The 57671-nt window shown below is 40.1% G+C and carries 56 protein-coding genes, 1 other RNA gene, 2 pseudogenes and 2 other annotated features (1 of these 61 running past the window's edge); of the genes and pseudogenes, 11 read left to right on the forward strand and 48 right to left on the reverse strand.

Translation table 11 applies throughout. The annotated features are described in order from the left end of the window. The coding region (locus tag ACIQAA_RS03070; RefSeq protein ID WP_402614801.1) for a hypothetical protein at positions 1–229 on the forward strand (229 nt) is incomplete at its 5' end. A gap of 19 nt (positions 230–248) precedes the next feature. Here the strand turns inward: ACIQAA_RS03070 and ssrS are convergent. The 4 genes from ssrS to ACIQAA_RS03090 all read right to left on the reverse strand — a co-directional run bounded on the left by ssrS (position 249) and on the right by ACIQAA_RS03090 (position 4132). Beyond that, positions 249–443, reverse strand: a non-coding RNA gene (ssrS, locus tag ACIQAA_RS03075) — 6S RNA. Between the two features lie 61 nt (positions 444–504). Continuing rightward, positions 505–2283, reverse strand: coding sequence for an aspartate--tRNA ligase (aspS, locus tag ACIQAA_RS03080; RefSeq protein ID WP_402614804.1), 1779 nt, complete (start codon positions 2281–2283; stop codon positions 505–507). Between the two features lie 15 nt (positions 2284–2298). Next, on the reverse strand, positions 2299–3570 hold the full coding sequence (gene hisS / locus ACIQAA_RS03085) for a histidine--tRNA ligase (protein ID WP_402614807.1): 1272 nt from the start codon (positions 3568–3570) through the stop codon (positions 2299–2301). Positions 3571–3651: 81 nt separating this feature from the next. Further along, positions 3652–3894, reverse strand: a binding site (T-box leader). A 58-nt stretch (positions 3895–3952) separates the two neighbouring features. Beyond that, positions 3953–4132, reverse strand: a complete 180-nt coding sequence (locus ACIQAA_RS03090) for a hypothetical protein (RefSeq protein WP_402615620.1) — start codon at positions 4130–4132, stop codon at positions 3953–3955. 159 nt (positions 4133–4291) lie between these two features. Here ACIQAA_RS03090 and ACIQAA_RS03095 point away from each other — a divergent pair, with 159 nt between their 5' ends. Continuing rightward, a complete protein-coding gene (locus ACIQAA_RS03095; protein WP_402614810.1) occupies positions 4292–6034 on the forward strand; it encodes an N-acetylmuramoyl-L-alanine amidase family protein in 1743 nt (580 codons plus the stop codon). A 160-nt stretch (positions 6035–6194) separates the two neighbouring features. On the opposite strand, the gene dtd is transcribed toward ACIQAA_RS03095, so the two are convergent. The 6 genes from dtd to ACIQAA_RS03125 form a co-directional block, all read right to left on the reverse strand. Continuing rightward, positions 6195–6638 carry a D-aminoacyl-tRNA deacylase gene (gene dtd / locus ACIQAA_RS03100; protein ID WP_402614812.1) on the reverse strand — a complete coding sequence of 148 codons (444 nt, stop codon included), beginning with the start codon at positions 6636–6638 and terminating at the stop codon, positions 6195–6197. 14 nt (positions 6639–6652) lie between these two features. Then, positions 6653–8848 (reverse strand): RelA/SpoT family protein, encoded by a 2196-nt coding sequence (locus ACIQAA_RS03105; RefSeq protein ID WP_402614815.1) that lies wholly within the window; start codon positions 8846–8848, stop codon positions 6653–6655. A 346-nt stretch (positions 8849–9194) separates the two neighbouring features. Then, the gene (locus tag ACIQAA_RS03110) at positions 9195–9707 is read right to left on the reverse strand and encodes an adenine phosphoribosyltransferase (RefSeq protein WP_402614818.1); all 513 of its coding nucleotides are present in this window, start codon (positions 9705–9707) and stop codon (positions 9195–9197) included. A 14-nt stretch (positions 9708–9721) separates the two neighbouring features. Beyond that, positions 9722–12061 (reverse strand): single-stranded-DNA-specific exonuclease RecJ, encoded by a 2340-nt coding sequence (recJ, locus tag ACIQAA_RS03115; protein WP_402614821.1) that lies wholly within the window; start codon positions 12059–12061, stop codon positions 9722–9724. Positions 12062–12164: 103 nt separating this feature from the next. Then, positions 12165–14429: a protein translocase subunit SecDF gene (gene secDF / locus ACIQAA_RS03120; RefSeq protein WP_402614824.1), complete on the reverse strand. Its 2265-nt coding sequence runs from the start codon at positions 14427–14429 to the stop codon at positions 12165–12167. A gap of 123 nt (positions 14430–14552) precedes the next feature. Beyond that, positions 14553–14849: a post-transcriptional regulator gene (locus ACIQAA_RS03125; protein ID WP_402614827.1), complete on the reverse strand. Its 297-nt coding sequence runs from the start codon at positions 14847–14849 to the stop codon at positions 14553–14555. Between the two features lie 127 nt (positions 14850–14976). Between ACIQAA_RS03125 and spoVB the strand changes: the two genes are divergently transcribed. Continuing rightward, the gene (gene spoVB / locus ACIQAA_RS03130) at positions 14977–16527 is read left to right on the forward strand and encodes a stage V sporulation protein B (protein ID WP_402614830.1); all 1551 of its coding nucleotides are present in this window, start codon (positions 14977–14979) and stop codon (positions 16525–16527) included. A gap of 41 nt (positions 16528–16568) precedes the next feature. Here the strand turns inward: spoVB and ACIQAA_RS03135 are convergent, their stop codons facing one another. Then, on the reverse strand, positions 16569–17231 hold the full coding sequence (locus tag ACIQAA_RS03135) for a DUF421 domain-containing protein (RefSeq protein WP_402614833.1): 663 nt from the start codon (positions 17229–17231) through the stop codon (positions 16569–16571). Positions 17232–17463: 232 nt separating this feature from the next. Between ACIQAA_RS03135 and ACIQAA_RS03140 the strand changes: the two genes are divergently transcribed. Further along, positions 17464–17823, forward strand: coding sequence for a TIGR04086 family membrane protein (locus tag ACIQAA_RS03140; protein ID WP_402614835.1), 360 nt, complete (start codon positions 17464–17466; stop codon positions 17821–17823). 36 nt (positions 17824–17859) lie between these two features. Here ACIQAA_RS03140 and yajC read toward each other — a convergent pair whose 3' ends face one another. The 13 genes from yajC to ACIQAA_RS03205 form a co-directional block, all read right to left on the reverse strand. Next, on the reverse strand, positions 17860–18159 hold the full coding sequence (gene yajC, locus ACIQAA_RS03145) for a preprotein translocase subunit YajC (RefSeq protein WP_402614838.1): 300 nt from the start codon (positions 18157–18159) through the stop codon (positions 17860–17862). A 29-nt stretch (positions 18160–18188) separates the two neighbouring features. Then, complete coding sequence (gene tgt / locus ACIQAA_RS03150) at positions 18189–19328, reverse strand: tRNA guanosine(34) transglycosylase Tgt (RefSeq protein ID WP_402614841.1); 1140 nt, start codon at positions 19326–19328, stop codon at positions 18189–18191. 28 nt (positions 19329–19356) lie between these two features. Continuing rightward, positions 19357–20385, reverse strand: a complete 1029-nt coding sequence (gene queA, locus ACIQAA_RS03155) for a tRNA preQ1(34) S-adenosylmethionine ribosyltransferase-isomerase QueA (protein ID WP_402614844.1) — start codon at positions 20383–20385, stop codon at positions 19357–19359. Between the two features lie 25 nt (positions 20386–20410). Beyond that, positions 20411–21412, reverse strand: coding sequence for a Holliday junction branch migration DNA helicase RuvB (ruvB, locus tag ACIQAA_RS03160; protein WP_402614847.1), 1002 nt, complete (start codon positions 21410–21412; stop codon positions 20411–20413). 11 nt (positions 21413–21423) lie between these two features. Further along, a complete protein-coding gene (ruvA, locus tag ACIQAA_RS03165) occupies positions 21424–22035 on the reverse strand; it encodes a Holliday junction branch migration protein RuvA (RefSeq protein WP_402614850.1) in 612 nt (203 codons plus the stop codon). Between the two features lie 134 nt (positions 22036–22169). Then, on the reverse strand, positions 22170–22811 hold the full coding sequence (locus ACIQAA_RS03170; protein ID WP_402614853.1) for a response regulator: 642 nt from the start codon (positions 22809–22811) through the stop codon (positions 22170–22172). An 11-nt stretch (positions 22812–22822) separates the two neighbouring features. Next, positions 22823–23932: a GAF domain-containing sensor histidine kinase gene (locus ACIQAA_RS03175; RefSeq protein ID WP_402614856.1), complete on the reverse strand. Its 1110-nt coding sequence runs from the start codon at positions 23930–23932 to the stop codon at positions 22823–22825. 91 nt (positions 23933–24023) lie between these two features. Further along, the gene (locus ACIQAA_RS03180) at positions 24024–24395 is read right to left on the reverse strand and encodes a VOC family protein (RefSeq protein WP_402614859.1); all 372 of its coding nucleotides are present in this window, start codon (positions 24393–24395) and stop codon (positions 24024–24026) included. Positions 24396–24407: 12 nt separating this feature from the next. Beyond that, entirely contained in the window at positions 24408–25436 is a 1029-nt protein-coding gene (locus tag ACIQAA_RS03185) for an S-adenosylmethionine:tRNA ribosyltransferase-isomerase (protein WP_402614861.1), read from the reverse strand. Further along, positions 25436–26155, reverse strand: coding sequence for an SDR family NAD(P)-dependent oxidoreductase (locus tag ACIQAA_RS03190; RefSeq protein ID WP_402614864.1), 720 nt, complete (start codon positions 26153–26155; stop codon positions 25436–25438). Before ACIQAA_RS03190 ends, ACIQAA_RS03185 begins: the two co-directional genes overlap by 1 nt. Before the next feature lie 206 nt (positions 26156–26361). Continuing rightward, on the reverse strand, positions 26362–26913 hold the full coding sequence (locus ACIQAA_RS03195) for a BofC C-terminal domain-containing protein (protein WP_402614867.1): 552 nt from the start codon (positions 26911–26913) through the stop codon (positions 26362–26364). A gap of 133 nt (positions 26914–27046) precedes the next feature. Further along, complete coding sequence (locus tag ACIQAA_RS03200) at positions 27047–27754, reverse strand: YhcN/YlaJ family sporulation lipoprotein (RefSeq protein WP_402614870.1); 708 nt, start codon at positions 27752–27754, stop codon at positions 27047–27049. A gap of 103 nt (positions 27755–27857) precedes the next feature. Then, entirely contained in the window at positions 27858–28853 is a 996-nt protein-coding gene (locus ACIQAA_RS03205; RefSeq protein WP_402614873.1) for a phosphotransferase, read from the reverse strand. 1907 nt (positions 28854–30760) lie between these two features. On the opposite strand from ACIQAA_RS03205, the pseudogene ACIQAA_RS03210 reads away from it, so the two are divergent. Next, a pseudogene (locus tag ACIQAA_RS03210) lies at positions 30761–31027 on the forward strand (pentapeptide repeat-containing protein); the annotation flags it as partial. Positions 31028–31272: 245 nt separating this feature from the next. Here the strand turns inward: ACIQAA_RS03210 and ACIQAA_RS03215 are convergent. From ACIQAA_RS03215 to nadB, 4 genes and pseudogenes are all read right to left on the reverse strand, one after another. After that, positions 31273–31422, reverse strand: a pseudogene (locus ACIQAA_RS03215) (LysM peptidoglycan-binding domain-containing protein); the annotation flags it as partial. A gap of 98 nt (positions 31423–31520) precedes the next feature. Next, a complete protein-coding gene (gene nadA / locus ACIQAA_RS03220; RefSeq protein WP_402614876.1) occupies positions 31521–32618 on the reverse strand; it encodes a quinolinate synthase NadA in 1098 nt (365 codons plus the stop codon). A 2-nt stretch (positions 32619–32620) separates the two neighbouring features. Further along, positions 32621–33469, reverse strand: coding sequence for a carboxylating nicotinate-nucleotide diphosphorylase (gene nadC, locus ACIQAA_RS03225; protein WP_402614879.1), 849 nt, complete (start codon positions 33467–33469; stop codon positions 32621–32623). Then, complete coding sequence (gene nadB / locus ACIQAA_RS03230; RefSeq protein WP_402614882.1) at positions 33438–35015, reverse strand: L-aspartate oxidase; 1578 nt, start codon at positions 35013–35015, stop codon at positions 33438–33440. Before nadB ends, nadC begins: the two co-directional genes overlap by 32 nt. A gap of 121 nt (positions 35016–35136) precedes the next feature. Here nadB and ACIQAA_RS03235 point away from each other — a divergent pair, with 121 nt between their 5' ends. Together ACIQAA_RS03235 and ACIQAA_RS03240 are read left to right on the forward strand one after the other, a co-directional pair. Continuing rightward, positions 35137–36267: an IscS subfamily cysteine desulfurase gene (locus ACIQAA_RS03235; protein WP_402614885.1), complete on the forward strand. Its 1131-nt coding sequence runs from the start codon at positions 35137–35139 to the stop codon at positions 36265–36267. 39 nt (positions 36268–36306) lie between these two features. After that, the gene (locus ACIQAA_RS03240; protein ID WP_402614888.1) at positions 36307–36846 is read left to right on the forward strand and encodes a transcription repressor NadR; all 540 of its coding nucleotides are present in this window, start codon (positions 36307–36309) and stop codon (positions 36844–36846) included. 294 nt (positions 36847–37140) lie between these two features. Here ACIQAA_RS03240 and pheA read toward each other — a convergent pair whose 3' ends face one another. The 10 genes from pheA to ACIQAA_RS03290 all read right to left on the reverse strand — a co-directional run bounded on the left by pheA (position 37141) and on the right by ACIQAA_RS03290 (position 44900). Beyond that, positions 37141–37986 (reverse strand): prephenate dehydratase, encoded by an 846-nt coding sequence (gene pheA / locus ACIQAA_RS03245; protein ID WP_402614891.1) that lies wholly within the window; start codon positions 37984–37986, stop codon positions 37141–37143. Positions 37987–38030: 44 nt separating this feature from the next. After that, complete coding sequence (locus ACIQAA_RS03250) at positions 38031–38486, reverse strand: ACT domain-containing protein (RefSeq protein ID WP_402614893.1); 456 nt, start codon at positions 38484–38486, stop codon at positions 38031–38033. Positions 38487–38574: 88 nt separating this feature from the next. Next, positions 38575–39864, reverse strand: a complete 1290-nt coding sequence (obgE, locus tag ACIQAA_RS03255) for a GTPase ObgE (protein WP_402614896.1) — start codon at positions 39862–39864, stop codon at positions 38575–38577. A gap of 43 nt (positions 39865–39907) precedes the next feature. After that, the gene (locus ACIQAA_RS03260; RefSeq protein WP_402614899.1) at positions 39908–40438 is read right to left on the reverse strand and encodes a Spo0B C-terminal domain-containing protein; all 531 of its coding nucleotides are present in this window, start codon (positions 40436–40438) and stop codon (positions 39908–39910) included. A 213-nt stretch (positions 40439–40651) separates the two neighbouring features. Then, the gene (gene rpmA, locus ACIQAA_RS03265; protein ID WP_034674968.1) at positions 40652–40945 is read right to left on the reverse strand and encodes a 50S ribosomal protein L27; all 294 of its coding nucleotides are present in this window, start codon (positions 40943–40945) and stop codon (positions 40652–40654) included. A 12-nt stretch (positions 40946–40957) separates the two neighbouring features. Continuing rightward, complete coding sequence (locus ACIQAA_RS03270) at positions 40958–41287, reverse strand: ribosomal-processing cysteine protease Prp (protein WP_402614903.1); 330 nt, start codon at positions 41285–41287, stop codon at positions 40958–40960. Positions 41288–41302: 15 nt separating this feature from the next. Continuing rightward, positions 41303–41611, reverse strand: coding sequence for a 50S ribosomal protein L21 (rplU, locus tag ACIQAA_RS03275; RefSeq protein ID WP_402614906.1), 309 nt, complete (start codon positions 41609–41611; stop codon positions 41303–41305). Between the two features lie 12 nt (positions 41612–41623). After that, positions 41624–41705: a sequence feature (ribosomal protein L21 leader region), on the reverse strand. 48 nt (positions 41706–41753) lie between these two features. Continuing rightward, positions 41754–43214: an Rne/Rng family ribonuclease gene (locus tag ACIQAA_RS03280; protein ID WP_402614909.1), complete on the reverse strand. Its 1461-nt coding sequence runs from the start codon at positions 43212–43214 to the stop codon at positions 41754–41756. A 44-nt stretch (positions 43215–43258) separates the two neighbouring features. Further along, positions 43259–44125 (reverse strand): M50 family metallopeptidase, encoded by an 867-nt coding sequence (locus tag ACIQAA_RS03285; protein ID WP_402614912.1) that lies wholly within the window; start codon positions 44123–44125, stop codon positions 43259–43261. Then, complete coding sequence (locus ACIQAA_RS03290) at positions 44118–44900, reverse strand: peptidoglycan DD-metalloendopeptidase family protein (protein WP_402614915.1); 783 nt, start codon at positions 44898–44900, stop codon at positions 44118–44120. The genes ACIQAA_RS03285 and ACIQAA_RS03290 overlap by 8 nt, the downstream gene beginning before the upstream one ends. A 372-nt stretch (positions 44901–45272) precedes the next feature. Here ACIQAA_RS03290 and ACIQAA_RS03295 point away from each other — a divergent pair, with 372 nt between their 5' ends. The 4 genes from ACIQAA_RS03295 to ACIQAA_RS03310 all read left to right on the forward strand — a co-directional run bounded on the left by ACIQAA_RS03295 (position 45273) and on the right by ACIQAA_RS03310 (position 49300). Then, positions 45273–46241, forward strand: a complete 969-nt coding sequence (locus ACIQAA_RS03295; protein ID WP_402614917.1) for an SMP-30/gluconolactonase/LRE family protein — start codon at positions 45273–45275, stop codon at positions 46239–46241. 280 nt (positions 46242–46521) lie between these two features. Further along, positions 46522–48291 carry a spermine/spermidine synthase domain-containing protein gene (locus ACIQAA_RS03300; protein ID WP_402614920.1) on the forward strand — a complete coding sequence of 590 codons (1770 nt, stop codon included), beginning with the start codon at positions 46522–46524 and terminating at the stop codon, positions 48289–48291. A gap of 152 nt (positions 48292–48443) precedes the next feature. Beyond that, entirely contained in the window at positions 48444–48824 is a 381-nt protein-coding gene (gene speD / locus ACIQAA_RS03305; RefSeq protein ID WP_402614923.1) for an adenosylmethionine decarboxylase, read from the forward strand. A gap of 29 nt (positions 48825–48853) precedes the next feature. Then, the gene (locus tag ACIQAA_RS03310; RefSeq protein ID WP_402614926.1) at positions 48854–49300 is read left to right on the forward strand and encodes a hypothetical protein; all 447 of its coding nucleotides are present in this window, start codon (positions 48854–48856) and stop codon (positions 49298–49300) included. A gap of 49 nt (positions 49301–49349) precedes the next feature. On the opposite strand, the gene minD is transcribed toward ACIQAA_RS03310, so the two are convergent. The 10 genes from minD to ACIQAA_RS03360 all read right to left on the reverse strand — a co-directional run. Then, a complete protein-coding gene (gene minD / locus ACIQAA_RS03315) occupies positions 49350–50153 on the reverse strand; it encodes a septum site-determining protein MinD (protein WP_307194317.1) in 804 nt (267 codons plus the stop codon). Position 50154: 1 nt separating this feature from the next. Further along, the gene (minC, locus tag ACIQAA_RS03320) at positions 50155–50835 is read right to left on the reverse strand and encodes a septum site-determining protein MinC (protein WP_402614929.1); all 681 of its coding nucleotides are present in this window, start codon (positions 50833–50835) and stop codon (positions 50155–50157) included. Positions 50836–50971: 136 nt separating this feature from the next. Continuing rightward, complete coding sequence (gene mreD / locus ACIQAA_RS03325; RefSeq protein ID WP_402614932.1) at positions 50972–51490, reverse strand: rod shape-determining protein MreD; 519 nt, start codon at positions 51488–51490, stop codon at positions 50972–50974. Next, positions 51487–52368, reverse strand: a complete 882-nt coding sequence (mreC, locus tag ACIQAA_RS03330; protein ID WP_402614934.1) for a rod shape-determining protein MreC — start codon at positions 52366–52368, stop codon at positions 51487–51489. The genes mreD and mreC overlap by 4 nt, the downstream gene beginning before the upstream one ends. A 157-nt stretch (positions 52369–52525) precedes the next feature. Continuing rightward, positions 52526–53548: a rod shape-determining protein gene (locus ACIQAA_RS03335; RefSeq protein WP_402614936.1), complete on the reverse strand. Its 1023-nt coding sequence runs from the start codon at positions 53546–53548 to the stop codon at positions 52526–52528. Between the two features lie 155 nt (positions 53549–53703). Then, positions 53704–54393, reverse strand: coding sequence for a RadC family protein (gene radC, locus ACIQAA_RS03340; protein ID WP_306076115.1), 690 nt, complete (start codon positions 54391–54393; stop codon positions 53704–53706). Positions 54394–54437: 44 nt separating this feature from the next. Further along, complete coding sequence (locus ACIQAA_RS03345) at positions 54438–55007, reverse strand: Maf family protein (protein ID WP_402614940.1); 570 nt, start codon at positions 55005–55007, stop codon at positions 54438–54440. Between the two features lie 231 nt (positions 55008–55238). After that, positions 55239–56321 carry a hypothetical protein gene (locus ACIQAA_RS03350; RefSeq protein WP_402614943.1) on the reverse strand — a complete coding sequence of 361 codons (1083 nt, stop codon included), beginning with the start codon at positions 56319–56321 and terminating at the stop codon, positions 55239–55241. Between the two features lie 171 nt (positions 56322–56492). After that, the gene (locus ACIQAA_RS03355) at positions 56493–57251 is read right to left on the reverse strand and encodes a pilus assembly protein PilO (RefSeq protein ID WP_402614946.1); all 759 of its coding nucleotides are present in this window, start codon (positions 57249–57251) and stop codon (positions 56493–56495) included. Then, on the reverse strand, positions 57248–57671 hold the 3' portion of the coding sequence (locus tag ACIQAA_RS03360; protein WP_402614949.1) for a PilN domain-containing protein. It continues 365 nt past the right edge of the window; the window shows 424 of its 789 coding nt (coding positions 366–789); its start codon lies off the right edge, out of view — the gene reads right to left on this strand; the stop codon is at positions 57248–57250. The genes ACIQAA_RS03355 and ACIQAA_RS03360 overlap by 4 nt, the downstream gene beginning before the upstream one ends.

The raw sequence follows: 57671 nt of genomic DNA on the forward strand, positions 1-57671 counted from the left end.
GTTCCCCTATTTCATCAACTCACCATTTATGGGCACAATCATGCCGGGATTGTTCCCCTATTTCATCAACTCACCATTTATGGGCACAATCATGCCAGGATTGTTCCCCTATTTCATCGACTCACCATTTATGGGCACAATCATGCCAGTATTGTTCCCCTATTTCATCGACTCCCCATTTACCGGCACTATCCCATTTTCTCCAAAAATAAAAATAGCCCCCTGCTGATGCAGGAGACTATTTTTATAAGGGTCCCAATGGTGCCGTCGCGCTTAGTTCCTTCTTTTGATCCCGCATATCAGCAGGTGGGTGTCTTGTTCCAAGTTTATGTAAGTCCCTTTAACCGTATAGGTTGAGGCTTTTACGCAGCTTGAAAACCCAGACTCCCGAAGAAATAATGTTGGTCAAAAGTTAGGTAATACAACGAACATTTCAGGACACTTATTTGATTGACTTTATAATATCATACATTCAAAAACCATTCAAGGTTTTATGAAAGCGTTTTATTCATTTTTATTGGTAACATTTAGTGACAAATGAAGTTCTTTTAATTGGGCTTCTGAAACAGCACCCGGTGCGTCAGTCAACAAGTCGCTGGCACTAGCCGTTTTTGGAAAAGCAATCGTATCACGCAGGTTAGAACTGCCTGCAAGCAGCATCACCAAACGGTCCAATCCAAGAGCAATTCCACCATGTGGCGGTGTACCATATTCGAAAGCGTTCATCAAGAAACCAAATTGCTCTTGTGCTTCTTCAGGTGTAAATCCAAGAACACTAAACATTTTTTCTTGAACAGGACGCTCGAAAATTCGTAACGAGCCGCCTCCAAGCTCATAGCCATTTAAGACAAGGTCATAGGCCTGTGCTCTTACTCTAGCAGGATCTGTATCTAAGTATGGAAGGTCTTCTCTAACCGGCATAGTGAAAGGATGGTGGGCAGCATAATAACGGCCTTCTTCCTCGCCATATTCAAGCAATGGCCAATCGGTAATCCATAGGAAATTGAACTTGCTTTGATCGATTAATCCTAATTCTTTCCCTAGCTTTAAACGCAGCGCTCCCAAGGCGTCGGCAACAACATTTTTCTTGTCGGCTACAAATAGGAGAAGGTCTCCTTCCTTCGCATCTAAAACCGTTCTTAAAGCATTCGCATCTTCATCTGCGAAGAATTTAGCAATCGGACCTTTTAATCCTTCTGCGTCTACCTTCAGCCACGCAAGACCCTTTGCCCCATAAACTCCCACAAATTCTGTCAGCGCATCAATATCCTTACGAGAATATTTTTCAGCAGCACCTTTAACGTTAATACCCTTGACTTGGCCGCCATTTGCAACTGCTGCCGCAAAGACTTTAAAGCCTGAATCCTTAACGACCTCAGAAAGGTCCACCAGCTCTAGTCCAAAACGAGTATCAGGCTTATCAGAGCCAAATCGGCTCATTGCCTCATCATAAGTCATTCGTGGAAACGGAGCAGGAATATCAAGCCCTTTAACTTCCTTCATCAAACCAGTCATCATTTTTTCCATTAAGCCCAAGATATCTTCTTGACCAAGGAAACTTGTTTCAATATCGATTTGTGTAAACTCTGGCTGACGGTCAGCACGTAAATCTTCATCACGGAAACAGCGGGCAATTTGATAGTAACGCTCAATCCCGCCAAGCATTAATAGCTGCTTGAATAGCTGTGGTGATTGTGGAAGTGCATAGAACTCACCAGGATGAACACGGCTTGGCACCAAATAGTCGCGGGCTCCCTCTGGTGTGCTTTTTGTTAAGATTGGTGTTTCAATATCTATAAATCCTTCAGAATCAAGGAAATCTCTGATTTGCTTGGTTACTTGATGGCGCATTTTTAATGTTTCAAAAATCACCGGACGACGGAAGTCTAAATAACGATATTTTAGACGCACGTCTTCAGATACATCTGTTTTATCTGAAATCGTAAATGGCGGTGTTTTTGCCTCGTTAATGATGGTTACCATTTCAGCTTGAACTTCAATCTTTCCGGTTTTTAAATTAGGATTTATCGTTCCAGCCTCACGGCTAATGACCGTTCCTTGAATATCCAGTACATACTCACTGCGAATCTTCTCAGCAATTTCCAATGCTTCTTTCGATACATCCGGATTGAAAACAACTTGAACAATACCTGAGCGATCACGCAGATCGATAAAAATTAATCCGCCCAGGTCACGGCGTTTTGAGACCCAGCCTTTAAGTGTTACTTTTTCACCAATGGCTGACTCTGGTACATCGCCACAAAAATACGTTCTCCCATACATGAAGATCCTCTCCTTTTATCTCTTTAATTCTTGAAAATATTCTACAAACTGTGTTAAGGCTATCTCCACTTGCTCACCAGTAGCCATATTTTTTAGATTAATTTTATTATTCGAAAGCTCTTCGTCACCTAGAACCGCAACATATTTTGCGTTTAGACGGTCAGCTGCTTTAAATTGTGCTTTAATTTTTCGGTTCAAATAATCCCGCTCTGCAGAAACACCTGCAAGGCGAAGTTTCTGAAGCAGTCCTACTGTATAATCCTTTGCTTCCTCACCTAACGCAGCTAGATAACAATCAATGCCTTGATTGATTTCCAGCTCAATTCCTTCAGCCTTGAGTGCGGCAATAAAGCGTTCAATACTCATGGCAAATCCAATTCCCGGAGTTTCTGGTCCGCCCATTTCTTCGGCTAGGCCGTTATAACGTCCGCCGCCGCATAAAGTGGTGATGGCTCCGAAGCCCTCGGCATCACTCATGATTTCAAAAGCTGTGTGATTATAATAATCCAATCCGCGTACTAGATTCGGATCCACAACAAACTCAATTTCTAACTGTGTTAAATGCTGCTGTAATTTTTCAAAATAAGCCTTAGAATCATCATTTAGATATCCGATAATCGAAGGCGCAGTTTTCATTAATTCGTGATTGTGATCTTGCTTGCAATCGAGAATTCTCAAAGGATTTTTTTCAAGACGGTTTTGGCAGTCTTGACAAAACTCTTCAATTCTTGGCTGAAAGTGATTCACTAGTGCATTGCGGTGAGCGGTTCTGCTCTCCTTATCTCCAAGACTATTGATCACAAGCTTTAGCTTTTTCAAACCCATTTCCTTGTATAAGTTCATGGCAAGTGAAATAACTTCTGCGTCAATTGCCGGGTCGTTACTGCCTAATGCTTCGATGCCAAATTGAACAAATTGGCGGAAGCGTCCTGCCTGCGGACGTTCGTATCGGAACATCGGTCCCATGTAATAAAGCTTAACTGGTTGATTTGGATACCCAAACATTTTTTTTTCAACAAACGACCTTACTACAGCTGCAGTACCTTCTGGTCTTAGTGTGAGGCTGCGGCCGCCGCGATCATCGAATGTGTACATTTCTTTCTGGACAATATCCGTGGTATCACCAACACCACGAGCGAATAGGTCGGTATGTTCAAAGATTGGAGTCCGAATTTCTTGATATTGATATTTTTCACAAAGCTCTCTCGCTTTTGCTTCAATCAGCTGCCATTTTTCTACCTCTCCAGGCAGAATGTCCTGCGTGCCTCTTGGAATGCTAATCGACATAGCAGAATTCCTCCTTAACCATTACTTTTTTATGTAAAAAATTTCTATAAAAAACAAAAAACTCCCGTCCCTTGTATAAATACAAGGGACGAGAGTTATATTCCCGCGGTGCCACCCTAGTTGAAGGCATATTTAAGAATGCACTTCCTCTTTTACAGTTAACGCCTGCTCACGTTCTTCTCCTACTAAGGTTGGAATTCCTTTTTCAGAGAGAAGCCTTCGGAGTGTTCCTTCATTAAGAATCATGTAGAAATGCTTTCAGCCAGGGCATTTCCTCTCTTTTCATGTTTTACCTTAATTACTATGCTCCATCATTGGTTATATCCATGTGTATTTTATTTATATAATATTACGGAGCATTGAATCCAATGTCAAGATGGATTTAGGATCTTTCCAAATGTTTTTTCAACTTTCTAACATCACCGATCGTAAGTCCAAATTCGGAGGCAAGCTCAAACGTAGTATTATGCTGCTCACTTTGTATAAAATCATGAAAATCTACACCAAATAGCCTGCTGTCCATTGATTGAATGCTATTTGTTTTATCGCTCGATCTCATCACCCATCACCTCGTATCTTCACTATAGTTCTTATTATTTCCAATCATCGTAAAAACTTACATGTCATAGAAAATTTCAAAATAGTAGATATTTAACAATTAAGGAATGATTTCCATGACCTTTTACGATAAAATGAAAGATATTGTGAAGGGAGAGAGAGAATGATAAAGAGATTTATACTTTTGTTAGTATGTTTCACGGTATTCTTCGGAGTATTCCTTCCGCAAGATATAGGTGTGGCAGCAAACGGTACGGTTACCATTACTGAGAGTCCGGTTAACATCCGCAGCGGTCCAGGCTTAAGCTATCAGCTTGTGAAACAAGTAAAAAGGGGAGAAGAATTTACGATTATAAAAGAGGAAGGCGATTGGATTCACATTCAGCTTTCTTCTGGGAAAACAGGCTGGGTAGCCAATTGGGTTGTAACCAAAACTTCAAATGAAACAACGACAACTGGTTCCAGCAGTTCAAATAAAAAGACTGCTGAAGCAAACACCAATCAATTACGTGTGCGTACTGGACCAGGAACTAATTTTCGTATCGTTGGATATTTAAATAAAGGACAAGCTGTCAGTGTTATAGCTGATAATGAAAACTGGGTAAAAATATCTGGAGGATTTGGGGAAGGCTGGGTTGTACGAGAATATCTAGATTTCAACAATAAATCTACTAATGATTCCAAAGAAGAAAATAATAATAAATCGATTGGTGCAGGTCAGATCACAGATACATTGAATATCCGAAACGAACCTTCTACTTCAGGAAGGGTGATTGGGAAACTAGCAAAAGGGACTGCGATAACGATTTACTCAAAAAAGAATAATTGGATTGAAATAAAGTACGAAAACCAAAGTGCATGGGTTAGTGCGGATTACGTTCAATTCGGAACCGAAAATCAGCAAATCAATCCTGAAAATGGAACAATTGGGACAGTTACTGCCAGTAACCTAAGTGTCCGCAGTGATTCTTCCTTGAACTCGGACATTATCGGTTCCATTACAAAAGGGCAGAAGTTTACCATTCTTGAAGAAACAAATAATTGGTTTAAAATTGAGTATAAACCTGGAAAAACAGGCTGGGCAGCCGGCTGGTATTTCAACAAGGATAAAGCAAATACTACCCAACTCGCTAAAGACAGCAAAGTTACGATCTTACATAATGGTACAAATATTAGGAAGGACCCTACCGTTCAATCGAATGTGCTTCAACGTGCCAATGAAGGAGAGTCCTTTCCGATAAGCAAGGTTGAGAACGATTGGTACGAGATTACATTGCCGAACGGTTCAAATGGATATATTGCTGGATGGCTCGTAACAACCAATGGAACTGGACCTGGAATTGATAAACAAGGGGCAGAGACTTATTTAAGATCCAAGACCATTGTGATCGACCCTGGACATGGTGGAATTGATACTGGGGCTACTGGAGTAGGCGGCACACTTGAAAAAGAATTAACACTCCGTACTGCGCAGCTTTTATCTGATAAGTTAAAGGCAGCTGGAGCCAATGTTTTTCTTACAAGAAGCAATGATGCTTTTCTTTCGCTTCCATCAAGAGTGAGATTAGCAAGTGTTCATCAGTCAGATGCGTTTATCAGCTTACATTATGATAGCAACCTAGAACGGAGCATCCGTGGGATGACAGGTTATTACTATCATTCTTATCAAAAAAAACTCGCCGAATATGTTTATAATTCAACCAATGCTCAAACTAGGTTAAAAAGCCGCGGTGTCCGTTCTGGTGATTACCATGTCATTCGAGAGAATAAAAGGCAGGCGGTCCTTATGGAACTAGGCTACCTAAGTAATTCAGCCGAAGAAATGACACTAACATCAGGACAATTCCAAGAAAATGCAGCAACAGGTTTGTACAATGGACTTGCCCGATACTTTAAGGAACAATAAGTAAAGCGGAAGCGCCTTGACTAGGGGCGACAGGCATAAGACGAACCCTGCCAGAAGGCGCTTTTTGCCTTCTTCAGGGGGCGGCTTATGACCCCGAGCCCCTAGGCGCTGAAGCTAGATAAAAAAAATGCTTGGCAGCTATAAAAGTGCCAAGCATTTTTTAACTTTTGCTCTCTACAATTAGTGTAACGGGACCATCATTAATTAATTCGACGTCCATCATCGCCCCAAAGATACCTGTTTCAACCTTGATACCTTTTTCACGTAATAAACCATTGAATCTTTCATATAGCTGGTTTGCCTGTTCTGGTCTAGCAGCTTCCATGAAATTGGGTCTTCTTCCTTTACGGCAATCACCATACAAGGTAAATTGAGAGACAGAAAGAATTTCACCGTCAACATCTAATAAGGATAAATTCATCTTTCCGCCATCATCTTCAAATATCCGTAGATTTGCAATTTTATCTGCTAAAAAGGCTGCGTCTTCTTCTGTATCCTGATGTGTTACTCCTACAAGAAGGACTAGACCTTTAGAAATTTGTCCCGTTATTTCTTCGTTAACGGTCACCTTTGCCTTTTTACTGCGCTGTACAACAACTCGCATTTTTAGTAAACTCCCTAATTCATAATCCGGCGAACCGAATAAATATCTGGTATCTGTTTAATCCGATCAACCACTTTTTGCAAATGGCTCACATTGTGGATAGCAATAGACATAATGATCGTCGCCATTTTATTACGATCAGATCGGCCAGAAACAGCGGAAATATTGGTTTTTGTTTCATTTACTGCCTGCAGAACCTCATTCAATAAACCGCGGCGGTCGTAACCGCTAATCTCAATATCCACATTATATTCTTTCCGGTCATTTAAAGAGGATTCCCATTCAACAGGAATTAACCTAGTCTGTGCGTCGTTAGAATCAATATTTGTACAATCGGCACGATGAACCGAAACACCGCGTCCTTTTGTAATAAAACCAACAATTTCGTCACCTGGGACAGGATTACAGCATCTAGATAAGCGGATTAATAAATTATCGATTCCAGCAACACGAACACCGGACTCTCGCTTTTTCGTAGAAGGAAATGCCTTCATATCAGAAATAGCATTTGTGATCGTGGCCGATTGCTCCTGATCCCGTTTTTTACGCCATTTCTCAGTTAAACGATTGGCTACCTGCAGTGCAGTTACACCATTATAGCCGACCGCTGCATACATATCGTCTTCGTTGGCAAAATTAAACTTTTCAGCTACCTTTTTCAAATTATCAGCCGTTAAAATCTCTTTTAAATCAAATTCCATTGAGCGGATTTCTTTTTCTACAAGCTCTCTGCCTTTATCGACATTTTCATCTCGGCGCTGCTTCTTAAAAAAGGCACGTATTTTGTTCTTTGCCTGTGAAGTTTGTGCAAGCTTTAACCAGTCTTGACTTGGGCCATAGGAATGCTTAGATGTAAGAATTTCGATAATGTCACCGGTCTTGAGTCGATAATCCAGCGTGACCATTTTACCGTTCACTTTCGCCCCTATCGTTTTATTCCCGATTTCAGAGTGAATTCGATAAGCAAAATCAATCGGAACTGAGCCGGATGGTAATTCAATTACATCTCCTTTTGGTGTAAAAACAAAAACCATATCAGAGAATAAGTCGATTTTTAATGACTCCATAAACTCCTCTGCATTCGCAGTATCATTTTGGAATTCAAGGATTTCTCTAAACCAAGTTAATTTTTGTTCATAAGAAGTTGTATCTGCAAGTGCTTTCCCTTCTTTATAGGCCCAGTGAGCGGCAATACCAAATTCTGCAATCCTGTGCATTTCTGACGTCCGAATTTGAACCTCCAGCGGATCACCCTTAGGACCAATGACCGTGGTATGAAGAGATTGGTACATATTCGGCTTCGGCATGGCAATATAGTCTTTAAAACGCCCTGGCATAGGTTTCCAGCACGTATGGATGATACCTAGAACAGCGTAGCAATCCTTAATACTATTTACTACTATTCGAACGGCAAGTAAATCATAGATTTCACTAAACTGTTTATTTTGCTGGACCATTTTTCGATAAATGCTATAGATATGCTTTGGTCTTCCAGAAAGCTCCGCATTAATGGACACTTCTTTCATTCTGTTTCGAACCTCGTCCATTACATCGACTAAGTATTGTTCCCGTTCTGCACGCTTCTTTTTCATCAGGTTAACAATACGGTAATATTGCTGTGGATTTAAGTATCTTAATGCGGTATCTTCCAGCTCCCACTTAATCTTAGAAATACCAAGACGATGGGCTAAAGGTGCAAAGATTTCAAGTGTTTCGTTTGAAATCCGGCGCTGCTTCTCAACAGGAAGATGCTTTAGCGTCCTCATATTATGCAAACGATCAGCAAGCTTAATCAAAATAACGCGGATATCCTGAGCCATAGCCACAAACATTTTTCTGTGGTTCTCTGCCTGCTGTTCCTCGTGTGATTTATATTTAATTTTTCCTAATTTCGTAACCCCGTCGACAAGCATGGCCACTTCGTCATTAAATTCCGTCTCGATGTCCTTTAAAGTAACATCCGTGTCTTCAACGACATCATGGAGAAAACCAGCGGCAACCGTTGCAGGATCCATCTCCAAATCCGCCAGAATTCCAGCAACTTGAATAGGATGAATAATGTAGGGCTCCCCAGATTTTCTATATTGTTCACGATGAGAATGTTTTGCAAATTCGTACGCTCTTTTTACAAATTCGCAATGCTCCTCGTTCAAATAAATCCTCGTCTTGTCGATGACTTGTTCGGCGGTTAACACTTGATCGTTCGCCATAAAAATCACCTTATTTTTCGTCTCATTTTTTTATTATGTCTCTTTTCAAAGAAAAGAGCTTGCAATCTTAATTTCAAGCACAAAATAGTTTGTTCCGCGTTAAAAATCGGCTTTAGGATTTTAACAACAATCTTTACGAAAGCAGCCTATATTATTAAATGTTACTCTATCTTAACAAGTTACTAATGAATGTTACTATTATCGAAAAAAATAGCTCAGTTGTAAAGGGATTGATATTATTTTACTGTATTTTGCGAAAAAAGTGTCGAAATACAGTAAATTCATATAAAAAATAGCTCTCTTCTTATAACAAGAGAGCACTCATTTACGAGTGCCCCCAATACTATTAATAATTCATCAATGTCATGATGTCGTAGCCTTGAAGTTTTTTACGTCCATCAAGGTAAGATAATTCAATCAGAAAAGCAATTCCAGCAACTACACCGCCAAGCTGTTCCACTAATTGAATGGTTGCTTCAATGGTTCCGCCTGTTGCTAACAAGTCATCAGTTATCAAAACACGTTGTCCTGGTTGAATTGCATCCTTATGAATCGTAAGGACATCACTTCCATATTCTAATCCATAGCTTACTTTAACCGTTTCACGCGGCAGTTTTCCTTCCTTACGAACTGGAGCAAAGCCAATTCCAAGAGAATAGGCGACAGGGCAGCCAATAATAAATCCTCTTGCCTCAGGACCTACAATTAAATCAATTTGTTTATTTTTCGCATAAGAAACAATTTGGTCCGTTGCATACTTATATGCATCTCCATTGTTCATTAATGGAGTAATATCCTTGAATGTAATACCTGGTTTTGGGTAATCTGGTACGATTGCGATAAATTGCTTTAAGTCCATTACGTAATGCCTCCTCAAATAGTAACTGATTCCTCTATAACTTGGTCAAACCAGCTCTTTAATTGCTGAAAGGACGAAAATAATAAATCTCTTTCAAGTGCATATTGAGCCTGTTTGGTTTGATAGGTTATCGAATCAGTAAGGTCACGCTTTTGTGATTGTTTATTCAAAGTAATAAATCCATTGTTTATTGTAACAAAATCTAGTTCAGAAAACACTTTTGACATAAAAGTTATGGTTTCCGTTGACCAGCCGCGGTGCTTAGCGATTTCATCTCCATAACGCCCCAAGTCAATTGGACCTTTTTTTAACAAAAATGCATAAAACCATTTAAAGTGGTCTCTCGTAGGAATGGTACTAAAGAAATCACTGTTTTCCTTATGGAAATACGCATAAATTCGAGCAGGACGTTTCCCATTAAATAAATGGTGAAGTAGTTCCTTAGACGGCGGCAGGTCAACGAGAACAACATTGGCCTGATGTGAATCGAATGCCTTAGCCTCTGCTTCATCTTTAATAAGTATTACCTCACTAGTCAGAGCAGGGTCCATTTTTTCCAGCTGTTCTCTGTTAAAGATAATATATTTCCGCTTTTCGTTCGGTATAGTATTAACCATTGAGTGAATTCGTTTTACTCCGCGATGATCAAATAATTGCCACGATTCAACCGAAACATCCTGGATAAAAATTTGTGGTTTACGGATATTATTCCACTCATTAACGGCTAATTCACCAATTAACGAAATTTTTGAGGCTGGTGAAATATGGTCAGCTAATTGTCCAAGGCCAAAGCCTATTCCATCTAAATTCGTACCGTTATCATTAACCATCACTTTCAAGTGATTTTGTTCTGAACCAATTTTTCTCATGGTCGATATTTGGACATTACTGATTAACACCTTCGGTTTAGGGTTGTCCATTCCAAATGGAGCAAGGAGATTTAGTTCATCCAGCGAAGATAAATTGATTTCTTCCACCGCTATTTGATGATCCAGTGTGGTAATTGGGATAAAATCCTCTTCTGTTAACTGCTCATTCGCCAGATTATTTAATCTCTGACGAAGGTCAGAAACATCTTCTAGTCTCAGCGTCATCCCTGCCGCCATAGGATGTCCTCCAAAGTGTGGCAAAATATCCCGGCATTCCGAAAGATTTTTAAATAAATCAAAACCTGCAATACTTCGAGCAGAGCCTTTTGCTAAGCCCTTTTCCTTGTCAAAGCTTAGAACGATTGTCGGCCGGTAAAACTTTTCCACTAATCTGGAAGCAACGATGCCGATTACACCTGCATTCCAGCCTTCTTTACCAATGACAAGTACTGAATTTGAATCAATCGGATAATTTCTTTCAACCTCTTCAATAGCTTCAAGTGTAATGGAATTGACAATCGATTGTCTTGTCTTGTTTAAGTCATCCATTTCTTGTGCTAGAGCCTCCGCTTCAAATGGATCATCCGTAAGCAAAAGTTCTACAGCCATATCAGCATTTTCTAGTCTGCCGACTGCATTGATTCTTGGCGCCAGCGAAAAGCCGATGGTTTCCTCGTTAATGCTTTGCTGATCTACACCTGCTACTTTTAATATAGCTTTTAGACCTTTATTCTCTGTGACTTTAAGTTTTTCTAAACCTCTTTTGGCAATGAGGCGATTTTCATCTTTTAACGAAACTAAATCGGCGATTGTCCCAATAACCGCAATTTCTAACAAGTGCTCTGGAACCTCTCCGTATAGCGCATGGGCTAATTTAAAGGCTACACCTACCCCAGCAAGCTCACGAAAAGGGTAGATACTATCCGGCAGTTTTGGATGAATAATCGCTAGTGCTTCAGGTAAAACGGGACCCGGCTCATGGTGATCTGTGATGATTAGATCAAGACCGATTTCTTTTGCGATTGCTGCTTCATTTATGGCAGAAATGCCTGTATCTACAGTAATAATTAACTTAATTCCATTTTCAGCTGCACGACGAAAGGCAGGTTCGTTCGGTCCATATCCTTCTGTAAAACGATTTGGAATATAAAATTGAACATTAGCCCCCAATTCTCTAAGGGTAACCATTAATACGGTTGTGCTACTGACACCATCCGCATCATAATCCCCGAATATTAAAATAGGTTCTTGCCTTTCAATAGCTTCCCGAATTCTTTTTACAGCAATATCCATACCTGTTAATAAATAAGGGTCATGAAATTGCTCTTTTCCAAATAAAAAATACCGTGCAGAATCAACGGTATCTAATCCGCGGTTGATAAGCAGCGACGCAACAAGCGGCGTAATTTTCAATTCGTTTTCGAGAGTTTTTACTAGGTGTTGATCAGTTTTACGAACAACCCATCTAGTTTTCGACTTTAACATGCGTTCACCCCTCAGACTTATCTATTATACAGGAGTAAACATGTCCTTTCAACGTAAATCTGGAATAGAAAAACCGCAGAGTGAACTGCGGTTTTAACATTTTTTATACTTGAGGCTCATCAGAGTACTTTTTCTTTTCTTTTACAGTCTTAATGGTACCCTTCTTTTTGAGTTCTTTTGCTTTAAGAACTACCCAAAGATTAGTAGCAATAAAGACAGATGAATAGACACCAGAAATTAAGCCAACAAACATGGCAATAGAGAAGTTGCGAATGGATTCACTTCCGAAAATCATTAAAGCAATAATAGTAAATGTCACCGTTAGAACCGTATTAAATGAACGAGTTAAGGTTTGGCGTAAACTAACATTTACTACCTCAGCAATATCCTCAAACGTTTTGAGACGCTTTTTCTTAACCAGGTTCTCACGCATCCGGTCAAAGGTAACAATCGTGTCATTAATAGAGTATCCGACGATTGTCAATACTGCCGCAATAAAGGTGAGGTCAACTTCTAGTCGCGTAATGCTGAAGAACACTACCATAAAAAATGCATCGTGCATTAAGGAAACAATCGCTGCAATGGCCATAGCCATTTCAAATCGGACCGTTACATAAATAATGATTCCAATGGAGGCAAGTATTAGGGCGATAAAAGCATTCTTCGCAATTTCCTTCCCTACTGTCGGTGAAACTGTACTAACATTAGGTTCCGCACCAAATTCTTTGCCAAGTTCAGATTTTAATTCAGAAATTTCTTCTTTAGTTAGTACTCCTTTTAGTCTAGCAGAAGCAATCTCTTTATTCTCACCAGAAATAAGAATATCATCAGTTTTGATATCTAGTTTTTCAAGTGAGCTTTCAACCTGTTCGGTTGTTAAGGGCTTATCTGATAATACTTCAATCCGCGTACCACTTGAAAAATCAATAGAAAGATTCATACGGAAAATGAGAAGTATTACCAATCCAACAGCAAGGAAAGCACCCGAAAGGATGAAAAATAACTTTCTAACCTTTACAAAATCATAACGATCCCATCTAGTAGGAAGGTCTAATGTGTCATAATTCTCGGCAATATCCTTAATCTGAGATTGCTTCACACCAAACCAGCCTGGTCTTTTGTTTAAGAGACCACTGTTTACCCACATCCCCAAGAAAATACGTGAACCGAAAACAGCAGTAACAAAACTCATTAGTATACTCACAATTAATGTTGTCGCGAACCCTTTTACAGAGCTTGTCCCATAGAAGAATAGTACTGCAGCTGTTAATATTGTTGTTAGGTTGGCGTCAATGATAGACGAAAATGAACTTTTACTTCCAGCTTGGAAGGCAGATTTTATTGACTTACCTACCTTAATTTCTTCCCTAATTCTTTCGTAGGTGATAATGTTCGCATCCACTGCCATACCCACCCCGAGTATGAGTGCCGCAATTCCTGGCAGAGTTAAGACCGCATTCATCCAATCAAAAACCAGGAGAACAAGGTAGATATAAATCGATAAGGTCACAATAGCGATGAATCCAGGGAAGCGATAGTAAACAAGCATAAATAAATAAATGATTGCAATACCAATTATACCGGCAAAGACTGTTTCATTTAATGCCTGCTCACCGAATTTAGCTCCAACAGAAGTAGAGTAAACTTCAGTCAGCTTGACCGGAAGTGCTCCAGCATTTAAAAGTGAGGCTAGCTCTTGTGCTTCTTCTGCTGTGAAGCTTCCTACAATGGAAACTGTATTTTGATTGAAGATCTCTCTTACCGTAGGTGCTGATAAAAATTTAGGATCTTCTTTTGTAATTTCCGTTTTGAATGAATCTTTTCCTTCTTCAAAATCAAGCCAAATAACTAAATAATTATTTGGTGCCATTTTTACAATTTCTTCTGTAACGTTTTTAAATTTTTCGGCACTTTTTAATTTTAATGAAACGCTCGGTGCTCCATTTTCATCAAAGGTCTGGCTCGCACCATTTTCCGCTAAATCCGCTCCGTCCATCATAACGCGGTCATTGGCATCACGGAAAGTAAGGTTTGCTTGGGTAGATAATATTTCCCTTGCCTGATTTTGATCCGTTACGCCCGCAAGCTGTACACGAATTCGATTTTCACCTTCAATTTGAATATTTGGCTCACTAACACCAAGAACATTTATCCGCCTATCAAGGGCTTCGGCTGTACTTGCTAAGATTTCTTTGTCAATTTTTTGACCTTTTTTCGCTGGTGTTACCTCATATAAAACCTCGAAGCCGCCTTGAAGGTCCAAACCTAGTTTAATATCTTTAAGTATACCTGTAGTGGTAACTCCCATTGTGCTTCCTAGTAATATTACTACTAGCAGGAAAGCGATAATTCTACTGCGCTTAACCATTATGTATTGTTCCTCCTTAGGGCTTAAGCAAAAGCACTGCAACGTAAAGCCTTATATAAAAAAATCATTGCTTTTATTATGAAATAGTTTAGAAATACTGTCAATTTTATCTAAATGGACAATTTACTTTAGCAGCTCTTTCCATTCATCTTCATCTTCTAAATTAAAATCATTGTTTTTATATGTCTCAATCGTAGTAAAGCTTATGTAATCGCTGACCTTTACGGATAAGATATCATCTATGATTTGGTAAAGTCTTATATCCTCTTTTGCCTTCTTCCATTTCTTTTTCGTTAAAAAATCCCAAAGTCCACTCTCTGATACGTCGTGATAACCAAGTAAGCGAAATTCCTCTAACTTACTGATTAAAGCTGGTTTTACATTGTTTTTAAAATGATTGTACGCATGACTCTTCTCCATTAAACAGCCTCCCTAGACCCCTCTTAATTATCTTTAAAATCAAAACACCTTGTCATGCTTTGTCCACCCTTATGCATATAGATTAATTGTATATGAATTCTTCTTTTTTGAGAAGGTGGGAAGTAGTATGTCAAAGTTTTTAAAAGGGACCTTTATCCTATTAATAGCAGGATTAATTACGAGGGTACTCGGATTTATTAACAGAATTGTCATAGCTAGAAGTATTGGTGAAGAAGGTGTCGGCCTCTATATGATGGCGTATCCCACCTTTATCCTTGTTGTGACTTTAACTCAAATGGGACTGCCTGTCGCCATTTCAAAAAATATTGCCGAGGCTGAAGCAAAAGGAAACCATCAGGAAGTTAAAAAAATTCTGGTCGTTTCTCTCGCAATAACTATTTCGTTATCACTGATTTTTACCCCGGCTTTAATTTTGCTAGCGCCTATTTTATCTACCACTCTCTTTACCGACCCAAGAACATATTATCCTTTAGTCGCAATAGCACCGGTCGTACCCATTATAGCCGTTTCTTCCGTTTTGAGAGGCTATTTTCAGGGCAGACAAAACATGCGCCCTTCTGCTGTCTCGCAAATTTTAGAACAGCTGGTGAGGATAACTTTAATCGCCGTCATGACGAAAGCTTTTCTGCCTTATGGAATTGAATATGCTGCAGCGGCAGCCATGGTAGCAGCCATCATTGGCGAAATTGTTTCATTACTTTACTTAATGACTACCTTTAAATTAAAGAAACGCTTTAGAGTAAGGAAGAATTTTTTCAAATCTGTTCATGCTGGAAAAAAAACATTCAAGGAATTAATGGAAATTGCCTTACCTACAATGGGCAGCAGAATGATAGGGTCGGTATCTTGGTTTTTCGAACCAATTGTTGTGGCTCATAGTTTAGCCCTTGCTGGTGTTGCAGCCATTGCTGCCACGAAGCAATATGGTTCATTAACAGGCTTTGCCATGCCGTTATTACTGCTTCCTTCGTTCATCACTTATTCTTTAGCGACGTCACTTGTACCAGCGATTAGTGAAGCCAATTCAAAAAATAACCATAAATTGATAGAACATCGACTGCAGCAGGCATTAAGATTTGCCTTTTTAACAGGAGGCTTGTCTGTAATCGTCCTATATGTTTTGGCAGACCCACTAATGGAGCTCATGTATGGCTCAACAAAAGGCTCCTACTTTATTCGTCTTATGGCACCGTTCTTCTTATTTTATTATTATCAAGGTCCGCTACAAGCTGTTTTGCAGGCGTTGAATTTGGCTAGAGCAGCCATGATCAACAGTTTAATTGGAGCAGTTGTAAAAACAGCTGTCATATTCTTACTTGCTTCACAGCCTTCTTTCGGCATAACAGGTGTAGCTTTAGGAATTATCGTTGGTTTTGTTTTAGTAACGGTACTCCATTTTGCTACGGTATTGAAGAAAATATCGTTTAGTTTTTATATACGGGATTACGTGAAAGGAGCCATCATCATGACAATCTCTGCTTATCTTGGCTATTGGCTGTTTGAGCATATTCTCTTAGGTGAACATTTAGTGGTTAGAGTTTTGTCCGTTGCCAGCGGTATGTCACTTGCCTACATTATTCTTCTAATAATCGGTGGTTTAATCAAAAAAGAAGATCTTAAAAGGATCCCGATTATTCGTAATTTAATTCCGGTTTAACAGCAATAAGAAGACACGCATGTTTTTCCCTGCGTGTCTTCTTATTGTTCATCCATTATGTCGACAAAAAACTTACCATTCTCATAACTGCAAAATGAAATCTTCCTTACATCACGGTATCCTAATTTTTTCAATTCCTGACGAAGCCAAAAATTGGTTTTATTTATACGCAGAAGATTTTCTTCCTCAATCGCTCCATCAATAATTAATGGAATCGTAATATCCCCTTCCTTAGGTTCACCCATGGGATTATTCATTTTTTCAATGACGGATAGGCTTCCCGAAGATTCCAAAATGGCAAACTCAACATCTGCAATACTGCGGATATCCTTTTCCCTTAATTGTGTAAGTAAGTCATCGAAATTGTATCTTTGCTTCCTCATTGCATTCTCATCAATTTTTCCCTTGTTGATGATTATTGTTGGCTTCCCGTCGACAAGATCGCGGAATCTTTTACTTTTTAATGAAACCACAGCCAAGGTATATTGAATGATCATTAAAAATATCATTGGAAGTGCTGTATAAATCCAAGGTTTAGTGATTTCGATTATGGAAGCAACAGCCAATTCACCGATCATAATAAAAACGACCAGGTCGAGTATACTTAGTTCACCAATTTCTCTTTTTCCCATGACTCGAAATATTAAGAGGATTAATGCATAAAAAAGTATTGTACGCACTGCGATAGTTAAAAAAATATCCACTTTATTCCGCCCCTTTTTTCATCCCTATATATTGTTTGCAGACAAGGCCAAATCCATTAAGGAATTGTATTCCAATTCGAAATAAAACTAATAAATTTTTTATTCTACTTTTGGACACCTGGGAATATGCTTGTACTAGGTAAGAATCTGTTTATCTTAGGGTGATAACTTTAAGATAAGGCAACTGAAGGGGGAGAGTAAGATCGAATCAAAAAGCTTTGGTACAGCTATTTTGTACGGGTTAATTTTTATCTTCTTATTTGCGATTGTCAGCAGCCTGATTTTTGCATTAATTCTTAGATTTACATCTGTTCGGGAAGTCTCACTTCAATACGTTATTACAGCGGTATCCTTTATTGGGTTGTTTGGAGGAGGATTTTTATCCGGTGGAAAGCGAAAGCAAAAGGGATGGCTGATTGGAGGTTTAACTGGCCTAATTTATAGCCTGATTGTGTTTTTATCGCAATATTTAGGCTATGACCGCCTTTTTGACGTTGAACAAGTCATTTACCATGTTTGCTATACATTAATTTCCATGATGGGTGGAATTCTTGGGGTAAATATAGCAACAAACAACTCGAGAACAGCATAACAAAAGGAAGCCAGAGTATTTTGGCTTCCTTTTTTCTTACTTTTCTAATGAAACTTCAGCTGTTGTTGAAGTCTTTGCAGATTCCGTTACTTCACGAATTGCATTTCGGTCGTATGTAAGACGACTTCCGTCTCCACATTTAATCACGACTTTGTTTTCATCGATGGAATCGATAAATCCATGTAAACCGCCGATCGTGACAATTTTATCACCTTTCTTTAACTCGTTTTGCATTTGAGCAACTGCTTTAGTACGTTTCTGCTGCGGGCGAATTAGTAGGAAATAAAATAATACAAACATCAGTATTAATGGAATGATTGAACCAAGTCCTTGCATGTTGTTTCCCTCCTTTCAATAATCATCTATTAGAAATTTTTCGCGTTCGGTTTGTTAAAACCATAACGTTCAAAAAACTCTTCTCGGAAATCACCAAGTCTGTCCTCTCGGATAGCCTGTCTGACCTTCTCCATTAATCTTAACAGAAAATAGAGATTATGGTAACTAGTTAATCTAATTCCAAAAGTTTCATCACATTTAATTAAGTGACGAATGTATGCCCTGCTATAGTTTCGGCATGTGTAGCAGTCACAATCTGGGTCGAGCGGACCGAAATCCTTAGCAAATTGGGCATTTTTCACAACCAGACGACCGGTACTGGTCATCAAGGTACCATTTCTGGCAATTCGAGTTGGCAGAACGCAGTCAAACATATCAATACCACGAATTGCCCCATCAATCAAGGAATCCGGTGAACCAACACCCATCAGGTAACGAGGTTTGTTTGCAGGTAACAGCGGTGTCGTGAATTCAAGTACACGATTCATGATGTCCTTTGGCTCACCAACAGAAAGTCCACCCACTGCGTATCCAGGGAAATCAAGCGATACTAAGTCTTTAGCGCTCTGCTTCCGAAGCTCCTCAAACTCTCCACCCTGTACAATTCCAAAAAGCCCTTGGTCATTTGGTCTTTGATGAGCATTCAAACAACGCTCCGCCCAACGAGACGTTCTCTCTACTGATTTTTGCATGTATTCATATGTCGCAGGGAAAGGAGGACATTCATCAAATGCCATCATAATATCGGAACCAAGGTCATTTTGAATTTCCATTGCTTTTTCAGGTGATAAAAATAATTTTTCACCGCTCATATGATTACGGAAATGAACGCCTTCTTCTTCAATTTTACGAAATTCACTTAAACTAAATACCTGGAATCCGCCAGAATCGGTTAAAATCGCACGGTCCCAGTTCATAAACTTATGAAGACCGCCTGCTTCCCTGATAATTTCATTTCCAGGACGAAGCCATAAGTGATAGGTATTGCTTAAAATAATACCTGCCCCCATCTCTTTTAGGTCCTCAGGTGACATTGTTTTTACTGTAGCAAGTGTTCCTACCGGCATAAATGCAGGCGTGTCAAACGAACCATGCGGTGTATGTACTCTTCCTAACCGGGCACCCGTCTGTTTACATGTTTTAATAAATTCATATCGAATTGCAGTCAAATTCTCTTTCTCCTTCCTTAACGTTAACCTAGATGATGAACATCGCATCGCCAAAACTGAAGAAGCGATAACGCTCATTTACAGCTGTATTATAGGCATGCAAAATATTTTCTCTTCCAGCTAACGCACTAACAAGCATAATCAACGTGGATTTTGGTAAGTGGAAATTCGTAATCATTCCATCTATTGCCTTAAATTCGTACCCAGGATAAATAAAAATATTGGTCCAGCCACTGCTTTCAATGAAGGCACCATTGTTGTCAGTTGCAATGGTTTCAAGTGTCCGGGTTGATGTCGTTCCGACGGTAATGATTCTTCCGCCATTTTGACGGACTTCATTGAGTAAACGAGCAGTTCCTTCGGTAATCATATAAAACTCTGAGTGCATATCATGCTCTAGAACATCATCAACACTTACAGGTCTGAACGTTCCAAGTCCTACATGGAGGGTAATAAACGCAACATGCACGCCTTTATCTCTCACTTCATTCAACAGCTCTTCGGTAAAATGAAGACCTGCAGTTGGGGCTGCAGCCGATCCTGGTTCACGGGCAAATACCGTTTGATATCGTTCTCTGTCATCGAGCTGCTCTTTAATATAGGGAGGTAACGGCATTTCTCCTAATCGATCAAGCATTTCATAGAAAATACCATCGTAATGAAACTCTAATACTCTTCCGCCATGATCGGAGGTTCCGGTACAAACGGCTGTCAGCAATCCGTCACCGAAATCTATTTCAGTTCCTTCTTTCACACGCTTGGCAGGCTTGATAAGCGTTTCCCACTGATCTCCTTCTAGCTGCTTCAATAATAATACTTCAATTTTGGCACCGGTATCTTTCTTCACACCAAAAAGGCGTGCTGGAAGTACCCTTGTATCATTTAATACGAGGCAGTCCCCTTCACGCAAGTATTCACTAATATTTTTAAAAATATCATGCTTCAATTCGCCTGTTTCCTTATTCACTACCATTAGCCTGCTGTCAGTCCGATTTTGCAGCGGAACTTGTGCGATCAGCTCTTCTGGCAAATGAAAATCAAATAAATCTACCTTCATAAAATACATCCCTACTTATCAAAAATTACTGTTTTGGCGGCTCCATGCCAAAATGGCGATAGACTAAATCGGTTACCATTCTACCTCGTGGCGTACGTTGTAAAAAGCCAATTTGCAGTAAATATGGTTCATAAACGTCTTCGATTGTTTCAGATTCTTCGCCAATCGACGCAGCAATCGTATCAAGCCCGACAGGTCCTCCACGGAATCTTTCAATAATTCCTTTTAACAGCTTGTGATCGATATGATCAAGTCCAAGTTTGTCTACCTGTAATAGTTCTAATGATTCCCTTGCTAAAGCTAGGTCAATTTCTCCATTGCCCTTCACTTGTGCAAAATCTCTTACCCTTCGTAGTAACCGGTTGGCAATCCTTGGGGTTCCACGAGCTCTCCTAGCAATCTCAGCAGCTGACTGCTCGTCAATCTTAGTTTCAAATAAATCAGCTGTTCTTAGAACAATATTTTTTAATTGGTCTTCCTTATAATACTCGAGACGGCTCAAAACTCCAAATCGATCCCTTAGTGGTGCAGATAAGGAGCCCGCCCTTGTTGTAGCCCCAACAAGTGTGAACGGCGGAAGGTCCAGTCGAACGGAACGAGCACTTGGCCCTTTGCCAATGACGATATCCAGACAAAAATCCTCCATTGCTGGATAAAGAACCTCTTCAATCTGTCTTGGAAGACGGTGGATTTCATCAATAAACAAAACGTCTCCTGGTTCAAGTGCGGTAAGAATAGCGGCTAAATCACCAGGTCTTTCAATAGCAGGACCTGAGGTGGTACGAATGTTTACACCCATTTCATTGGCAATAATGACAGCAAGTGTCGTCTTTCCTAATCCAGGAGGTCCGTAAAGAAGAACATGGTCCAATGTTTCCTTGCGGAGTCTTGCTGCCTCAATAAATATCTCAAGACTTTTTTTGACTTGATCTTGACCAATGTATTGTCTTAAGTTCTGAGGCCTGAGGCTTTGCTCTAAGGAGAGTTCGTTCTGGTTTGCTTCACTAGAAATAATTCTCTCATCCATGACTAATCACCTTATTTTAAAAGCCGCTGCAGGGCTTTTTTAATATATTGGTCGGTTGACAGCTGTTCTTTTCGTAACTCAGGTGAAATCTTTTTCACTTCTCTGTCTGAATAGCCAAGTGCTTTCAAAGCAAGTACTGCCTCTTCAAAAGCATTATTGGCCGGCTCTGCTGCAGTTTGAAATGTATCTGCATTAAATAAATTTGGAAAATAATCAGGAACGATATCCTGCAATTTCCCTTTTAAATCTAGAATCATTTGTCTTGCTGTTTTTTTGCCGACACCAGGAAACTTTACAAGGAAGCTTTCATCTTCATTTTCAATCGCTGAAACCACCTGCTGCACTTCACCAGATGCCAAAATGGCTAACGCACCTTTTGGTCCAATTCCTGAAACATTCAACAATTTCGTAAACAGCTTCTTTTCTTCTCTTGTTTCGAAGCCATATAACGCCATTAAATCTTCTCGTACGTAATGGTATGTATAGACAGTAACATTAGTATTCATTTTACTAGAATAAATAAACGGATTCGGTGTTGAAATTTGATAGCCAATCCCATTATTCTCAATGACGATATATTCAGGACCGACAAACTCAACGGTTCCTTTAACAAATTCGTACAATCGCTTTCTCTCCCTCAGCGTTTCATGTACTCCATTCTATCATATAAATATAAAAGATTTGAAAAAGATAGCTGTGAAGAAAAAGAATAAAAATTTTCAGTTAAAATAAAATAGCGACCTGATCTGGCCGCCAGTTACTCCACAAGCTGATTCTTAACCGCAAAAAGAGCTGCTTGCGTACGGTCTGCTAATTCAAGTTTTCCCAGGAGGTTAGATACATGCGTTTTTACGGTTTTTTCAGTAATGAACAATGAAGAAGCTATTTCCTTATTACTCTTTCCTTTGGCAATTTCCTTAAGAACATCTAGCTCTCTTTTTGTCAGCTGTTCCATTAAATTTCTTTCATTGCTTTCTTTATTGGATAAATTAGCAAGCAGATGAGAGGTGGCTTTTGGATGAAGCTGATTTTCACCGCTCATGATTTTTTTAATACAATTGATTAATTCATCAGGTTCGATGTCTTTTAATTGATAGCCAGAGGCACCTGCTTCTAGAGCAGGAATGACATGATCTTGATCAGAAAAACTGGTCAGCATCATGATTTTTATTTCCGGCATTTCCGTTTTTATCATTTTTGTTGCTTGTATTCCGTCCATTTCCGGCATTACGAGATCCATGAGAATGAGGTCAGGTTTCAACGTTCGTGCGAGTTCAACCGCTTCTCTGCCATTTCCCGCTTCTCCAATAATTTCAATATCTTTTTGTGTTCTTAGAAAAAAAGCCAGTCCCCGTCTCACCACATGATGATCATCTGCGATTAATATACGAATCCCCATCATTTCTCCCCCTAAATTGGAATTTGTATTTGAATCTCTGTTCCTTTTCCTGGTTCGCTCCTTATATGGAACATCCCGTTTAACGCCTCTGTTCGTGCTTTCATATTTTTTAATCCGAACGATGGAAGTTCAAAACTCTCATCATAATAGAAGCCGCAGCCCCGATCTTGAATCGTCATCGTCACTGAATCACTGCTTCTGGTTAAAAATAATGACACATGTGTTGTTTGTGAGTGCTTTTTACAATTTCCAAGCGCTTCCTGTCCGATTCTCCAGAGGGTTTCCTCTATCTTTTCCGGAAAGCTTGAGATCCCTGTTAATTTTGCATCTATGGTTAAACCCAGCATTTCAGCATAACTGCTTAGTGCACTAACTATTCCATTTTCAAGTCCCTGCGGCTTTAGCTGCCAAATCAGTGCTCTCATTTCTCCAAGCGCGTCCTGGGCCAGATCCTGAATATAGGAGAAGGTTTGTTGAACCTCTTCGTTATCTGTCATTTCTCTGCCAGCCCTAGCAGTTAGACTAAGTGAGAAAAGTAATTGATTCACAGAATCATGCAAATCTCTGGCAAGTCGATTCCGTTCAGAAATGAGTGCAGTCTCTTGCTCTCGTTGCGTTAATTTTATTCTTTTTAGTGCGGTTCCAATTTGAAAGGCAACAGCCTCAAGTAAGGCCAGTTCATCTTTTTGAAAGTGAGTCTTATTAGGTGATCCAACATTTAATAATCCAAATCGCTCATTCCCCGCTCTTAACGGGACTGTAGCATGATGTGTCAAACCGCCTGTGTCTCCCGCGTTTTCGAGGATTACATTTTCGATTCTTTGACATTCGATAATATTAACCGCCTTATTCAATTTCCCGCTATTATATCGACTGACACACCAGCAATCTCCCTTACACATTCTTTGGTTATGGTTTTGTGATAAAGGCTCAGGTAACGCCTCTTTCGCAGCCAGCTGATGTGCCCCTTTTTCATCGATTAAAAAAATCCAGCCCGATTGCAGCCCGGTCAGGTGTAGAAGTTTTCTTAATACCCCTGCTAAAACCGCCTTCGAATCTGTGCCTTCATTCAAGAGTTCAGCAATTTCTTTTAAGATACCGATTTCTTCGTTTCTGGACATCTAAACCTCTCCCAATTTTGTATCTATTGATTAAATCATAGTCGCAGCTCAATCTTATAGGCAAGCAGGAAGTAACGAAAAAGCTGACGTTTTATTTGTCAGCTTTTCCTCCAATCTGTATGAACTCGATTACCTCATTGTCAGGACCCTGATAAAAAACAGTTTTCCAGCCATTTTCTAGCTTATAGGGGCCTTCGATTGCAAAAATGCCATTTTCATTAAAAGATTTGGTTACCTCATTTATGCTGTCTACTTCAAAGCACAGGTGAACGGATGGAGGGTTACTAGATGACTGTTCTGTACTAGAAATGAGTTCCAGCCGAAAGTCATCTGCTTTTAAAAAGATTATTTTCTCTCCGTTAAAAAGGAAACGTCTTTCTTCCTGAAGACCAAAATATTTTTGATAGAATGATGCCGATGTTTCCAAATCCTTTACTTCAATCGCAAAATGGTGCAAGCGCATAGTTATTCCCCTTTATAAAATTAGATTCATATCCCCAAATTCGTGCCACAAGTAACGCTGCTCAATTGCCTCTTCATAGGCATTCCATAACAAATTTTGAGGTACAAACGCAGTAAGCATATCCAGATGACTTGCCTTTGGTTCATGGAGACCTGTAATAATGCCATCTGCCATTTTCAACTTGAAATTTTGATTGATGTAAAGATTGGTTACCCCATTCAATGCACCGGTAATCCCTGCACTTTCAAGGGCTCTTACCACCGTAGTACCAACTGCAATTACCCTGCCGCCTGACGCTTTTGTTTTACGAATTTTTTCAATGGTTTTTTCAGATAGATGGTATTCTTCGTAATTATCAGCTGGCGATGTCTCCAACTCGTCATCCAACAGGTAGCTAAGACCCGTATGAAGCTGAATAAAATCAAGCTCAATCCCTTTCTTCTGTAGGTTGAATAGCAGTTCCCAGCTGAAAGCTCTGCCAGCGGAAGGCATTTCTACTGAGCCTGGATGGCTGGCAAATACCGTTTGATAATAATCCAGATCCCACTTGTTATGAATATATTCATAGCGAACTGGTTCCCCGAGTGCATATATGCAATTGAAAAGGTCTGTTCCTTTTTTTGAGAAAAGAATGGTTTTTAGTGGCGAGCCCTCTTTCATATCGATTATGACGGCAGATAAATGGGCAGAAAATTGTAGGATATCACCCAATCTAACGTCATCCGTCACGATTAAGACGTCCCAAGTATCTTCATTGCGTCGTCTTGCTAATCTAATCTCAACTTCTTGTTGGATACGTTTCGTATTTCTATATAAACCTGCGTTTAAAATAGCGGGTACCGTTCGGCTGCTGTTCATGACAACCAAGTCTCCTGGCTTTAGATAATCAGCAAGTCGGAAGAATTGGTCATGGCTGACAGAACCTGTTTTTTTGTCTAAAACCATCATCCTAACATGATCTCTTCGAATGCCCCTCCGTTCAGGTGGATGAGAAGCATTTAACTCGGAAGGTAAATAAAAATCAAAAGCGGTTGCTTCCATCATAATCCCTCCCCTGTAAACTCTTGAGCTTCAAATCGCTGCCCTGTTATTCCGACTGACTTATCTGAAGCTAGGTATAAAAACACGTTAACGACATCCTCTGGTTTTGCTAATGGATAATCACAGTCTGGAACCGCTAATCTGTGCATGTCTGTATCCATTTCTCCCGGATCAACCATATTGACTCTTACATTCGTTGAGCTTAGTTCATCTGCCCAGGTTTCAGTTAGACCCTCCACAGCAAATTTAGAAATACCGTATGCCCCCCAGCCAGCATAGCCCACATGCCCTGCTTCTGAAGTTACATTAATAATAGAGCCATGATTGCGCTGTAGCATTCCAGGAATCACTCTTCTTGTTACGAGGAATGGCGAGATGGAATTAACTCGTAAGACTTCAGCAAAGTCCTCTTCAGGGTAATCGAGCAGCAGCGGCATTGGACTTGGCCCGAGAATCGAAGCATTGTTTATGAGAATATCAATTTGACCAAATGCCTCCTCTGTCATGGCGACGAACCGTTCTACATCTCTAGTTAGTGAAATGTCTGCAGTAACTGCAAGTACTTCTGCACCTAATGCTTCTGCTTCTTCCTTAACATTTGACAACCCTTTTGCTGTTCTTGAACAAATCGCTAACTTTGCTCCTTCTTTCGCAAATGCTAGTGTTAATGCTCTTCCTAAGCCTTTAGAGGCACCTGTAATCATAACCACTTTTTTCATTTTAATCGCTCCTTTAAGTGTTTAACTTGATGTCTTTAGCTTAAAGGATTTTGGAAATACTTCCCTCAGAAAAAAGCTTGAACTTTATCTACAACTTTAGGATGAGAAAATAGGATGATGCTGGGTTAGGGAGAGCGAAATCTTATTGATTACGCAAAAAAAGACCTCATGAATGATTCATGAAGCCTTAAATTCTTAGGGTATGATTATTCCTGCATCGAATAAGGTTTAAATGTTTCTAGTACCTCTACATAACGGTCTCTATTTTTGATAGGAATACCTTGAATCAGCTCTTCTTGCTTTTTGCTTTCGAGCTTTTTCACATCTATCTGAAAAAAAGATTGAATGATTCGGGATGGATCAGGGCGGCCATTATAAATGGTCAACACGCCATCTTCAGTTATTCCAAAATAGCCATTCGCTTTTAGTAACGGTGAAATATCATCCACTTGTTTTCTAAACACCATAGTTGATTCATCAATGTCAACTAACTGCCATTGATCATATTTGGCCCAAAAGTTTTCAATAGACCAGTAAGAATCAAGAATTACTTCCTCGCTTATTTCACCATCAAGATAGATTCTTTCCAAAATTATGGTCAATTGCTGAGGTTCCGACTTTTGCTGATCATGATGGTTTTCCATTTGTTCGGCGAAACCAGTTTCTAGTATTCCTGGCACCATTCCGATAGACATGAAGAGAACAACCGTAACAAAGGCTAAACCAAGCCGATACTGAGCTACCCAATTGAACCTCATGCATAATCACCTCTTATTATTAGAGATCTAACTCATCTTCAGTACTAGTTTAGCCTTATTTTCCCTTTTTATCCTTTTTGGTAAAAATGAAAAGAGACAAAGCATATTTTCAGGCTTTGCCTCTCTTACATTTTTATTTTCCAGGTTTACGGCTATTAGGTTCTAAAGGTTGGGAATCATTGTTTCTGTTACCTTCACGTCCCAGCGCACCATCATCAATGATGACTTGAACAGATTTTCCACCAGCTAATGGCTGAACGGCGTCCTGGATAGCTCTTTTTGTTTCTTCAGTATACTTACTGTTTTCTAATTTAACCGAAACCATAACAGAATTACCATAAAGAACGGAGCGGACTTCACGGACATTTTCAACGTCTGCCACTCTGCTTTTAATTCTTTCTGTTATTCGATCTTGCGATTCAGGTTTAGTGGTCGTCCCTGTGTTTCCTAATCGTTGATTCAAATGACCATGGTAATTCGCGTCACTGGTACTAAACTGATTGTCTCTTTGGAAAAAGTTATGGTCATGGTTTGCGAGCGGTTTTGTTGGGTTCGGTGGATTTCCATTTTCATCTCTTTTGCTAAACTGCTTCCTTCGTTCTTCATTATTTGTTTGGTTTTCAACACCAAGATTGTGGTCCATTAATTCTGTGAATGGACCATCATTGTCCCCTGGCATTCCATTGGAGCCGTTTTTATGATTTTCATCGGAATAGTAGCCCACCGGCTGTCCCATATTTTTGTTATCGTTGTCCATAGCAGCACGGTTATCATTTGCACAGCCTGACAGCCCAACAGCTAGTAAGGCGGACAGAGGAATGATCCACTGTTTCAAGTTCAAGCAAAAAACCCCCTCGCTAGGATGCATGAGCATAAATAAATATGCTCATGGTTAGATTGTGAGCTTTGAGGGGAATTCATTCTGCCAGATTAGACCATGAAAATCAGTTTGTTAGCATTTTTAAACGATCAATAAATTTTTTCCGTGAATAAAACTGACCAATTGTTAAATCCATGATTTGATTATATTTTTTATGGTCTCTATACGAACCTTCACGAATAAGCCTGTTCCATTCGCGGAAAATATCTGCAGGATATGCTAAAGCGTGTAAAAATGCCTGCTCATTCAACAGTTCTTCATATTGTGGAAATTGAGCCAGCCGTTCAAATGACCAGTCCAGGCTTGGGAGAATACGATTCGCATATTGTAAATAATCTAAGGATGCTGGACCAATACTAATTAAATCAAAATCAATTAGATTTAATATTCCATTCGAATCACGCAAAAAATTATGATGTGCCACGTCACCGTGTAGAATGCAATATGGCTCATTTAAAAACAAAGATCGATTTTTTTCCATTCCATTTAGGGACCATTTTGCCCAATTTATCATTTCCACCAATATTTTTTCATTTATAAAATATTTCAAAGTAGAGCCATTGGAGGAAAAAATTTTACTTCTGTCTCTCCATTTTTCAATAATTACCCCTTTTGGGATTAGTGTTCGATAACGTGATTCAAAGGATGACGTTACTTGATGGAACTGCTCTAGAAGTTCGAGCCCCTCCTGCCGATTTTTCTGTGATTGAAATGAAAAAGGTATTTTATTCGGGTTGATGTATTCCATACATCCAAAGTAGGTCCCCTCAAAAAAGAGTGGTTCTTTTATTTGGGGATGAACAAAAAGGTAGGTCTTTGAAAAACCTTCTTTTCTAAGGGTAGCGGTAAATGCCTCCTGCAGTCGAAGTCGTTTATTCGTTTGGAACCCTTTAAGCATATAAGAATTTTTATCCGTTTTTATTAAAATGACACTTTTGCGATAGGGCACCATTTCTACAATATTTTCTTTAAATTGCGAACGTAAATAAGAGAGGAGACGAATGAAATAATCATCGTCTCCTTTTTGATTAAAAGTCATACTCATTGCTTTCATCTTCATCGTAACGCATCATCCCGTCCATTGGTCCCATACCATAGGGATTCATGAATGGAGGCTGTGCTACGTTTCCCGGTCCTGTATATGGTGCGCTATAAATTGGAGGCGTGGGCGGAATAAAGTTTTGCTGCGGCATTGCTTGTGGTTTTGGTCCGCCACAGCCACAGTCGCCACCTGCTCCGACTGGTAAGCCTCCCTGCGCAGGAAATTGCTGCTGCATGGATGGCATTTGACCGCCTCCAAAAGGCATTCCCATTTCAGGTGACTCAAAATCTTGGGCTCCCATTACTTGTGGTGCTGGACCCATCTGCGGGTAACCAAATGGCATTTGTCCATATGGGGCGTCCATTCCTGACTGGCCGAAGCCCGTTCCCGTTGGTCCTCCCATTCCTGGCTGGTCAAAGCCTGCTCCCATTGGTCCTCCCATTCCCGGCTGGTCAAAGCCTGCTCCCATTGGTCCTCCCATTCCTGGCTGGTCAAAGCCTGCTCCCATTGGTCCTCCCATTCCTGGCTGGTCAAAGCCTGCTCCCATTGGTCCTCCCATTCCTGGCTGACCAAAGCCTGCTCCCATTGGTCCTCCCATTCCTGGCTGACCAAAGCCTGCTCCCATCGGTCCTCCCATTCCTGGCTGACCAAAGCCTGCTCCCATTGGTCCTCCCATTCCTGGCTGGCCAAAGCCTGCTCCCATTGGTCCTCCCATTCCTGGCTGGTCAAAGCCTGCTCCCATTGGTCCTCCCATTCCTGGCTGGCCAAATCCTGCTCCCATTGGTCCTCCCATTCCTGGCTGGCCGAAGCCTGCTCCCATTGGTCCTCCCATTCCTGGCTGGCCGAAGCCTGCTCCCATTGGTCCTCCCATTCCTGGCTGACCGAAGCCTGCTCCCATTGGTCCTCCCATTCCTGGCTGACCGAAGCCTGCTCCCATTGGTCCTCCCATTCCTGGCTGGCCGAAGCCTGCTCCCATTGGTCCTCCCATTCCTTGCATACCTTGATCGAACCAGCCTTGATTTGTCGCTGCAGGTGAGCCTACAGGTACTTCTGCTGGACTTTCATCGAAATAAGGCGTTTGATCATCTGCTGGCATTTGATCAAATCCTGCTGGCATTTGGCCGCCCATTGGCATTTTGCCCATTCCTGGCATTTGGCCGCCCATTGGCATTTGGCCCATTCCCGGCATTTGGCCGCCCATTGGCATTTGATCCATACCTGGCATTTGGCCGCCTATTGGCATTTGGCCCATTCCCGGCATTTGACCGCCCATTGGCATTTGGCCCATTCCCATCATTTGGCCGCCCATTGGCATTTGACCCATTCCTGGCATTTGGCCTATTCCCGGCATTTGACTGCCCATTGTCAATTGATCCATTCCTGGCATTTGACCCATTCCCATCATTTGGCCGCCCATTGGCATTTGATCCATGCCTGGCATTTGGCCAAAGCCTCCTTGCATTGGGTTGGTCATCGGTAATTGCGGCATAAAGGATGAAGATTCATCATCAAAGCCATGTGGCATATATTCCGCACCTGCAACCCCTGGCATTGGTCCAAGTTGATTAGGCTGCATATTAGGTACCTGCGGCATTACCGCTCCTTGAACCTGTGGATAAGGCATAAATGACATTGGTGGACAAGGCGGCGGCGGGCACCATTGTGGCGGCGGCGGACAAAATCCTGTTCCAGGCATTATTGGTGATATAGGTACACAAAAATCTTGCGGCATTTGCTGCTGTACAGGGAGCTGGTTTTCCATAGGTGCTTCATGTACAGGCATAACTGGGTGTTCTTTTATCGGTGCTTTTACAGGTTCTTTTATTTCAGGAAGTATGTTTGTTGGTTTTGGAGGCAGTTGTGGCTGTTTAACCTCCATATTGGTCATGTTGTTCATATAATAGTTGTTAATGTCGATTTCTGGGATGATTTGCAGGGGCATTTTTGGAGTGTATGGTGTTTTTGGTGCTTCTTTTATTGGCGCTTCTTTTATCGGTGCTACTTTTATTGGTGCCTCTTTTATTGGTGCTTCTTTAATTGGTGCTGCTTTTATTGGTGCTTCTTTAATTGGTGCCTCTTTTATTGGTGCCTCTTTTATTGGTGCCTCTTTTATTGGTGCTGCTTTTATTGGTGCTTCTTTAATTGGCGCTTCTTTAATTGGCGCTTCTTTAATTGGCGCTTCTTTAATTGGCGCTTCCTTTATTGGCGCTTCCTTTATTGGAACCTCCTTCTTTGGAGCGGTTTTAATCGGCATTTCTTTTGGTTTCTCTTTGGTAAACGGTTGCCCAGCAATCGGCATTTCTTTCTTTGCGCCTAAATTGATTGTGGCCCCCGGCTTTGTTCCCATAGGCGCTTCTTTTTTTATGTTTCCACCTGAAGTTGGGACTTTTATTTTCATACCGGGCATAATCATATCAGGGTTGCTGAGCTGTGAATTCATCTTTTTCAGCTCTTCAAAATTCACGCCGTACTTCTTGGCGATTTTCCAAAGAGTATCCCCTTTCTGTACGATATGGATCTTCACTCTGATTTCCCTCCTATGCATAAGTCCATATATTCTATGTGATGATGGGCAAAGTGCTAACATTCTTCAGAAAAACTTATGCTTTTTTTCTAAGAAATATGAATCAACCTATCAAATATAAAAATAGATGCAATTTGTGAAAATTGCATCTACCCTTATCATTATGCGTTTTGTAACATACGATCCAGCGCTAATTTTGCATTTTCAGCAATTTCTGGCGCGACTTTTATCGTATTATTCGTCTCTTCTAGTGTATCTAAGCTCCACACTAAATGCGGCAGGTCAATTCGGTTCATGGTTAAACAAGGACACATCGCAGGATTTAACGAAATAATCTTCTTATCAGGGTGATTCATAATCAGGCGATTAACTAGATTCATTTCTGTTCCAATCGCCCATTCAGAGCCCGGCTCTGCTTTTTCAATCGCATTAATGATATAACTTGTTGAACCAGCCATATCGGATAATTCCACGACTTCGCGGCGGCATTCAGGGTGGACAATGATTGTCATATTAGGATATTGGCTGCGTGTATCTTGGACATTCTGAACAGTAAAGTTCTCATGAACAGAGCAGTGACCTTTCCAAAGGATGACTTTTATTTTTGAAGGATCCCCTTCGTATTCAAGCTTATTCGTTATTGGATTCCAAACGGCCATTTCATCTAAACCTATACCCAAGTCATAAGCGGTATTGCGACCTAAATGCTGATCAGGTAAAAATAAAATACGTTCTTTTTGAGTGAATGCCCACTTAACCATTGTCTCTGCATTCGAAGACGTAACACTAGCACCGCCATGAGCACCAACAAAAGATTTAATCGCTGCAGTAGAATTAACATATGTTAATGGAAGAATGGTATCACCAAAAATCCCCTGAAGGATTTCCCATGCCTTTTCAGTTTGATCTAAGTCTGCCATGTCAGCCATGGAACAGCCTGCACGCATGTCTGGGAGAATAACCTTTTGGTTATCGTTTGTTAATATATCTGCCGTTTCCGCCATAAAATGAACGCCACAGAAAACAATATATTCTGCTTCGGTATTTTCAGCAGATAGTTGTGCTAGTTTTAATGAATCGCCGGTTGCATCGGCAAACTGAATCACTTCATCCTTTTGATAATGATGACCTGGAATGAAAAGTTTTGAGCCTAATTTGTTTTTCACTTCAACTACTCTAGCCTCTAACTCTTCCTTCGACATTTGTTTATATTTTTCAGGAATCATCTTATTCTTTTGCATAGCTGCTAAAATACTCACGTTTATACCTCCCCTTCCCTAAAGAGAACTTTTACACTTATATCGAGTGCTTTATATGAATGTGTTAAGAATCCTAGTGAAATATAGTCAACACCTGTATCACGATAACCAGCTAAATTGGTTAATTGAATCCCGCCTGAAGCTTCCGTTATGAATCCTGAAGGAACTAATTTGATTAGTTCTTTAATTTCATCTGGAGTACGATTATCAAACATAATAACATCTGCACCGGCACTGACGGCTTCTCTCACCTGAGCCTCTGTTTCAACTTCTACCTCTACCTTCACCATATGACCGGCTTTTGTTCGAACACGTTCAACTGCATTTGTAATCGAGCCCGCAAACGAAATATGATTATCTTTAATCATGATCCCATCGTATAAACCAAAACGATGATTAAAGCCTCCTCCAGTTGTAACGGCATATTTTTCAAGCATTCTTAAGCCAGGTGTAGTTTTACGCGTATCACAAATTTTGGTATGGCCACTGTCCAATGTGGAAACAGCTTGACGTGTCAGGGTCGCAATTCCGCTCATTCTTTGGACGAGGTTAAGAACAACTCTTTCCCCTTTTAATAAATCCGCTATTTTTCCAGAGGCTGTTGCAAGCTTCTGTCCGTACTCAATGTTTTGACCATCCTTCACAAAAAGCTCCGTTACAATGTCATTATTCAAAAGTTTAAAACCTGTTTTAATAATTTCTTCTCCACAAAAAATTCCGTTATCCTTTGAGAGAAAGACGATTTCCCCTTCTGTATCGTCTGTAAAAATTAAATCAGTGGTAATATCCTGTTCCCCAATATCCTCGATAAAAAATTGCTCAAGTAGCGAGCGCAGTTTCAATGTATTCATGGTTACTCTCCATTCCCCGGCTATTTTTATGAATAATGGTTTTGTTTAACCAATAATGGTCGTCTTCCATGGGATAATCACTTCGAAAATGACCACCACGGCTTTCTGTTCGTTGTAGAGCAGCTTCGGTAATTAAGTTTGCAATAATCAACATAAAAATCTTTGTCATCTCTTCAATAGAATAAATATCAAGATTATTTATTCGGTGTACCTTAAAGGTATCTAACCATGCTGTCTGGTATTGGAGATTAGACTCATTTCTGACAATACCAACTCGTTCCATCATGGTATCCTTAATATCTTGTAAGTTCGGTAAGATTACCTTTTCTTGCGGGGAAAATGGACGAGTGATTTCGGTCCAAAGTGTATCTTCATATACAGCCTCATTTAGCATTGAAGATAACTTTTCTCCCATATATAACCCTTCTAATAAGGAATTACTCGCAAGACGGTTGGCACCATGCAACCCTGTGCATGCCGCTTCCCCAATAGCAAATAGACCCTTTATGGAAGTCCGGCCATATAAATCTGTTTTAATTCCTCCCATTAAAAAATGACTGCCGGGGGCAACTGGAATTCTCCCCTCAGATAACTGAAGACCATTATTTTCACAAATGGCGGTTATCGACGGGAATCTTTGCTTAAAGTTTTCAATTTTACTAATATCTAAATATACTTTGCTGCCTTTTTTAAGATATTCATAGATTTTCTGTGAGACAACATGCCTTGGGCCAAGGTCCTTAAGTGGATGAACACCTTCCATAATAGGAGTACCATCTTCCGTGATAAGAACAGCGCCTTCGCCGCGTACCGCTTCAGAAATTAACCCTTTTGTTTCACCATTTAGGTATAAAAGTGTAGGGTGGAACTGGATAAACTCCATATCAACGACTTCAGCGCCGGCTAAATAGGCCATTGCGATCCCTTCGCCGCTGACTGTATCAGCATTTGAAGTATAGGTAAACAATTGCCCGCAGCCGCCTGTTGCTAGGATTGTATTACGGCTGTAATAATTCTTTATCGTACCATCTGGCATTTTAGCTTTGACACCAATGCATCGTTTCTCGGAATTTAGTAATAATTCATAAGCAAAAACATCTTCTTCAATGGTGACATTTTCCTTCAGCGTGCTAATAAGGAACTCGACTACATTTTTTCCTGTCGCGTCTCCGCCGCCATGAACAATTCGCTTTTCGCTATGTGCCCCTTCCATTCCGAGCAGCAATTTACCTTCTGTATTTTTATCAAAAACAGATCCTTGTTCAGAAATGAACTTAATCAGCCTAGGTGCAGCATAAATGATTTCCTCAACAGCCTCTGGATTATTGTGATATCTTCCTGCTTCGTGTGTGTCAGCAATATGTTTACTTGGATGGTCATGCTCGCCGATCGCCGCGGCAATACCGCCTTGAGCAAGATAAGAATTGGCTGTTCTAATTTTGTCCTTTGTGAGTATCCTCACATTCAAATCCTTATTTAAAAGCGAGGCTAACTGCAGTGCAGCGATCCCACTTCCTAAAATTAAAACATCATCATTTATTGTCATCTCGAGTCCTCCTGGATTAACAGGTGTCTTGACATCTATATTTACATAGAATTAAACTATTTACAAGAGTTTTTTTAAAGAGCACCATGTTCCAAAAAAATAATAATATTGGAGATTACTAATGATATATTTTGATTTTGCGGCGACTACTCCATTAGATTCTGAAGCAGCAGAGGTGTTTGTGCAGGCTTCAACTGAGTTCTTTGGAAACTCAAGCTCCCTCCATGATTTTGGCGGGCAGTCACAGGACTTGTTAGAAAACTGCCGTGAAGAGCTGGCTAGTCTTTTGGGAGTTAATAAAAAAGGATTGTACTTTACAAGCGGTGGTTCGGAGGGGAACTTTTTAGCGATTGAGGCATTGTTGTCGGCTCCTAAAAAAACTGGGAAGCACATCATAGCTGGGATGGCTGAGCATTCTTCCATCCATGGTGTTCTCAGCCGTTTAGAAGGCTATAGCATTACTTATTTACCCCTTAATTCTTCAGGTCTCATTGACATTGAAGAATTGGAGCGTGCTATTACTCCTGAAACGATTTTAGTGATTGTGCAGCATGTTAATTCTGAAATAGGTACGATTCAGCCAATTGAAGAGATAGCTCATATTTGCAGAGTGCATGACATTCATTTTCACAGTGATTTTGTTCAATCTTTTGGAAAAATCGATTTGAAAAGGATTACCCCGCTTGTCAGCAGCTTCTCCTTCTCTGGTCATAAAATATATGGCCCTAAAGGGGTTGGCGGGGTTTATGTAGATCCAGCAATTTCTTGGAGAGCCTTTTTTCCAGGAGGATCTCATGAAAGAGGTTTTAGACCGGGAACGGTGAATGTCCCTGCGATAGCTTCTATGACTGCAGCTGCTCAAAAATTAAACGAACAACTTGTACAAAGCCACAATAGATTCTTAGAGCTTCGTGCCACTTTAATCGAGACGCTTGATCCTATAAAGGAATTTGTTCATATTTATCAAGCTGCTCCTAACTCTCAGTTACCTTCTATCATTGGACTGAGGATTTCTGGGATTGAAGGTCAATGGATGATGCTCGAATGTAATCGGTATGGGTTTGCGATTTCAACCGGCAGTGCCTGTCAAATTGGCATGCAAGCACCAGCAAAAGTGACACAGGCATTAGGATTAAGCCCTCAACAGGCAAAAGAATTTATCCGTATTTCTTTTGGGAAGACAACGAAGAGGGAAGATGTAGAAAAGCTTGGGGAAACTATTGTAGATATCGTAAAGAAATTTAAACTATAGAATTATGGTAAAATAGGGTTGAACAACGAGGAGGTACGTATGGCTGAACAGAAAAAAATTCTTGGCGATGAAAGGAGAGCTCTCATCCTGCAGCTGCTAAAAGACAGCCCTGTACCGCTTACAGGAAGCGAATTAGCAGCACGAACAAACGTAAGCAGACAGGTGATTGTTGGAGATATCACACTCCTTAAAGCAAAAGAAGAGCCGATCATCGCAACAAGTCAAGGTTATTTATATTTTAAACAAAACACTGGCGCACCCACATTCGAGCGGACGATTGCCTGCAGACACTCACCAGATGAAACGGTAAAGGAGCTAAATTTACTCGTTGACCATGGTGTATTGGTAAAGGATGTTAAAATAGAACATGCGGTTTACGGTGACTTAACGGCCTCCGTTATGGTATCGAATCGCCACGAGGTAAAACAATTCATGGATAACATCCTTAATACTAAGGCATCGTTGTTATCTGAATTAACTGGAGGCATTCATCTGCATACAATTGCAGCGTCTAGCGTTCAAACTTTAGACAAAGCAGAGGCTGCGTTGAAGGAAGCTGGGTTTTTGATTGAGGCATAAGGCATTCTCCCTCCTATGTAAAATTTCTGTTGGAAATTCTTACATAGGAGGTTTTTTTAGTTTTACGAAAAATCACGCGAAGGATAATGTCCTTATTTCATCGACTTCGCATTTATGGGAACAATACCCGAGGGAATTGTTCCCTTATTTCATCAACTCACCATTTACGGGAACAATAACCAGAGTATTGTTCCCTTATTTCATCAACTCACCATTTACGGGAACAATCACGGTTCCATTGTGCCCGTACAGTACAAAAAAGTACCGAGCAAATGCCCGGTACTTTTGTTTGAATTAAACCATTTTCGAAGGGTAGCTTCCTAGCACTGTAACTCCGCATCCAAGTGCTTCGAGCTCGGCCATTGCGCCTGGAATCAATACTTCATCAAGCTTCATTTCTAAATCAATAATAAAGAAATAATTGCCAATTCCTGTTTTCATTGGTCTTGATTCGATTTTTGACAGGTTAATTTTTCGCCATGCAAAGGCAGACAGTACCATATGAAGCGTTCCAGCTTTATCCGTCGGAAGTGTGACCATTAGCGTTGTTTTATAATGAGAAGAACCGCTAAACTCCTCAAAATTAATCCCCTTTTCTGATAGAACAAAAAAGCGGGTATGGTTATGATCAAAATCATGAATGTCGCGTTGAACAATAGATAATCCATATTCTTCAGCGGCCAGTTCATTAGCAATGGCAGCAATACGCTGGTCTGGGTGGTCCATCACCATCTTTGCAGCCGCAGCAGTTGAGCTGACACTTTCATAAGGAATCCCATGAAACTGATTATGTAAGAACTTATGGCATTGAGCAATGGCGTGGGAATGACTGTACACCTTATTAACATCCTGCCAATTTTCTTGATTATCCGGGTGGACCATCAAATGCTGTTTAATAGGAATGGTAATTTCCCCGACAATCGGCAATTGAACGACATGAGTTAAGTAATCCAATGTAATATTTACTGTACCTTCAAGGGTATTTTCAACAGGAACAACGGCTAGTTCCACTTTTTCACTGACAACCGCATCCATGGATTCAGGAATGGTCCGATATGGTTCAAGCTCAAATCCAGGAAAAACCTTTTTCACCGCTAATTCGGTAAAGGTTGCCTTTGGTCCTAAAAAACCAACTTTCATTTCACACACTCCCTAACAAAAATCTCTCTGCTGTAAAAAATCCATTATGCGCCTGTTCCAAGCACTTCAACTTTTTCTACGAATTCAAGTTTACGTAGTTCTGCAAGCAGTTCATCTATATCTGTAGAAATCTCGGTGGTATTCAACGAAAGTGTAACGTTTGCCCTTCCTTGCAATGGAATCGTTTGATGAATGGTCAACACATTGCAGCCAGAAGAAGCAACTACACTAAGAAGCTTAGACAAAGTGCCTGAACGATCTTCAAGATGAAAAAAGAGTGTAACTAATCGTTCCTTTACAATCGTGGAAAATGGAAATACCGTGTCCCTATATTTATAATAGGCACTTCTGCTTAAGTCTACTTGCTGCACCGCATCCCAAATAGACTCAGCCTTACCCCTTTCAAGCATTTCCTTTACATCGAGTGTTTTTTTCATCGCTTCAGGCAAGACGTCTTCTCTTATTAAGTAAAATTTTTTATCAAATTTTTCATTTTTCATCTTTATCCCCACCTGATTAGAAAAAGCTTAAGCGCCCGAACTACGCATTGGGGCGCCAAGCTTGATTTCTCAAAGTCCCCTTTGTACCCTACTCAACAAATTCAAATTCGAAGTCTAATAATTTAACGGTATCCCCATCTTTTGCACCTTTTTGTCGTAAAGCCTCGTCCACACCTAAACCACGAAGCTGTCTGGCAAAACGACGAACAGATTCTTCCGTTTGGAAATTGGTCATCTTAAATAATTTTTCAACCTTTTCCCCTTGAATCACAAATGAGCCGTCCGGTTCTCTTGTAATATAGAAGGCTTCAGGATCTGCCTCATGTTTGTAAAGAACGCGATTAACACCCGTTTCTTCTTCTTCATGATCGAGAGGAAATTCTGGAGTCTGCTCGATTTTATCGGCGATTGCATATAATAACTCTCTTAAGCCTTTTCTAGATAAAGCAGAAATTGGGAATATCCGGAAATCCTCTTCAAGGCGTTCCTTAAATTTCTGTAAATTTCCCTCTGCTTCCGGCATGTCCATTTTATTGGCAACAATAATTTGCGGACGCTCGGTTAAGCGGAGATTATACTCTTCCAGCTCTTTATTGATGGTCAGGTAATCCTCATACGGATCGCGTCCTTCCATCGCAGCCATATCGATTACATGAACGATAACCCTTGTCCGTTCAATATGACGTAAAAATTGATGCCCCAGTCCTACACCTTCACTCGCACCTTCAATTAATCCTGGAAGATCGGCCATAACAAAACTTCTATTGTCCTCTGTTTCAACCATCCCAAGGTTTGGCACGATTGTTGTAAAATGGTATTCAGCAATCTTTGGTTTTGCGGAAGAAACGACCGATAATAAAGTTGATTTTCCAACGCTCGGGAAGCCAACTAGTCCAACATCAGCAAGCAGCTTTAACTCAAGAATAACGTCGCGCTCTTGACCTGGTTCACCATTTTCGGCAAGCTCTGGCGCAGGATTTGAAGGGGTCGCAAAACGGGAATTTCCTCTTCCGCCACGTCCTCCCTTGGCAATGACTGCACGCTGACCATTTTCAACAAGATCGGCAATGACTTCTTTTGTTTCTGCATCCATCACTACTGTGCCTGGCGGTACCTTAACAATCATATCTTTAGCGTTTTTCCCGTGCTGATTTTTGGACATGCCATGCTCACCACGCGGGGCTTTCCAATGGCGTTGATAACGGAAATCCATTAACGTACGCAAGCCCTCATTTACTTCAAAAACTACATCGGCACCCTTACCGCCGTCTCCGCCAGCAGGTCCGCCCATTGGAACATATTTTTCACGACGAAAAGCGACCATTCCATTACCGCCGTCTCCGCCTTTTACGTAAATCTTCGTTTGATCGACAAACATGTGAATCCTCCTGATTTGACTGATAAACGAACGAAATAAAAGCCTACATCACTGACATAAAGACTTCTAACCCGAGTTCGTTCTCTGAGAATTCCCTTACAGTAACTTCCATTTCAGAGAAGTTCAGGAATTGTTCAATCAGTTCTTTTTTTATTATTATTCCGCTAAAATCAAAAAAGAAACGAACTCCATCTGATTGCGGTTGAATTGTTATTGATAAATGATTTTCCTGAAAGGCCTCAATCGCCTGATCCAAGCAAATAAAGAAGGATTTTGTCCAAGTCGACAAAATGTCATCATTTATTTTTACTGCCTCTAAATCGTTAAGAACCTCATATTCAAGCTGAAATAAATGATTCTCCCAATTTGATTTCAAAAGCAAGGAGGCAAACATTGGCAAATGAAAGTTCGACAGCTTCGATTCATGCTGTGCTTCAATGACAATTTCATTTATGTATGCTTTCGCCCGGTCAATTCTATTTAAATCCAAGTTCCCTTTGATTAACTGCAGCCTATTCAGCCAATCATGCCGTGAGTGCCGCAGCACTTCAACGATATCCCATTCTTTTTCCATAATCGCACTCCTAGCTTAAGTGTCGAAAAAACTATTTTCTGTTAGTATATCAAAAAAGTTCACATGAGTAAGCACTTTTGCGCGAATGTTTTCCAATTGAGGTATTATGAGGCTATTTTCGGGAGGTCAAATTGGAGTTTTTATTGGATATTTTTTCCTTATTATTTCAAAAAGAAAACCCTAACCAATCAGGTTAGAGTTTTCACTGAAAGCTTACGCTTCTTGAGCTGTTGGATAAACGCTCACTTTTTTACGGTCACGACCTAAACGTTCAAATTTTACAACGCCGTCGATTTTCGCAAATAGAGTGTCGTCACCGCCACGTCCTACGTTTTCACCTGGGTAAATCTTTGTACCGCGTTGACGGTAAAGGATTGAACCACCAGTTACGAATTGACCATCTGCACGCTTAGCGCCAAGACGCTTTGCGATAGAGTCACGTCCGTTCTTTGTAGAACCTACTCCCTTTTTAGATGCAAACAACTGAAGATCTAATTTTAATAACATGTATTCCACCTCCTACTTTTTGAAGGTAATTTTTATATGCTGTCCATATTCTTCTTCAATCGTTTGTAATGAAATAATCATTCCTTCTAGAAGAATCTGAACCTTCTCATGAGTGCCATCCGAAAGTTTCTCTGGAACAACACAGCGGAGAAAGCCATCTCCTTGTTCAATCTCAGGGGTAACACCGGTTAAGGCATGTACCGCATTGATTGCCCCAACGGCTACAGCGGATGCGCCTGCACAGACGATATCCTTGCCCCGTTTAGCAAAAAAAGCATGACCACTAATTATAAACGATTGGATAGAATTTGACTCATTACGGTTAATTGTAATGTCAATCATCTAATGCCCAACACCTTATGCGTTGATCGCTTCAATAACAACTTTAGTGTATGGCTGACGATGACCTTGCTTCTTACGGTTGTTTTTCTTCGCTTTGTATTTGAAAACGATGATTTTCTTAGCGCGGCCTTGTTTTTCAACTTTAGCCGTAACAGTAGCGCCTTCAACTAATGGGCTTCCTACTTTCACGTTATCTCCGCCAACGAATAAAACCTTATCAAATGTAACTGTTTCGCCTGTTTCAGCGTTAAGCTTTTCAATGTAGATAGCTTGACCAGCTTCTACTTTCAATTGCTTACCACCTGTTTCGATAATTGCGTACATACTTGCACCTCCTTATAAACTCAGACTCGCCATATACAGGCGCTATGCTTAGCGCATTAGACTTAATACCTGTGATGTGCGGTTGTAGCACGGGTGCTACAAACATAACATTGAAAAGTTTATCATGTTATAGGCGAAAGTGTCAATAGGATTCTCCAGCTTTTTGCTCTATCTCGTCATGATTCCCGAATTGTTTTATCACATAGTAATGATGAGCAGATGGCCGAATCGAAAAATATACTTTGAATTTCAGCCATTCTTCTAACATACCAAGATGCGGAGCAAGTTCATCATTCACAGCCTGTGTTGTTTCAACTAATACCGCCTCAGAATCTGAATTTTGGTGTTCTAACAACTCCCGCTCCAATCGGAATGCGATTGTCTCTGCACTTACTATTTTCCCAGTACCATTGCAAACAGGACATTTGACTTGAAGCGCTTCTGAAAGAGATACCTTTGTTTTCTTCCTTGTTAACTGCAGAATACCAAGTGCAGTAAAACCAATGATTTTGGTTCTCGTTTTATCCTTTTGGAATTCTTTTTCAATCGTTTCTTGTATGTAACGCTTGTCCTTTTCATTTTTCATATCGATAAAATCAATCAGGACTATACCGCCTATATCGCGCAATTTCAGCTGATGGGCAATCTCAATCGCAGCCAGGGAATTGGTTTTCACCACTGTATCCTGATAGTCATTTTTACCGGAGAATTTCCCGGTATTAACGTCAATGATGGTTAAAGCCTCTGTTTCATCAAATATCAAATAGGCACCATTGTCGAGCCAGACGATTCGCTTTAGTGCTTTAGCAATTTCATGCTCAATTCGATGAACGGTGAAGATATTTTCTTTCCCATTATAATAGGTAACATTTAAATTAGGGTTTCTCGATTGTATTTGCTGTTTTAGGGAGAGGTCATCAACAAAAACTTCACCTAATGACATATTCATGACAGACTCAAGTACCAATTCGGTAAAGGTATCTTTTTGATATAGAATCCCTGGCTTTTTAAAAGACGCAGCTTTCACCATTAGTTCTGCATACTGAGTTCGTAAGGTGCTCAGTTCATGCTCCATTTCCTCTTGAGTGGCTGAGGTACTGGATGTCCGAAAAATTAGGCCTTCTTCTTCACTTTTCAGTTTCATACCAAAACTTCGGAGAGCGTCCTTTTCATCAACAATTTTTTTAGAGACTGCCACATAGCGCCCTTGAGGCATATATATAAGGTTGTCTCCAGATATCTCAATGATCCCCGTCACTCTAGCACCTTTAACGCCTGTCGCATCCTTATCAACTTGTACCAATAACTTTTCTCCCTGATGAACGAAGGATGATACACCTTTCTTCTCTTTTTCGATACTCCGTTCCGGTGATAAAACATATGAAGCAAGTACATCACGATGGAGATAGGCATTTTTCTCTTCGCCAATATCGATAAACGCCGCATTCATACCAGGCAAAACCTTCGTTACGGTCCCATAATAAATATTACCGACCAAAGATCTCTGCTCTGGCCGGTCAAAAATTATCTCTTCAACTGTATCATTTCGAACGAAAGCAAATCTCTTTTCCCTAGAATTTGCATTAACAATTAACTTTTCCAATCTAACATCCTCACTTTTTTACTAATTGACTATATTATAACCTTTTAGTAAGAAAAGAGAAGGTCGCTGATTTTATCTGTTAACCTTTTTTCAGTAAAATAAGCATGCAGGAGTTCATTTTCATCCAGCATCCCTTTTTCTTTGCCATCACTCTCAACAATAATCGGATGCTTACAGCCGCGTTGGAATTTTTCTAAGACGTCGATCAGCAGGTCCTGCTCGTTCGCCTGGATTGGTTTTAGGGCTTGAAGGTCGCTTTTTTTACCATAGTAGCGCTCGAGCAGGAATCTCATAAAAATATAGCGTCGCTGTTTCCATTCGTGGTAAAGAGAAAAGAGTAAGAAACCAACGATAATCCAGACATTTAATTGCTCTGGTGCAGATATAAGCGTAAGAAATGAAAAGATCGCAATGCTAAAAAAAGAGATGATTAATGTTAAACGGTGTGCAATCGGAAATGATTTTTTTAAGGAAAGAAACATGAATATCAACTTTCCACCGTCAAGCGGCCAGACTGGAAACAGATTAAAGATAAAAATCATAGCATTGTAGTGAAAAAATAATTGAAACATATCTTCAGGAATAACCTCAAAGGAGAATAGCGCAAAGGCTATTGCCACCATCCAAATGTGCTGAATCGGTCCAGCGAGAACAACAATGGCCTCTTCCTTTAACGGCCGGTTCCCATGCTCTTCCATTTCAGCTACCCCTCCAAAGGGAAGGAGAGTGATTTTTTTGATTCTCCATGAAAAAAAAGAAGCCGCAGCAGCATGCCCCATTTCATGTACAAAAATGATGCCGATTAAAAGGCATAGCTCGAGGAAATGCGCTGTAGCGATCGATATGGCGATGACAATCCATAACAAAGGATGGATATAGACCTGTTGTAATAAATATATGGCTTTATTCAAAGCGAATCACCTGTATCGGGTCGATGAAATCATCGCCTTTTTTGATAGAAAAATAATACTTACCCTTCGTTTTGTCTTCACCCGTTGATTCTGAGGCTGTGCCTACGACCGTTTCCGTTTCAATAAATTCATATAAACTAACCTTTATTTCTTCGAGATTACCGTAGGTAGATTGCGTTTGATCGGCGTGCTGGATAATGACGGTTTTACCCGTGTCTTCCTTAACACCAGCAAACATAACATTTCCTTCTTTCATCGCTTCAACGGCAGCACCATTTGCTGTTTCAATCATAATCCCCTGTCCATTTTTCTCGAAGTTTTCGAGGACTTTCCCTGAAAATACAGGTATATCATGGTTCTTCTCTACTACGTTCTTCTCGCCGCCTTTTTCTTCATCTGTAAACGGCAGAAGAGCTAATGGCTTACCGAATTGGTCTTCGTACCATTTTGATACTGTCGCAAATTTAAAATCCTGCTCCATGGTTTTCAACACAAAATCCTTTGCAGGAGCAAATGTTGCAGTGTTTTCTCGGAACATAATGGCAATGACAAGGAACAACAGAGCTGATGCCAAAATTTTAAAGATGAAAACTTCCTTCTTAAATAAAGGATGAATACCATCATCCTTGCCTGCTTCGTATGAGGAATAATGGTTATATCCATTTTCATCATCCCCCGGCCAAGTAATTTCACGTTCTGGACCTTTTGCTGATGACCCTTGTTCCCTTTTCCGCTTTGCGATTCGTCGCCGTATTTCTTCAGGAGTAGACCGCATTATACCCACCAACCTTTAGAGACCTTTTTGTACAAGTCTATGAGGTTGTCCTTAAGAGTATGACTACTCTGATATTTTTAAGAAGATTTTGGTTTTATGCTATTAACTTTTTTCAAACAGCACTTTTCACCCTACATTTGACCATAGCATAACTATGTATTTAACAAAATACATTCGCTAGATACTATAAAAATGTTACTACTTTTTGTAAAAATTTCGATAGTTTTTAACGTTGTTATACCATTATTAGAATGCTAAGTTTATGTTTAGATAGCGCTTTCAATGATTATTAAGTTACGTATGATTTTTAAAGAAATTAGTAATCCACAAAACTTGAAAGCAAAACAAGTGATAAAGGAGGAATTTTTAAAAATGAGAAAAAGAATCGTAACACTAACACTATTAATAATCGTCTCCCTTGTAACTGTAACAATGACTGGTGCAAAATCCTTATATCCTTCAAAGCCTGTTCCCACAAAAGATAGACACACCATTTCTGAAATTGTCCATCCCACTAGCAAATGGGAAAAGGTAGCCACCGGAAGCGGCTTTATGGAAGGGATTAATTTTGATCGCAATGGCCAAATATGGATGGTCAGTCCGGCCACTGGGGAAATCATGAAGGTCGAGGGCGATAAGGTTTCAATTGTAGGTGAAAAATATAAAATTCCTGTAGGGGCAAAGTTTCATAATGACGGACGCCTTTTTATCACTGACCTCACGGGAGAACTATATGCTTATAACACCAAAACTGGAGAGCGTACGTCCATTGTTAATTCATACAGCGGCTCTCCTTTAAGAGGACTTAATGACCTGGTATTTGATGACGCAGGAGGAGTTTACTTTACAGAGCCAATGGGTTCAAGCGCAACAAAGCCAACGGGCCGTGTCTTCTATCTGCCGCCAAATAGTTCCGAGGCGCAGCTTTTTCAGGAAGGTATTGCTTATCCAAACGGTATAGCCATTTCAGCTGACGGACAGCGTGTTTATATCTCGGAGTTTGGCACCAATCGAATTATCTCCGTCCCATCAAAGCATGCAAAAGATCAGCGGGAAATAGCATTTGCTTTCGCTCAGTTTGAAGGCGGGATTGGTCCAGATGGATTAGCCGTGGATAAAGAGGGTAATCTTTATGTAGCACATTTCCAAGCTGGTGAAATTGTCATAATTGATGCAAGTGGATTTAAGTACGGTACGATTCGCCTACCTGAAGTTGCGGGAACATTTACTACTAACCTGACTTTTCATAATGGCTATCTGTATGTTACCGAGTCATCGAAAAATGAGGTTTGGCGTATAAAGGTTAAAAAGGAAGGTTTGCTGCCTTACGGTTTACAATAGACCTAGGCAGGTAATCGTTATCCCTACGATATATTTCTCGGAATTTCTAAGGCTGTCGCAAAATTCAAATTTGTGGCAGCCTTTTTTTTGTGTGAACACGCTTTTTACCTGCGGTTATCCCCAAAAAGTTGAGATAAATTGTTTTAAATAGCAACGTCCCGTAACATAAAAGTGTGCATTAACCTCTATTGAAACTTCCATGTTATTTGTGGATAAGTCGCACATTTTTATGGCTTATCCATATAATGGCTGTAAGTTAAATAAACAGAGGTGAATAATTTTGTCTACCAGTGACAAACATGATTCTTTTCGTGGGGATGTTTACGATTTAATTGAATTACAGCAATTATTACAAGGTCCTCACAAAATTCTTTTTGAGGGTAAGAGTCCGTACCAGGACGTGCTCTTGCTAGAAACAAAGAATATACGATTGTACCAGAATGATCAACTAGTATGGAATAGCTTAGATGAACGGATCTATCATGAAGCACTAGTCCATCCGGCTTTTGTTTTATCAGACCAGCATGAACGTGTTTTGATTATCGGGGATGAATGCGGATTCGCACTGCGAGAAGTCCTCAAATATTCGAGTGTATGCGAGGTTAGTCAAGTATCCCTTTCTCCCGCAGCCCTTATAGCTGCCCAGAAAACACCGCAAGTTTCCGAATTGAACGAGGGTTCTTTTTTTGATAATCGCGTTCATTTTGCCCATGGCACCATAAATGATTTCCTTTTAACTAAACAGCAGCCCTTCGATGTAATAATTGCCAATCTTCCAGATCCGGAAACGAAGGAAGCTAGCAAACTATACACAAAAGAATTCTTTAAAATATTGTCCAACCTCTTAACTGATTGCGGTATATTGGTTATCCAGTCTGCGTCATCTGAAGACAATCCGGTGGCATTCTGGAGTATTGAAAAAACTTTACAGAGTACTTCCCTATATACTCTCAACTATCATGTTAATGTTCCTTGGTTTGGAGACTGCGGATTTCATCTTGCTACGAAGAAACAGTTAAAATGGAGAGAAAATATACAAAATCGTACACTTCCTGAAGATTTAAAATCATGGTTTACGTTTTCGCAACGGGTGAGATCTGTTAGGAAACAAGCAAGAGTTAACTCAATCAAAACGTTACACCTCCACAAACTTTTTTCAGCAAGTTCAAAGGACATCCAAGAACCGGAAGACTTGAAAGAACTTCGTCATCTACTCTCCAATCCGCATCGGTTACTTTATGAAGGAGGAACTAAAGGGAATCAAGTAAAAATTATAGAGACCAATGATGTACGTCTATATCTAGACAAACAGCTTCAATTTAGTTCTTTAGATGAACAAATCTATCACGAGGCTCTTGTTCATCCGGCCCTTTCCATGGTACAAAAACGGGAACGTATTCTGATAGCTGGCGGCGGGGATGGGTTTGCCATTCGTGAAGTTCTTAAATACTCTGATGTGCAGCATATTGACTTAGTGGACCTCGACCCATTAATGATTCACATGGCTGGTAATATACCAAAGGTAGCGTCCCTAAACCAACGAGCACTCCATGATAAGCGGGTTTCCGTTCATCAAAAAGATATCCAGGTATTCCAAAAAGAACAAACTGCCCCGTATGATGTCATCATTGTGGACTTGCCAGACCCAGGCGATGAAATTTTGAGCCGATTGTATACGGTAGAATTCTTTAGCAAATTATCAAATCTTCTAACGGAGGATGGCATTCTAGTATGTCAATCTCATTCGCCTGAGTATGCACCATTTGTTTACTGGAGCATTGGGTTATCACTAAAAGGGACTGGAATGCATGTTAGGAGTTACCATACCGAAGTTCCTTCATTCGGTGATTGGGGATTTCACATGGCGTCAAAAAAGCCACTTCATTTATCTAATAGAAAAGTAGTAGTTCCTCATCAAACACTCCCTAAAGACCTGTCAACATTATTTGTCTTTCCGTCCAAATTCCGGTCAGTTCAGGAAAATTCACAAATGAATACCTTGTCGAACCTAAAATTACATGAAATTTATAAACAAGAGCTTCGAAGATAACCAACCAAAAAGGCTCTACTCAATTTAGCTGCTCAATGAGTAGAGCCCCTTTTTAAGTATAATTTAGCGAAAACATGGACAACCGTACAATTTATTTTTACTGAATCCCATACGATAACATACAAAGGAAAACCGAGGGGAATGATGAGACTTTGACCAAAGAAGGAAAGCATATTATCATTGACGCATTTGAGTGCGATTCTGCCCATTTAAATGACATTAAGTTTTTAGAAGAAATGTGTAAAAAGGCTGCTCTTGATGCAAATATGGAGATTTTATACTCTTACTTCCACCAATTTGAACCACAAGGTGTAACAGGGGTACTAGTTTTATCCACTTCACATTTATCGATTCATACATGGCCAGAAGAAAGGTATGTATCCCTGGATTTTTATACGTGCGGAACGCTGGAACTTACACCTCAAGTAGAATATCTTATTAAAAAATTATCTTCAAAACGAGCAATGGTATATTCCATTTCCAGAGGCGTTTCATATCCTCAATTGATTAAATGTGAAGAATTAGGCGATTGAAGTTGCCTGTTTAACCAAGGTGGAAACATATGAGAACCAAAAACGTAAAGCCATTTACTTATGGATCATTATATAAACAAGATAGCCCAGATGAGAAAATTATTCCGCTTGTGGCCGGTGACCTGATAGACTTTACGATAGCCGGACCATACCAAAATACTAGACCTGAAATTGCAGAAAATAGAATAACCGTTTACAAGTCAGGTGTTTATCAGATTACAGCAGATGTCTCCGTTATTTTAGAAGAAGAACAATCGGCATTATTTAATATCAACCGTCAGCCTGATGGATCTGACCCCCTGATTGGTTCTACCTTTGACGCAAACGGGATAACCACTGTCACGGGCATTAATGTACAGGCTTACTTGTATGCTGGAGATGCAATAGGGATTTTTATTGCTGATACGTTTGCTCCTAGAGGGAAACTGCCACGATATAATAGAGCTGCACTTACTGTTCATTTACTTGAATATTAGCTGGGAACAACTAAAAAGCCTGTCCACGTTTAATGGGCAGGCTCAACTATTATCTAACACCAAAGAATTGTTTAATTTTACCAAAAACACTTTTGTTTTTGTCTTCTAATGGCTGTAAGGGGATGGATTCCCCGAGAATGCGTCTTGCGATGTTACGGTAGGCGATGGACGCTTTACTATTTGGATTTAAGGCAATCGGTTCACCATGATTGGAAGCTTTGATTACTTCCTCATCATCTGCAACAATACCAATTAACTCGATAGATAAATGTGTAGTGATTTCATCCACATCTAACATATCGCCGCTTTTCATCATATGGTTTCGAATTCGGTTAATCACAAGTTTCGGTGACTCGACGGTCTTAGCTTTCTCAAGTAAACCAATGATTCTATCAGCGTCTCGTACAGCAGACACTTCAGGAGTCGTAACTACAATGGCACGGTCCGCCCCGGCAATCGCGTTTTGGAAACCTTGTTCAATTCCTGCAGGACAATCTATAATAATATAATCATAGTCTTGCTTAAGTTCATTAATTAGTTTGTGCATCTGTTCTGGCTTAACAGCTGATTTATCAACTGTTTGCGCTGCTGGAAGCAAATACAATAAATCTTCGAATCTCTTATCTTTTACGAGCGCCTGGTGGATTTTACATCTACCTTCCACCACGTCCACAAGATCATAAATAATTCGATTTTCCAGCCCCATAACGACATCTAAATTTCGAAGGCCAATATCGGTATCTACTAAGCATACTTTTTTGCCTTGAAGGGCCAACGCTGTACCTATATTAGCAGAAGTCGTGGTTTTTCCGACGCCGCCTTTACCGGATGTAATTACTATTGCCTCTCCCACATTAATGTCCCCCTTCGAATCTATTTAAATTAGGCCTTAAATTTATTAAAACTTGCAATCTATCTACGATGATTTGATGGTTATCGTCGATGTACGCACATTCCATTTCACGTTTTTCAGTGTTTTGAGCTTTATCGGGTGCACGATTGATACAATCGTGAATCCTCAGCTGTGAAGGCTGCATACTTGAAGCCGTAATAACGGCTTGATCATTCCCAAAAACTCCTGCATGGGCTATTCCCTTTAAGGTGCCCATGATAAAAATATTTCCGCCAGCAATCACCGTTCCACCTGGGTTAACATCCCCTATGAGCAATAAATCTCCTGGAACTTCTAATACCTGTCCAGAGCGGATAATGCGCGAAACGGTAACGACTTCATTTTCCGCTTTAAGCTTGTCCACCTCTGCTCTTGTGACAACATTGGATTCAATATCATCGACCACTAAATTCTTTTTTTGGCGAATGAGATTTTTTATTTCTTCACGTTGAGCATCATTCAAGTACCTATTGCCGACATCGACTTTAACAGGAGTTAAATGCCGCTCAACTTCAGTTGTTTGATTTGCCGAAAGTTTTTCATCAAGCTCTTTTTTTAGGTCCTCGTAGGAACAGGTATCATCAAGATGAAGGACAATTCCATCCTTCGTACCTTTAATCGTAACATTTTGTCGCTTTTTCATGGAGAAAACTCACCTCAAATAATAAGAAACACATTCATGCCATGGAAATAGGCATCTATTAAGCCAGAGACACACTTTTATTATACAATTCGACACGCTTTATGTATTCTCCTTTTTTTAAAAAGAAATACAAACCTCATTCATCTCGTAAGCTTTCTGCAAAACTTTCAAACTGACGCTTGAAAGGATACGCTGCAATCAACAGGAAAGCTGCATTTAAAATGAGTGAAGGATAAAAACGCATTTCAAGAAAACTCATAAATTCAAGTGTGGTGATATGGATTAAAAAATTCATTTCATAGACACCTAATTCCAGCAGGGCAATTCCCACTAGAGACACAAAAAATGCGACAATGATATTCGTCTGCAATACGTGCATGATTTTCGAAATAAGGTACGTAATGAATGGAAAAAGAAAAAAGTAAATGCCAATAATTTCGATCCACACGATATCAAATAAAAGTCCAAAAATGGCAGCATAAATGATTCCATATTTCCTGCCTGCATAAATGGCAAGGAACAAGATACCTCCGAACAGAAAGTGAGGCGCCAAAATATAACTGTGACCAAACACCTCAGGAGGAGCATATTGAGCATACAAGCTCTCTGATAAGAAAAGGAATAGAAACAAAAGAGGAAGTAGGAATTTCTTCACAAATCCTCCTCCTCTCCTGCGCCCATTTCCCCTTTAGTAGGCTGAGTCATTGTTCTTGTAATCACAATGATATTTTCTAAATCGTAAAAATCTGCACCCGGTTCTACTAGAGCAGTTTGGTTCAATCCATATTGATCAGGCTTTACCTCAATCACTTTACCAATTGGCAAGCCCTGAGGAAAGACACCGCCTAAACCGGATGTAATGACATTTTGTCCTTTTTTAATTTCTACACCCGACGGAATAGCTTTTACTAACAATGCCTTTTTCTCTTTATCGTAGCCTTCGACAAGACCATTTACATTCGTTTCGCCTTGGACAATGGCTGAAATCCGGTTTTTCGGATCCATGGCACTCAACAGTTGAACGGTCGAACTAAATTGATTGACCGTTTTAACTTTACCAATTAAACCATGAGCCGTGACAACGGCCATATTTTTCTTAATTCCATCTGTTTTTCCTTTATTGATAATAATCATTTCATGCCAACGATCAGGGTTTCTACCTATTACGGTTGCCTGTAAAGGTTCAAAATCTCTCAGGGTCTCTTCTTCACCGAGAATATCACGCAGCTCTTTATTATCCTTTTCCAGCTCCTGTACCTGTGCTTCAAGGCTAACAAGTTTCTCCATCCGTGATTTTAATTCTTTATTCTCTTCATATGTATTTTGCAAGTCCTGAAGATTTTCAAAGAAACCTGCAACCAAATGAGCAGGCTTTGAAACCAGGGATTGAACCAAGCCGGCAGTATCCTTTAAGAACTGCTCCGGCCAGGATAGTTTACTTCTCTCCCTCAACGAAAACCCAATCAATGCCACGAGAACAATTATGCTAACCAGCAAAACGATCAATCGTTTATTCAAAAAGAACTGTGGCATGATTATACACCTCTATTTTTATGTCTATGTTAAACGTGTAAGTTGATTTCCGCTCCAGGCACTTCGCACACCTTAGGGCGGTCCGAGGGGACCCCGTAGGAATCTTCGTGCCTTCCGCTCCAAACAACTATTATTTTTAACACTACAATATTATTTGTTATCTAGTTTCTTTTGCTTTGTTTTTGAAAAGTTGAATATGGTCTAAGGCTTTTCCTGTGCCGATTGCTACGCAATCTAACGGGTTTTCGGCAATAAGAACAGGCATGTTGGTTTCTTCACTAATCACCTTGTCCAGGTTACGAAGCAGAGCACCACCGCCTGTTAAGACGATTCCCCGGTCCATAATGTCCGCTGCAAGCTCTGGCGGTGTTTTTTCTAATGTATTTTTTACAGCCTCTACAATCGCATAGACCGTATCTTTTAAAGCCACACCAATTTCCTTCGCAGTGATTTCAATGGTTTTTGGCAACCCAGTTAATAAATCACGTCCGCGAATTTCCATATTATCGATACCTTCAGAGTCACCTGCAGATCCAACTTCCATCTTAATGGCTTCCGCCGTGCGTTCACCAATCATAAGGTTATAATTTTTACGGATATACGTAACAATTGCTTCATCCATTTCATCACCGGCAACACGAATGGAAATGCTCGTAACAATTCCGCCTAAAGAGATAATCGCTACTTCGGTTGTACCGCCGCCAATATCGACAACCATACTGCCGGTTGGCTCCCATACAGGAAGGTTTGCGCCGATAGCGGCTGCAAATGGCTCCTCAATCGTATAGGCGTCTTTAGCACCAGCTTGACGTGTTGCGTCAATAACAGCTCTTTCCTCAACAGCCGTTATCCCTGATGGCACACATACCATTACATACGGCTTACCGGAGAAAATGCTCTTACTTTTAATTGCCTGACGAATATGGTGTTTCATCATGGCTGCTGTAATTTCAAAGTCTGCAATAACTCCATCCTTCATGGGTCTCATCGCAACAACATTTCCTGGTGTACGACCAATCATGTTCTTCGCGTCATTACCAACCGCTACAATGGATTTTGTGTCTGTCTGCATCGCCACAACAGATGGCTCTCTTAATACAATCCCTTTACCTTTTACATAAACAAGGGTATTTGCAGTCCCCAAGTCAATACCAAGGTCTCTTGTCCCAATTCCAAACATAGTTGTATCTCCCTTTCTGATACCAAATAGCTAAAGGTAAGTGAATATACCTTCTATTCATGTAATTTTTCTAGTAAATTTATATGATTAACACGAAAGATGTCCTAAAAAATCATAAACATTATTATATCTCAACGATTAAAAAAATCATAGTATTATAAATATCCTTTTTCCTTGAGAGAGACAAATTTATTTTCGCCGATAATGAGGTGATCGAGCACGTCGATTCCTATCATTTTCCCGCACTCCACAAGCCTTTTGGTTACCTCAATATCTTCGCGGCTTGGGGCGGGATCACCACTGGGGTGGTTATGGAGGCATATGATAGAGGCAGCTGAACGTTTTAAGGCCTCGCGAAATACCTCCCTAGGATGTACAATGCTAGCGTTTAGACTCCCTATAAAGATTGTTTGTTTATGGAGCACTTGGTTTTTTGTGTTAAGGTATAAACAAACAAAATGCTCTTGTGATAAAAAACGCATGTCATTCATCACATAATTGGCTCCATCTTCAGGGGAGCGAATCACATAGCGGTCAGTATAGTTTAAGTTCGTTATCCTCCTGCCAATTTCGACAGCAGCGAGAATTTGGATAGCCTTTGCCTGGCCAATCCCCTTAATTTCAGTCATTTCTTCTAAGGTGGCATCCTTTAATAGCCGTAATCCTTCAAAATTTGTAAGCAACCGGTTGGATAATTGAAGAACACTTTCATCCTTCGTACCGGTTCTAAGTAAGATCGCAATTAATTCATGGTTCGATAAACTGGCTGGACCATTTTGAATAAATCGCTCTCTAGGTCTTTCGTCTTGAGGGAAATCCCTGATCATTAATGAATTGGTTGACATTCTAATTCCTCCCTTTGAAAGGGAGTTAAAGAACTACATAACTGTTACGACATCTGGTAGCCCAGCCTTTTTAGTTCGCGATAGGTCTTTGCTGACGGCAGGCCGACAACCGCAAAATAGTCTCCATTAATTTTTTTGACAAGCATGCTCCCCAGCTGCTGAATACCATATCCACCTGCTTTATCAAGCGGTTCACCACTTTGTACATAAAAATTGATTTCGTCGTCCGTTAACTCCCAAAACCAAACTTCTGTTCTTTCGAAAAAGCGCGTTGTTCCATTTGGAGACAATATGGAAACACCGGTGTAAACATCATGCCTTTTTCCAGAAAGCTTTTTTAACATACCTCTGGCATCTGCCTCGTCAGTTGGCTTTCCTAAAACTTGACCATCGGAAACGACAATCGTATCGGAACCTATGACAAATGCTTCTGGGTTTTCTTTAAAAATGACCTTTGCTTTTCGCTCGGCAAGATCCATAACTACATCCTCTGGAGAAAGCGTTGGATCAAAGCTTTCATCTACTTCACTGCTTGAGATCGTGAATGTTAAACGGAGGTTTTCTAGAAGTTCTTTTCGCCGTGGAGAAGAAGAGGCTAAAATGAGGTTTTGCATTTAATCACCTTACCTTTTGCATCATTTAGGGAGATACACGTTAATCGTATCAGAAATTGTAGAAGCAAACAATTTTTATATCATTAAAGTTCGAAGAAAATTGTCAAATTATGCAAAGTACCTGCTAAGATATAAATTCAAAATATTTCGATATCAATAAAAAAAGCCTGTCCGAAATAGACAGGCTCATTATTCAAGGATAATTTCCCGGAAAATATCAGCTTTTGTCGACTACAGTGAATAATAAATACTAAGATAATTTAATAAATGCTGTTGTGCTTCAACCAAACTATCTTTATTCTTCTTTTCTTGAAATGCTTCGACTTTCTCCAATGCACTTGATAATTCCTTATTTAGATTTTTTACTTTTTCATTTTTCAGCTTGTCTGCTGATTGATTTAGTTGATTTCCAAACCCTGAGACTTCTTTACTAGCTTCCGATGTTATATTTCCAGAAACAATTGCGTTGGAAGTGACCTTCGAAAGTTGTTGATAAATAGCTGGAGCAGCTTCTAAAAAGCTTTTTTCGTTTTCATTTATATCTGATACTGTCTTTTCAGCAATGGGTATTTGTTTTGGGAGAACATCATCAAAGCCATTCGCTTCGTAATGTCCTTCTAGTTGTTTTGCAGTTTCAATAGAGTCCGCCGCACCTAAGAACAAAAATTCATTACCGTTCATTGCCAGCGTTTGTGCTGGTGCACCTTTACCCTTTGCCTGGTTCGCCCCATCTAATGCTGCATCTTTAGTCGAAAAAGCTCCCCCTTGGACGATAAACAATGTTTGTGCCCCAAGAACGATAGAACTCCCGCTCTTTCCTCCGGTTGCTTCTGGACCTTTCTCAGACCCTTTATCTACAACCACCGGCTCAGTTACTGCTGGTTTACTGTTTTCACTAATGACTAACTTAAGCATAAGGACCCCAAAGCTTGTCCCAATCAAGATAGCAAAAACAGCTGTAACAATAATAGATTTTAACACGCCGCCATTACGCTTCATGGAAAAGGTTGTGAAGGAAGCAGGCTTCTTTTTCCCGCCTTTTTTCTGATTTTGGCTGCTGACAACCTTATATTCCTGAATGTCGTTTTCTGCAGATTCCGGAATAATCCAATCAAAGCTTTCATCGATCGATTCCTTTGCTGCTGCAGTCTCAAGAAAAACATCCTGATCGTTGAAATCGTCGTCGATGTTTATCACATTAGTAAAAGAATCTTTGCTAGATTCTTGTTCCTTCTTAATGGGCTCTTCCGAGAAAGTTTGACTTTCTCCATTTAGCTTTATTTTGATGGTATTGCCACGATTCGGCTTGTCCACTAACTTGTACTCCTCCCTCTACCAATAGCAATTTCTACCATCCTATCACAAAGACAAAAAAAAATAACAAGACTTTTGTCGTCTTGTTATCGAATGCTTTCGCCAATTTTTTCAGTTTTCAACTTTATTAGAATTGAGATTTTATCAATTTCAGTAGAAAAGATATGAATTCTATTTAGCTTCTGAAAATGCGTTTAGTGGATTTTTCTTATTGGCCGGTGCAGGCGACTCGATTTTCGGAAGCTCTGCGATTAAATCGTCTAAACCTGGCAAGTAATAAGCCGAAACGGTAAGAGTATAGGATATTGGTTCTTTCCCTTTTTCGGGATCAAGGGTCGTTATTTCTTCTCCGCCAGAGTAATTGATTGATTCAACAACGACAATTCGCTTTAATGATTCAAGTGTTGCGATAAGCTTTTCAATATCTTCATACGCAGGTGATTCGACACTAAGATTCACAGTTAATTTCTTTAATCCAGATGTAGGTGCTGGAGTCGCCTGTTCTGCTGTAGTTTCTTGAACGGTTTTAACCTCAGGGACTTCTGTAGTCTCCGCACTATTAGCTGTATCAGCAGTTTCTGGTGTCATCGGTACATCCGCATCTTTTGAGAAAGCCATACTGCTAATCTTACTATTTGAGACATTTTCTGCCTTCTCTAGATCTAAAATAAACTGTTCCTGTAACGGGCTGACGGGTACCTTTTTTTGCAGTTCTCTTGTATCTTCGGTTACCTTTTTTGTTTCATCTAGCTTTTTTTGTGTAATGGATTCTAGTAGTTTTTTTTCAGTAGCCAATGTCTGTTCTTTTGATTCTAAATCAGATTTCAATGGTGAAAGCTTAAAGAATTGCGCAAAGACAACTAGCAAGACAATAAGAAGAAGGCCAACCAATAAAATAAGTTTATGCTTTTTTGAAAAACTTAGTTTCATGATTGTGTCACTCCTTCCTTATCTTCGCTCCCTTTATTGAGTAGCTTCTTAATCGTTTCCTTATTGAATTTAATTTCAAATTGTCCAATATACCTTGGTAGCACATCCACTTTCTGCTGTTGAGCGACAGCTGTTGTTTCTTCAGCAACGGTAGTATTAGGATCAACTGGAGTGATAATAATACTATTTGGGTTATTCGGGTCTGTTGTGACAACGATCGATTGGTTATTTACGCTCGTACTAGGTTGTTGTCCGTCAGTACTCTGTGTAGCAGCGGTTGATGGTGCTGCTTCTTTGGTTTCTTCTTGCTCCTTGGTAGTCAAGGAACTAAGATTAGTATCATCAATCCATTCAGATTCATTTAAATTATCTAAGAAATATGCAGCCTCTCTTGCACTATCAAATTGAACGGAAATAGTG

It is taken from the genome of Neobacillus sp. NPDC093182, from assembly GCF_044754045.1.

Bases quoted from the DNA above. Each gene is read 5' to 3' on its own strand.
- aspS (WP_402614804.1), bottom strand. From the start codon at position 2,283: ATGTATGGGAGAACGTATTTTTGTGGCGATGTACCAGAGTCAGCCATT.
- hisS (WP_402614807.1), bottom strand. From the start codon at position 3,570: ATGTCGATTAGCATTCCAAGAGGCACGCAGGACATTCTGCCTGGAGAG.
- ACIQAA_RS03095 (WP_402614810.1), top strand. From the start codon at position 4,292: ATGATAAAGAGATTTATACTTTTGTTAGTATGTTTCACGGTATTCTTC.
- dtd (WP_402614812.1), bottom strand. From the start codon at position 6,638: ATGCGAGTTGTTGTACAGCGCAGTAAAAAGGCAAAGGTGACCGTTAAC.
- ACIQAA_RS03105 (WP_402614815.1), bottom strand. From the start codon at position 8,848: ATGGCGAACGATCAAGTGTTAACCGCCGAACAAGTCATCGACAAGACG.
- ACIQAA_RS03110 (WP_402614818.1), bottom strand. From the start codon at position 9,707: ATGGACTTAAAGCAATTTATCGCAATCGTACCAGATTACCCAAAACCA.
- recJ (WP_402614821.1), bottom strand. From the start codon at position 12,061: ATGTTAAAGTCGAAAACTAGATGGGTTGTTCGTAAAACTGATCAACAC.
- secDF (WP_402614824.1), bottom strand. From the start codon at position 14,429: ATGGTTAAGCGCAGTAGAATTATCGCTTTCCTGCTAGTAGTAATATTA.
- ACIQAA_RS03125 (WP_402614827.1), bottom strand. From the start codon at position 14,849: ATGGAGAAGAGTCATGCGTACAATCATTTTAAAAACAATGTAAAACCA.
- spoVB (WP_402614830.1), top strand. From the start codon at position 14,977: ATGTCAAAGTTTTTAAAAGGGACCTTTATCCTATTAATAGCAGGATTA.
- yajC (WP_402614838.1), bottom strand. From the start codon at position 18,159: ATGCAAGGACTTGGTTCAATCATTCCATTAATACTGATGTTTGTATTA.
- queA (WP_402614844.1), bottom strand. From the start codon at position 20,385: ATGAAGGTAGATTTATTTGATTTTCATTTGCCAGAAGAGCTGATCGCA.
- ruvB (WP_402614847.1), bottom strand. From the start codon at position 21,412: ATGGATGAGAGAATTATTTCTAGTGAAGCAAACCAGAACGAACTCTCC.
- ACIQAA_RS03170 (WP_402614853.1), bottom strand. From the start codon at position 22,811: ATGGGGATTCGTATATTAATCGCAGATGATCATCATGTGGTGAGACGG.
- ACIQAA_RS03175 (WP_402614856.1), bottom strand. From the start codon at position 23,932: ATGTCCAGAAACGAAGAAATCGGTATCTTAAAAGAAATTGCTGAACTC.
- ACIQAA_RS03180 (WP_402614859.1), bottom strand. From the start codon at position 24,395: ATGCGCTTGCACCATTTTGCGATTGAAGTAAAGGATTTGGAAACATCG.
- ACIQAA_RS03185 (WP_402614861.1), bottom strand. From the start codon at position 25,436: ATGGAAGCAACCGCTTTTGATTTTTATTTACCTTCCGAGTTAAATGCT.
- ACIQAA_RS03190 (WP_402614864.1), bottom strand. From the start codon at position 26,155: ATGAAAAAAGTGGTTATGATTACAGGTGCCTCTAAAGGCTTAGGAAGA.
- ACIQAA_RS03195 (WP_402614867.1), bottom strand. From the start codon at position 26,913: ATGAGGTTCAATTGGGTAGCTCAGTATCGGCTTGGTTTAGCCTTTGTT.
- ACIQAA_RS03205 (WP_402614873.1), bottom strand. From the start codon at position 28,853: ATGAAGATGAAAGCAATGAGTATGACTTTTAATCAAAAAGGAGACGAT.
- nadC (WP_402614879.1), bottom strand. From the start codon at position 33,469: ATGAATACATTGAAACTGCGCTCGCTACTTGAGCAATTTTTTATCGAG.
- nadB (WP_402614882.1), bottom strand. From the start codon at position 35,015: ATGACAATAAATGATGATGTTTTAATTTTAGGAAGTGGGATCGCTGCA.
- ACIQAA_RS03235 (WP_402614885.1), top strand. From the start codon at position 35,137: ATGATATATTTTGATTTTGCGGCGACTACTCCATTAGATTCTGAAGCA.
- ACIQAA_RS03240 (WP_402614888.1), top strand. From the start codon at position 36,307: ATGGCTGAACAGAAAAAAATTCTTGGCGATGAAAGGAGAGCTCTCATC.
- pheA (WP_402614891.1), bottom strand. From the start codon at position 37,986: ATGAAAGTTGGTTTTTTAGGACCAAAGGCAACCTTTACCGAATTAGCG.
- ACIQAA_RS03250 (WP_402614893.1), bottom strand. From the start codon at position 38,486: ATGAAAAATGAAAAATTTGATAAAAAATTTTACTTAATAAGAGAAGAC.
- obgE (WP_402614896.1), bottom strand. From the start codon at position 39,864: ATGTTTGTCGATCAAACGAAGATTTACGTAAAAGGCGGAGACGGCGGT.
- ACIQAA_RS03260 (WP_402614899.1), bottom strand. From the start codon at position 40,438: ATGGAAAAAGAATGGGATATCGTTGAAGTGCTGCGGCACTCACGGCAT.
- rpmA (WP_034674968.1), bottom strand. From the start codon at position 40,945: ATGTTATTAAAATTAGATCTTCAGTTGTTTGCATCTAAAAAGGGAGTA.
- ACIQAA_RS03270 (WP_402614903.1), bottom strand. From the start codon at position 41,287: ATGATTGACATTACAATTAACCGTAATGAGTCAAATTCTATCCAATCG.
- rplU (WP_402614906.1), bottom strand. From the start codon at position 41,611: ATGTACGCAATTATCGAAACAGGTGGTAAGCAATTGAAAGTAGAAGCT.
- ACIQAA_RS03290 (WP_402614915.1), bottom strand. From the start codon at position 44,900: ATGCGGTCTACTCCTGAAGAAATACGGCGACGAATCGCAAAGCGGAAA.
- ACIQAA_RS03295 (WP_402614917.1), top strand. From the start codon at position 45,273: ATGAGAAAAAGAATCGTAACACTAACACTATTAATAATCGTCTCCCTT.
- ACIQAA_RS03310 (WP_402614926.1), top strand. From the start codon at position 48,854: ATGAGAACCAAAAACGTAAAGCCATTTACTTATGGATCATTATATAAA.
- minC (WP_402614929.1), bottom strand. From the start codon at position 50,835: ATGAAAAAGCGACAAAATGTTACGATTAAAGGTACGAAGGATGGAATT.
- mreC (WP_402614934.1), bottom strand. From the start codon at position 52,368: ATGCCACAGTTCTTTTTGAATAAACGATTGATCGTTTTGCTGGTTAGC.
- ACIQAA_RS03335 (WP_402614936.1), bottom strand. From the start codon at position 53,548: ATGTTTGGAATTGGGACAAGAGACCTTGGTATTGACTTGGGGACTGCA.
- radC (WP_306076115.1), bottom strand. From the start codon at position 54,393: ATGTCAACCAATTCATTAATGATCAGGGATTTCCCTCAAGACGAAAGA.
- ACIQAA_RS03345 (WP_402614940.1), bottom strand. From the start codon at position 55,007: ATGCAAAACCTCATTTTAGCCTCTTCTTCTCCACGGCGAAAAGAACTT.
- ACIQAA_RS03355 (WP_402614946.1), bottom strand. From the start codon at position 57,251: ATGAAACTAAGTTTTTCAAAAAAGCATAAACTTATTTTATTGGTTGGC.